The 57,671-nt window shown below is 68.9% G+C and carries 41 protein-coding genes and 1 pseudogene (2 of these 42 cut by a window edge); 23 read left to right on the forward strand and 19 right to left on the reverse strand.

Annotation, left to right across the window (positions count from 1 at the left end; genetic code table 11):
• Positions 1 to 318 carry the beginning of an NAD-dependent protein deacetylase gene (locus tag H7I87_RS10455; RefSeq protein WP_023861362.1) on the reverse strand. The gene continues 531 nt to the left of window position 1, outside the view, so the window shows 318 of its 849 coding nt (coding positions 1–318); the start codon lies at positions 316 to 318; its stop codon lies beyond the left edge, outside the window.
• Positions 319 to 335: 17 nt separating this feature from the next.
• Positions 336 to 878 carry a cysteine hydrolase family protein gene (locus H7I87_RS10460; protein ID WP_009975981.1) on the reverse strand — a complete coding sequence of 181 codons (543 nt, stop codon included), beginning with the start codon at positions 876 to 878 and terminating at the stop codon, positions 336 to 338.
• Between the two features lie 59 nt (positions 879 to 937).
• Here H7I87_RS10460 and H7I87_RS10465 point away from each other — a divergent pair, with 59 nt between their 5' ends.
• Positions 938 to 2,980: an NAD(+) synthase gene (locus H7I87_RS10465; protein ID WP_011724314.1), complete on the forward strand. Its 2,043-nt coding sequence runs from the start codon at positions 938 to 940 to the stop codon at positions 2,978 to 2,980.
• Between the two features lie 48 nt (positions 2,981 to 3,028).
• On the opposite strand, the gene H7I87_RS10470 is transcribed toward H7I87_RS10465, so the two are convergent.
• Complete coding sequence (locus H7I87_RS10470) at positions 3,029 to 3,436, reverse strand: hypothetical protein (RefSeq protein WP_019732659.1); 408 nt, start codon at positions 3,434 to 3,436, stop codon at positions 3,029 to 3,031.
• An 85-nt stretch (positions 3,437 to 3,521) separates the two neighbouring features.
• Between H7I87_RS10470 and H7I87_RS10475 the strand changes: the two are divergent.
• A pseudogene (locus tag H7I87_RS10475) lies at positions 3,522 to 3,737 on the forward strand (GntR family transcriptional regulator); the annotation flags it as partial.
• Here H7I87_RS10475 and H7I87_RS10480 read toward each other — a convergent pair.
• Positions 3,734 to 4,612 (reverse strand): ribokinase, encoded by an 879-nt coding sequence (locus H7I87_RS10480; protein WP_062888208.1) that lies wholly within the window; start codon positions 4,610 to 4,612, stop codon positions 3,734 to 3,736. The pseudogene H7I87_RS10475 and the gene H7I87_RS10480 sit on opposite strands and share 4 nt — an antisense overlap.
• 157 nt (positions 4,613 to 4,769) lie before the next feature.
• On the opposite strand from H7I87_RS10480, the gene H7I87_RS10485 reads away from it, so the two are divergent.
• The 10 genes from H7I87_RS10485 (at position 4,770) to H7I87_RS10530 (ending at position 15,554) form a co-directional block, all read left to right on the forward strand.
• A complete protein-coding gene (locus tag H7I87_RS10485; protein WP_033719578.1) occupies positions 4,770 to 6,965 on the forward strand; it encodes an adenylate/guanylate cyclase domain-containing protein in 2,196 nt (731 codons plus the stop codon).
• On the forward strand, positions 6,965 to 8,368 hold the full coding sequence (locus tag H7I87_RS10490) for a mechanosensitive ion channel domain-containing protein (protein ID WP_033719580.1): 1,404 nt from the start codon (positions 6,965 to 6,967) through the stop codon (positions 8,366 to 8,368). Before H7I87_RS10485 ends, H7I87_RS10490 begins: the two co-directional genes overlap by 1 nt.
• A gap of 64 nt (positions 8,369 to 8,432) precedes the next feature.
• Complete coding sequence (locus H7I87_RS10495; protein WP_167380277.1) at positions 8,433 to 9,740, forward strand: glutamate-5-semialdehyde dehydrogenase; 1,308 nt, start codon at positions 8,433 to 8,435, stop codon at positions 9,738 to 9,740.
• A gap of 33 nt (positions 9,741 to 9,773) precedes the next feature.
• Positions 9,774 to 10,649, forward strand: coding sequence for an AAA family ATPase (locus H7I87_RS10500; RefSeq protein WP_003875882.1), 876 nt, complete (start codon positions 9,774 to 9,776; stop codon positions 10,647 to 10,649).
• A 10-nt stretch (positions 10,650 to 10,659) separates the two neighbouring features.
• Positions 10,660 to 12,108, forward strand: coding sequence for a vWA domain-containing protein (locus H7I87_RS10505; protein ID WP_019732743.1), 1,449 nt, complete (start codon positions 10,660 to 10,662; stop codon positions 12,106 to 12,108).
• Between the two features lie 133 nt (positions 12,109 to 12,241).
• Complete coding sequence (gene nadD, locus H7I87_RS10510; RefSeq protein WP_023861364.1) at positions 12,242 to 12,910, forward strand: nicotinate-nucleotide adenylyltransferase; 669 nt, start codon at positions 12,242 to 12,244, stop codon at positions 12,908 to 12,910.
• A complete protein-coding gene (rsfS, locus tag H7I87_RS10515; protein WP_011724319.1) occupies positions 12,907 to 13,302 on the forward strand; it encodes a ribosome silencing factor in 396 nt (131 codons plus the stop codon). The genes nadD and rsfS overlap by 4 nt, the downstream gene beginning before the upstream one ends.
• Positions 13,299 to 13,973: a glucosyl-3-phosphoglycerate phosphatase gene (gpgP, locus tag H7I87_RS10520; protein ID WP_003875886.1), complete on the forward strand. Its 675-nt coding sequence runs from the start codon at positions 13,299 to 13,301 to the stop codon at positions 13,971 to 13,973. Before rsfS ends, gpgP begins: the two co-directional genes overlap by 4 nt.
• Positions 13,963 to 14,712: a diglucosylglycerate octanoyltransferase gene (gene octT / locus H7I87_RS10525; RefSeq protein ID WP_023861365.1), complete on the forward strand. Its 750-nt coding sequence runs from the start codon at positions 13,963 to 13,965 to the stop codon at positions 14,710 to 14,712. Before gpgP ends, octT begins: the two co-directional genes overlap by 11 nt.
• An 8-nt stretch (positions 14,713 to 14,720) precedes the next feature.
• Positions 14,721 to 15,554, forward strand: a complete 834-nt coding sequence (locus H7I87_RS10530; RefSeq protein ID WP_033711360.1) for a DegV family protein — start codon at positions 14,721 to 14,723, stop codon at positions 15,552 to 15,554.
• A 9-nt stretch (positions 15,555 to 15,563) separates the two neighbouring features.
• Here the strand turns inward: H7I87_RS10530 and H7I87_RS10535 are convergent, their stop codons facing one another.
• The 8 genes from H7I87_RS10535 to H7I87_RS10570 all read right to left on the reverse strand — a co-directional run bounded on the left by H7I87_RS10535 (position 15,564) and on the right by H7I87_RS10570 (position 28,392).
• Positions 15,564 to 18,470, reverse strand: a complete 2,907-nt coding sequence (locus tag H7I87_RS10535; RefSeq protein ID WP_003875889.1) for an MMPL/RND family transporter — start codon at positions 18,468 to 18,470, stop codon at positions 15,564 to 15,566.
• The gene (locus tag H7I87_RS10540; protein ID WP_003875890.1) at positions 18,467 to 18,934 is read right to left on the reverse strand and encodes an MmpS family transport accessory protein; all 468 of its coding nucleotides are present in this window, start codon (positions 18,932 to 18,934) and stop codon (positions 18,467 to 18,469) included. Before H7I87_RS10540 ends, H7I87_RS10535 begins: the two co-directional genes overlap by 4 nt.
• Positions 18,935 to 19,074: 140 nt before the next feature.
• Positions 19,075 to 20,130 (reverse strand): NAD(P)H-dependent amine dehydrogenase family protein, encoded by a 1,056-nt coding sequence (locus tag H7I87_RS10545; RefSeq protein ID WP_033711358.1) that lies wholly within the window; start codon positions 20,128 to 20,130, stop codon positions 19,075 to 19,077.
• Between the two features lie 66 nt (positions 20,131 to 20,196).
• Positions 20,197 to 20,847 carry a GAP family protein gene (locus H7I87_RS10550; RefSeq protein WP_003875893.1) on the reverse strand — a complete coding sequence of 217 codons (651 nt, stop codon included), beginning with the start codon at positions 20,845 to 20,847 and terminating at the stop codon, positions 20,197 to 20,199.
• Between the two features lie 40 nt (positions 20,848 to 20,887).
• Positions 20,888 to 22,624, reverse strand: coding sequence for an AMP-binding protein (locus H7I87_RS10555; protein WP_076220990.1), 1,737 nt, complete (start codon positions 22,622 to 22,624; stop codon positions 20,888 to 20,890).
• Positions 22,625 to 22,672: 48 nt separating this feature from the next.
• On the reverse strand, positions 22,673 to 23,803 hold the full coding sequence (pe, locus tag H7I87_RS10560) for an acyltransferase PE (RefSeq protein ID WP_019733233.1): 1,131 nt from the start codon (positions 23,801 to 23,803) through the stop codon (positions 22,673 to 22,675).
• A 40-nt stretch (positions 23,804 to 23,843) separates the two neighbouring features.
• Positions 23,844 to 26,852, reverse strand: a complete 3,009-nt coding sequence (locus H7I87_RS10565) for an MMPL/RND family transporter (RefSeq protein WP_080708756.1) — start codon at positions 26,850 to 26,852, stop codon at positions 23,844 to 23,846.
• A 118-nt stretch (positions 26,853 to 26,970) separates the two neighbouring features.
• Entirely contained in the window at positions 26,971 to 28,392 is a 1,422-nt protein-coding gene (locus H7I87_RS10570) for a condensation domain-containing protein (protein ID WP_023870968.1), read from the reverse strand.
• 905 nt (positions 28,393 to 29,297) lie between these two features.
• Here H7I87_RS10570 and H7I87_RS10575 point away from each other — a divergent pair.
• The gene (locus H7I87_RS10575; RefSeq protein WP_033726752.1) at positions 29,298 to 40,337 is read left to right on the forward strand and encodes a type I polyketide synthase; all 11,040 of its coding nucleotides are present in this window, start codon (positions 29,298 to 29,300) and stop codon (positions 40,335 to 40,337) included.
• A gap of 13 nt (positions 40,338 to 40,350) precedes the next feature.
• Here H7I87_RS10575 and H7I87_RS10580 read toward each other — a convergent pair whose 3' ends face one another.
• Genes H7I87_RS10580 through H7I87_RS10590 form a run of 3 tightly spaced genes read right to left on the reverse strand, consistent with a single transcriptional unit; the run spans position 40,351 to position 43,052 of the window.
• Complete coding sequence (locus H7I87_RS10580; RefSeq protein ID WP_003875899.1) at positions 40,351 to 40,773, reverse strand: PPOX class F420-dependent oxidoreductase; 423 nt, start codon at positions 40,771 to 40,773, stop codon at positions 40,351 to 40,353.
• Positions 40,774 to 40,777: 4 nt separating this feature from the next.
• Positions 40,778 to 41,884 (reverse strand): acyl-CoA dehydrogenase family protein, encoded by a 1,107-nt coding sequence (locus tag H7I87_RS10585; RefSeq protein ID WP_033711352.1) that lies wholly within the window; start codon positions 41,882 to 41,884, stop codon positions 40,778 to 40,780.
• 7 nt (positions 41,885 to 41,891) lie between these two features.
• A complete protein-coding gene (locus tag H7I87_RS10590) occupies positions 41,892 to 43,052 on the reverse strand; it encodes an acyl-CoA dehydrogenase family protein (protein WP_023863625.1) in 1,161 nt (386 codons plus the stop codon).
• Between the two features lie 179 nt (positions 43,053 to 43,231).
• Between H7I87_RS10590 and H7I87_RS10595 the strand changes: the two genes are divergently transcribed.
• The 3 genes from H7I87_RS10595 to holA are packed head-to-tail and all read left to right on the forward strand — an operon-like array spanning position 43,232 to position 46,676.
• Complete coding sequence (locus H7I87_RS10595) at positions 43,232 to 44,092, forward strand: ComEA family DNA-binding protein (RefSeq protein WP_033711351.1); 861 nt, start codon at positions 43,232 to 43,234, stop codon at positions 44,090 to 44,092.
• Positions 44,093 to 44,136: 44 nt separating this feature from the next.
• The gene (locus H7I87_RS10600; RefSeq protein WP_033711350.1) at positions 44,137 to 45,639 is read left to right on the forward strand and encodes a ComEC/Rec2 family competence protein; all 1,503 of its coding nucleotides are present in this window, start codon (positions 44,137 to 44,139) and stop codon (positions 45,637 to 45,639) included.
• A gap of 59 nt (positions 45,640 to 45,698) precedes the next feature.
• On the forward strand, positions 45,699 to 46,676 hold the full coding sequence (holA, locus tag H7I87_RS10605) for a DNA polymerase III subunit delta (RefSeq protein WP_019732324.1): 978 nt from the start codon (positions 45,699 to 45,701) through the stop codon (positions 46,674 to 46,676).
• A gap of 10 nt (positions 46,677 to 46,686) precedes the next feature.
• Here the strand turns inward: holA and rpsT are convergent, their stop codons facing one another.
• Complete coding sequence (gene rpsT, locus H7I87_RS10610; RefSeq protein ID WP_003875905.1) at positions 46,687 to 46,947, reverse strand: 30S ribosomal protein S20; 261 nt, start codon at positions 46,945 to 46,947, stop codon at positions 46,687 to 46,689.
• A gap of 144 nt (positions 46,948 to 47,091) precedes the next feature.
• On the opposite strand from rpsT, the gene H7I87_RS10615 reads away from it, so the two are divergent.
• The 4 genes from H7I87_RS10615 to H7I87_RS10630 all read left to right on the forward strand — a co-directional run bounded on the left by H7I87_RS10615 (position 47,092) and on the right by H7I87_RS10630 (position 51,315).
• Complete coding sequence (locus H7I87_RS10615; RefSeq protein WP_003878386.1) at positions 47,092 to 48,768, forward strand: circularly permuted type 2 ATP-grasp protein; 1,677 nt, start codon at positions 47,092 to 47,094, stop codon at positions 48,766 to 48,768.
• Positions 48,768 to 49,745 (forward strand): alpha-E domain-containing protein, encoded by a 978-nt coding sequence (locus H7I87_RS10620; RefSeq protein WP_003875907.1) that lies wholly within the window; start codon positions 48,768 to 48,770, stop codon positions 49,743 to 49,745. The genes H7I87_RS10615 and H7I87_RS10620 overlap by 1 nt, the downstream gene beginning before the upstream one ends.
• Positions 49,745 to 50,584 (forward strand): transglutaminase family protein, encoded by an 840-nt coding sequence (locus H7I87_RS10625; RefSeq protein WP_031345064.1) that lies wholly within the window; start codon positions 49,745 to 49,747, stop codon positions 50,582 to 50,584. Before H7I87_RS10620 ends, H7I87_RS10625 begins: the two co-directional genes overlap by 1 nt.
• Before the next feature lie 128 nt (positions 50,585 to 50,712).
• Positions 50,713 to 51,315, forward strand: a complete 603-nt coding sequence (locus H7I87_RS10630; RefSeq protein ID WP_019732323.1) for a hypothetical protein — start codon at positions 50,713 to 50,715, stop codon at positions 51,313 to 51,315.
• Here the strand turns inward: H7I87_RS10630 and H7I87_RS10635 are convergent.
• A complete protein-coding gene (locus H7I87_RS10635) occupies positions 51,294 to 52,136 on the reverse strand; it encodes a ribonuclease Z (protein ID WP_019732322.1) in 843 nt (280 codons plus the stop codon). The two genes, H7I87_RS10630 and H7I87_RS10635, sit on opposite strands and share 22 nt — an antisense overlap.
• A gap of 127 nt (positions 52,137 to 52,263) precedes the next feature.
• Here H7I87_RS10635 and H7I87_RS10640 point away from each other — a divergent pair, with 127 nt between their 5' ends.
• Complete coding sequence (locus tag H7I87_RS10640; RefSeq protein ID WP_003875911.1) at positions 52,264 to 52,692, forward strand: CBS domain-containing protein; 429 nt, start codon at positions 52,264 to 52,266, stop codon at positions 52,690 to 52,692.
• 28 nt (positions 52,693 to 52,720) lie between these two features.
• Here H7I87_RS10640 and H7I87_RS10645 read toward each other — a convergent pair whose 3' ends face one another.
• Entirely contained in the window at positions 52,721 to 53,323 is a 603-nt protein-coding gene (locus tag H7I87_RS10645) for a type II toxin-antitoxin system PemK/MazF family toxin (protein ID WP_009976045.1), read from the reverse strand.
• A 24-nt stretch (positions 53,324 to 53,347) separates the two neighbouring features.
• Here H7I87_RS10645 and lepA point away from each other — a divergent pair, with 24 nt between their 5' ends.
• Both lepA and H7I87_RS10655 read left to right on the forward strand, forming a co-directional pair.
• Positions 53,348 to 55,282 carry a translation elongation factor 4 gene (gene lepA / locus H7I87_RS10650; RefSeq protein ID WP_009976046.1) on the forward strand — a complete coding sequence of 645 codons (1,935 nt, stop codon included), beginning with the start codon at positions 53,348 to 53,350 and terminating at the stop codon, positions 55,280 to 55,282.
• Between the two features lie 14 nt (positions 55,283 to 55,296).
• Entirely contained in the window at positions 55,297 to 56,055 is a 759-nt protein-coding gene (locus tag H7I87_RS10655) for a sensor domain-containing protein (protein ID WP_063967021.1), read from the forward strand.
• Positions 56,056 to 56,067: 12 nt separating this feature from the next.
• Here H7I87_RS10655 and H7I87_RS10660 read toward each other — a convergent pair whose 3' ends face one another.
• A protein-coding gene (locus tag H7I87_RS10660) for a glycoside hydrolase family 15 protein (RefSeq protein WP_010949520.1) crosses the window boundary here: on the reverse strand, positions 56,068 to 57,671 show its 3' portion. 355 nt of this gene lie beyond the right edge of the window; only the last 1,604 of its 1,959 coding nucleotides appear in the window; the start codon falls outside the window, past its right edge — the gene reads right to left on this strand; the stop codon is at positions 56,068 to 56,070.

Consider the following 57,671-nt stretch of genomic DNA (forward strand, 5'->3'; position numbering starts at 1 on the left):
CAGCAGGTCGACGTTCTGGGTGATCACGCCGGTGACCACCGCTGCATCCTCGAGCGCGGCCAGCGCCCGGTGGCCGGCGTTGGGCAGCGTGTCGTCCATGTGCCGCCAGCCGACGTGGTTGCGCGCCCAGTACCGCTGCCGGAACGCCGGATCGCCGGTGAACTGGCGGATCGTCATCGGATTGCTGGGCGGCGACTCGGGCCCGCGGTAGTCCGGAATGCCCGAGTCGGTGGAGATGCCCGCACCGGTCAGCACCGCGATCCGCCGACCGGCCAGCACCGCCACCAGTTCCGGGGATTCCGCGCGGCCGACCGTCACGTTGTTCAGGGTACGAGTCAGCCGAGGCAGTCCGCCGCCGTCGTCAGCTCGGCGGACATGTTCTGCTCCATCATCTTGCAGGCCGCCGCGCCCAGCTCGGGGTCGATGTGTGCGACCGCGTCCGTCGGGATGACGACGGGGAAGTGCCGCACGTAGGCGTCCAGGGCCGTGTAGAGGATGCACTGCTCGGTGACCTGCCCGGTGATGATCAGCCGCTTGGTGCCCAACCGGCTCAGCAGGTAAGCCAGCGCGGTCGAATAGAACGCGCTGTGACGGACCTTGGTCAGGCTGGCGGCTTCGCCCGAGACCGGGGCGATCGGCTTCACCAGGTCCGGCCGGGCGCCGTCGAGCGCCGAGCGGACCAGATCGGAGAACTGGGCGGTGAAATCGCCGTAGTTGTCGTTGACGTACACCAGGTCGACGCCGGCGGATTCGCGGGCCCGGCGCACCAGACCGGTCAACGGCTCGATGATCTTCTCGACATTGGGTATTAGATTTTCAGCGTCGGGATGCTGATACGAATTCATCATGTCGACCACCAACACAGCAGTGTCGCTCATGCCGTCCGGGATACCCGGCGGCCAGCAGTTGACACGCAGGGGGCGACAATGGAAGGGCGATGGACTTTTACAACGCTTACAGCCAGGGCTTCGCCCGCGTCGCCGCGTGCACGCATCGCACCGTCATCGGTGACCCCGCCGCGAACGCCGAGTCGGTGCTGCGGCTGGCCCGCGCCTGCCACGACGACAGCGCGGCGCTGGCCGTCTTCCCGGAACTGACGCTGTCCGGGTATTCCATCGAAGACATCGTGCTGCAGGACCTGTTGCTCGACGACGTGGAGCAGGCCATCGCCGCGATCGTGGCGGCCTCGGCCGATCTGTTGCCGGTCTTGGTGGTCGGCGCCCCGGTGCGGCACCGGCACCGGATCTACAACGCCGCGCTGGTGATCCATCGCGGCGCGCTTCTCGGTGTGGTGCCGAAGTCCTACCTGCCCACCTATCGGGAGTTCTACGAGCGCCGTCAGATCGCGCCGGGCGACGACGAGCGCGGCACCGTCCGCGTCGCCGGCCTTGAGGCGCCGTTCGGCCCGGATCTGCTCTTCGCCGCCTCCGACCTGCCCGGTTTCGTGCTGCACGTGGAGATCTGCGAGGACATGTTCGTGCCGATTCCGCCCAGCGCGCAGGCCGCGCTGGCCGGCGCGACGGTGCTGGCCAACCTGTCCGGCAGCCCCATCACGATCGGACGCGCCGAGGACCGTTGCCTGCTGGCGCGTTCCGCGTCCTCGCGATGCTTGGCCGCCTACGTGTATTCCGCTGCCGGCGAAGGGGAATCCACCACCGATCTGGCCTGGGACGGCCAGACCATGGTGTGGGAAAACGGTGTGCTGCTGGCGATGTCGGAGCGGTTCCCGAAGGGGGAGCGGCGCAGCATCGCCGACATCGACACCGAATTGCTTCGCTCGGAACGACTTCGGATGGGCACCTTCGACGACAACCGGCGCCATCACCGGATCGCGTCGGAGTCGTTCCGGCGTATCGAGTTCCGGCTCGACCCGCCGGCCGGCGACATCGGCTTGCGGCGTGAGATCGAGCGCTTTCCCTTCGTGCCCGCGGATCGCGAACGGCTGCAACAGGATTGCTTCGAGGCCTACAACATTCAGGTCGCCGGGCTGGAACAGCGGCTGCGCGCCCTGGACTACCCCAAGCTCGTCATCGGGATTTCCGGCGGGCTGGACTCGACACACGCGTTGATCGTCGCCGCCCGGGCCATGGACCGCGAACAACGGCCGCGCAGCGACATTCTGGCGTTCACGTTGCCCGGCTTCGCCACTGGGGACCGCACCAAACGCAACGCGATCGAGCTGTGCCGCGCACTGGGGGTGACGTTCTCCGAGATCGACATCCGCGAGACCGCCCAGCTGATGCTCAAGGAGATGGACCATCCCTTCGCACGCGGCGAAAAGGTGTATGACGTCACCTTCGAAAACGTGCAGGCCGGCTTGCGCACCGATTATCTGTTCCGGCTGGCCAACCAGCGCGGCGGCATCGTGCTGGGCACCGGCGATCTCTCCGAACTGGGGCTGGGCTGGTCGACCTACGGTGTCGGCGACCAGATGTCGCACTACAACGTCAACGCCGGGGTGCCCAAGACGCTGATCCAACACCTGATCCGCTGGGTCATCTCGTCGGAGGAGTTCGCGCCGGAGGTCGGCGCGGTGCTGCAGTCGGTGCTCGACACCGAGATCACCCCGGAGCTGGTGCCCAGCGGTGAGGAGGAGGAACTGCAGAGCAGCGAGGCCAAGGTGGGTCCGTTTGCGCTGCAGGACTTTTCGCTGTTCCATGTGCTGCGCTACGGGTTCAGGCCGTCCAAGATCGCGTTCCTGGCCTGGCATGCGTGGAGCGATCCCGAGCAGGGCAACTGGCCGCCCGGCTTCCCCGAGGACAAGCGACCGTCCTACTCGCTCAAGGAAATCCGGCACTGGCTGCAGGTCTTCGTGCAGCGGTTCTATTCGTTCAGCCAGTTCAAGCGCTCGGCGCTGCCCAACGGCCCCAAGGTGTCGCACGGCGGTGCGCTCTCGCCGCGCGGCGACTGGCGCGCCCCGTCGGACATGTCGGCGCGCATCTGGCTCGACGAGATCGAACGCGAAGTCCCCGAGGACTAGCAGCGGCGGCGGTGGGCCCGCCCGGGTTCGCCGAGCGGGCCCCGAACCTCACGCCCTGGCGCGCCGCCAGCCCTGGTATTGCAGCTCGGCGAACACCAGCGTGTAGACGCCGGCCGCCAGGTTCAACACCACACCCGCCGACGTCAACGGGAACACGTTGGCGAGCACCAGCACCACGGCGGCCGCGGTGTAAAGCAGGTTGCCGATGATGACGGCCATGCCGGCGCGGCGCACCGAGGGCAGCGCGGCCAGCCCGAACACCAGCACGCCGTAACCGATCAAGAACGCGGACATGCCGTACTCGAAGGCCGTGGTGGTGCCGGACACCTCGGCGAGCCAGCCGACCAGCGGGATACCGGCCAGGCCGGCCAGCCCGCTGATGGCGGCGTCGGCGCGCATGGCCAGGCGGAGCAAACCGTCCCGGCCGGTGGTGCGGTCAATCGTGGTGGCGGACATGATTTTCCTTTCCGATGGCTGACAGGTCGCCACCGAGGCTGCTCGCCCACCACTGCCAGATCGACGCGTTACGCTGCCAAACACTGCCAACCGCAGGTCAGCGGGGTTGCTCGACGTGCCGATCGGTGCCGCCCTGCTGAGGGTCAACCGGCTCGTCTACGTCGGCGACCGTCCGCACCACCACGTCTCGGCGCTGTTGTCGCCGAGCCGAAGTCGGGTGCTGCTCAGCCAGTCCGCCGACGACATGGAGACCGGCGACGGCCTGCGGATCGCCCACGACGTCGGCGGCCCGCGCGGCTAAGACTTACCACGCAAGGCCCTTTCGATTTCCTCGGCCCGCGGCGCGCAATCCCCGGCCCCGGGCACCAGGGTGGCCAGCGCACCCGCGGCGCAGGCCCGTCGCAACGCCAGCCGCCGCTGATCCGGCGAACCGGGCTCGAGTGGCCAGTTCGCCGCCAGCACCCCGGCGAACACGTCGCCGGCCCCGGTGGTGTCCACCGCATCGACGTCGGGGGAGGGCACCGAGTACTCGCCGTCGGCGCCGACGTAGCGGGCACCGTGCGATCCCAGGGTGACCACCAAGTGCCTTGGCCGCCAAGGCCATTCGCTGGCCTCCTCCTCGTTGGTGATCACCACGTCGGCGGCGGCGGCCAGCTCGCTCAACGAGTCGGGGTCCCGGCCTGCCGGCGACGCGTTCACCACGACCACCGCTCCGCCGGACCGGGCGTGCCGCGCCGCCGCGACCGCGGTGGCGACCGGAATCTCGAGCTGGGTGAGCATCACGTCGCAGCCGGCGAGCACCGCGCGGGCACGCTCGTCGTTCAGCGTGAACCGCCCATTGGCGCCCGGGGCGACCACGATGGTGTTCTCGGCGTTGGCGTCGACGACCACGATCGCGGTGCCGCTGGGCCCGGGGATCTCGACGGCCCCGTCCAGCCCGACCCCGTTGGCCTGCAGGTGCGCCCGCAACTGCTCGGCGGCCGCGTCGTCGCCGACCGCGCCGACGAACTGCACCCGCGCGCCCGCGCGCGCCGCCGCCACCGCCTGGTTGCCCCCTTTGCCGCCGGGGGCCTGTCGCAACGACGACGCCAGCACCGTCTCGCCGGGCCGCGGCAGCGCGTCGACGGCCAGCGACAGATCGAGGTTCACACTGCCCACCACACAGACGTCTGTCATGGGCGCCGAGGTTAGTCGCCGCCCCGGCGGCCAAACCAGGCCAGGGGCGCGGGCCTTTTGCCGTGGATCCGCGTCACGGCAAACGGTCAATATCCGCGTGTCGGCACGCTAGTCTGCTGCGTTAGGCGCGCTTCTCCCGCGAGAAAAGGGCAGACGATTGACCACGAGCGAACTCACCGACGCCGAATCGGACATCGCGCCCGCCCCGGCGCCGCAACCCGCAAAGCGCACCCGGCGAACCCCGCTGCGTAGCCGGTTCCGGTTCGGCATCCAGTCCAAAATCCTGATCACCATGCTGCTGTCGAGCATCCTGGGGGTCGCGGTGATCGGCCTCATCGGCGCGGTGTCGGGGCGCAACGCGTTGCGGCAGGTCGAGTCCGAGCGGTTGATCGAGCTGCGCGAGGGGCAGAAGCGCGCGGTGCAGGCGCTGTTTCGGGAGGTGACGAACTCACTGATCGTCTGGAGCGGTGGTTTCACCATCAACGAGGCGACCGCGGCGCTCACCACCGGCTTCGCCCAACTGGCCAATGCGACCATCACGCCGGCCCAACAGCAGCAGCTGGTCAACTACTACGACAACCAGATGCTCAAACCGATCAAACACGCCACCGGCGACAGCATCGACATCAATGCGGTGCTGCCGAATTCCAATGCACAGAAATACATTCAGGCGTACTACACCGCCGCGCCCCGGCCCACCCCCGACTCGCTGCCGGTGCAGGACGCCGGGGACGGCAGCGCATGGTCGGCGGCCAACGCCCGCTTCGATTTCTACGTCCGAGACATCGCCACCCGCTTCGACTACCGCGACGCGCTGCTGCTCGACACGCAGGGCAACGTCGTCTACAGCGTCATGAAGGGCCCCGATCTCGGGACCAACATCCTCACCGGCCCGTACCGCGAATCGAAGCTGCGCGAGGCCTACCAGAAAGCCTTGGCCTCCAACGACGTCGACTTCGTGTGGATCACCGACTTCCAGCCCTACCAGCCGCAACTCGAGGCCCCGACCGCATGGGTGGTGTCCCCGGTCGGGATGAACGGGAGGATCGAGGGCGTGATGGCCCTGCCGGTGCCGGCCGCCAAGATCAACAAGATCATGACCGCCGGCGGTCACTGGGAAGCCGCCGGGATGGGCCCGGCCACCGAGACCTACCTGGCCGGCCCGGACGATCTGATGCGTTCCGACTCGCGGGTTTTCGTCGAGGATCCGCAACAATACCGGCGCGACGCCATCGACGCGGGCACCCCACCGGACGTCGTGGACCGCGCGATCCACCTGGGCGGCACCACGCTGGTGCAGCCCGTCGCGACCGCGGGCCTGCGCGCCGCCCAGCGCGGCGAGACAGGCGTGGTGACCGCCACCGACTACATGGGCAACCGGGAGTTGGAGGCCTACGCCCCGCTGAACATCCCCAACTCCGACCTGCACTGGTCGATCCTGGCCACGCGGGACAACTCCGACGCGTTCGCGCGGCTGGGCCGGTTCAGCAAGAACCTGGTGATCGCGGTCACCGCAATGATTTTCGTGATCTGCGTGGCGTCGATGTTCGTCGCCCAGGCGGCGGTGCGCCCGGTCCGGCGACTGGAGGAGGGCACCCGCAAGATCAGCTCCGGCGACTACGACATCAACATTCCCGTCCGGGCCCGCGACGAGATCGGTGATCTGACAGCGGCTTTCAACGAGATGAGCCGAAACCTCGCCATCAAGGAAGAGCTGCTCAACGAGCAGCGCCGGGAGAACGACCGCCTGCTGCTGGCGCTGATGCCCGAGTCGGTGCTGCAACGCTATCGGGAGGGCGAGGAGACCATCGCCCAGAAGCACCAGGACGTCGCCATCATCTACGCCGACATCGTGGGCCTGGACGAGCTGTTCACCGAGATGCCGGAGGCCCAGCTGGTCGGCACCGTCGACGAACTCTTCCGCCAGTTCGACTCGGCGGCGGAAACCCTTGGCGTGGAACGCATTCGCACCTTCCACAACGGCTATCTGGCCAGCTGCGGGGTGGTCACACCGCGACTGGACAGCATTCACCGCGCCGTCGACTTCGCGCTGGAGATTGGCCGCATCATCGACCGGTTCAACAGCCAGACCGGCCACCAGCTGGGCCTGCGGGTCGGCATCAACACCGGCAACGTCGTCAGCGGTCTGGTCGGCCGCTCCGGCCTGGTCTACGACATGTGGGGCGGTGCGGTCAGCCTGGCCTACCAAATGCACAGCGGCTCACCGCAACCCGGGATCTACGTCAGCTCGCAGGTGTACGAGGCGATGCGCGACGTTCGGCAGTTCGCCCCGACGGGCACCATCTCGGTCGGCGGGACCGACCAGGCCATCTACCGGTTGCTGGAGCGCTGATGAACGCCTTCGGCTCGTCGTGGTTCTACTGGGCGATCGGAATCGCGATCGGATTGCCGATCGGGATGATCGCGCTCACCGAGATCCACGACGCCCTGCTGCGCAGGCAAAGCCCGCTGGCCCGGCAGGTGGGCCTGCTGCGCAACTACCTGCTGCCGCTGGGCGCGCTGCTGCTGTTTTTGGTTCAGGCGTCCGGGATTCCGGCCGGCCACATCCCGGTGCGGATCCTCACCACGGCCTTCGGCCTGCTGGTGTTGGTGCTGCTGCTGTCCGGACTCAACGCGACCGTGTTCGAACGCGCACCCGAAAAGAGTTGGCGCAAAAGGCTTCCCACCATCTTCATCGACGTCGCACGGCTGGCCCTGATCTGCGTCGGGCTGGCGGTGATGTCGTCCTACATCTGGGGAGTGCGGATCGGCGGGCTGTTCACCGCGCTGGGCATCACCTCGGTCGTCATCGGCCTGATGCTGCAGAATTCCGTCGGGCAGATCGTCTCGGGCTTGTTCATGTTGTTCGAGCAGCCGTTCCGGATCGACGACTGGCTGGACACCGGGACCACCAGCGGGCGCGTCGTCGAGGTGAACTGGCGTTCGGTGCACATCGACACCGGCGCCGGGATCCGCATCATGCCGAACTCGATGCTGGCGACCACGTCGTTCATCAACCTCAGCCGGCCGCCCGGACCGCACAAGGTGGCGATCGACACCACGTTCTCCACCGCCGACGCGCCCGACCGGGTGTGCGCGACGCTGTCCCGGGTCGCCCGCGCGTTGCCGCAAGTCAAACCCGGCACCGTCGCCCGCACGGTGCCCGTCGGCGCCGCCGGGTACCGCACCGTCATCTGGCTGGACTCACCCGCCGACGCCGGCGCCGCGAAGGCCACCTTCCTGCGCTGGGCCTGGTACGCCGCCCGGCGCGAGGAGCTGCACCTCGACGGCGCCGACGACGATTTCTCCACGGTGCAACGCGTGGAGCACGCGTTGGACACGGTCGTCGCGGCGGCCTTGCGGCTCAGCACCGAGGAGCAGCGGTCGCTGCGGTCGGCGGCCAGGATCGTGCGGTACGGCGCCGACGAGATCGTGGAGGACGCCGGTCAGGTGCCGTCGGCGATGACGTTTCTGGTGTCGGGCCGGGTGCAGCTGACCGCGACGGCCGAGGACGGGACCGTCGTTCCGGTCAGCACCCTGGCCGAAGGCGAGTTCCTGGGGCTGACCGCGCTGACCCGGCAACCCAACCTGGCCAGCGCCTACGCGCTGGAGGAGGTCACCGCCCTGGAGATCGACCGGGAACACATCGAGCATCTGGTGACGCGGGCCCCGGCGCTGCTGCAGAACTTCGGCCGCATCCTCGAGGAGCGCCGCAGCAAGGTGCGCGGTGCCCGGCGCGGCGAGCGGGTCGGCTAGGGGCCGGCCGGGCCCGGCAGCGGGCCGCCTCACCCGGGCGTTTGCGGCCCGATACCCTGGTTCAATGGGTCTGCAAGCACCATTCCGCAGCGGTGGCGGCACCTCGCGCCCGCAGGGCCGGGCCGCACCCCGCGCGGTCGACCTGCGCCGGGAGGTGCACGACGCGGCGCGGCGCGCCCGGGTGGCTTCCCGGGTGCTGGCGCTGTTGCCCACCGTCGCCAAGGACCAGGCGCTGCGCTCGGCCGCGGACGCGATCGCCGGCCACGCCGAATTGATCCTGTCGGCCAACGCCGAGGACCTCGAGACGGCCCGGGCTGCCGGCACGCCCAGCGCCATGCTGGACCGATTGGCGTTGGACACCAAGCGGGTCGAGGGCATCGCCGCCGGGCTGCGCCAGGTGGCCGGGCTGCCCGACCCGGTCGGGGAGGTGCTGCGCGGCTACACGTTGCCGAACGGGCTGCAGCTGCGCCAGCAGCGGGTTCCGCTCGGCGTGGTCGGAATGATCTACGAGGGCCGGCCCAACGTCACCGTGGACGCGTTCGGTTTGGCGCTCAAGTCCGGCAACGCGGTGCTGTTGCGGGGTAGCTCCTCGGCGACGCGGTCCAACCAGGCGCTGGTCCAGGTGTTGCGGGCCTCGCTGGTCAGCGAGGACCTGCCCGCCGACGCGGTGCAGCTGCTGTCGGCCGACGACCGCGCCACGGTGACGCACCTGATCCAGGCCCGCGGCCTGGTGGACGTGGTGATTCCGCGCGGTGGGGCGAACCTGATCAACGCGGTGGTGCGCGACGCCCAGGTGCCCACCATCGAGACCGGGGTGGGCAACTGCCACGTGTACGTCCACGAAGGCGCCGACCTGGAGGTGGCGGAGCGCGTGCTGCTGAATTCCAAGACGCGCCGGCCCAGCGTCTGCAATGCGGCCGAGACGCTGCTGGTGGACGCCGCCATCGCCGAGGAGGCGTTGCCCCGGCTGGTGACCGCGCTGCAGGACGCCGGGGTGACCGTGCACGGCGGCTTCGCCCGCGACGCCACCGAGGACGACCTGCGGCGCGAGTACCTGTCGATGGACATCGCGGTGGCGGTGGTCGACGGCGTCGACGCCGCGATCGCCCACATCAACGAGTACGGCACCGGGCACACCGAGGCCATCGTCACGACGAATATGGCTGCGGCGCAACGGTTTACCGACGGTATCGATGCCGCCGCGGTGATGGTGAACGCGTCCACCGCGTTCACCGACGGCGAGCAGTTCGGGTTCGGCGCCGAGATCGGCATCTCCACCCAGAAATTGCACGCCCGCGGTCCCATGGGGCTGCCCGAATTGACGTCGACCAAATGGATTGCGTGGGGAGACGGACAGACCCGTCCGGCCTGATCCGCATCCGAAAGTGCTTGAGGAGAACCGATTGTGAGTGTGCCCGCCCGGCCCAGGCCGCTGTTCGCCGACATCGACGACGTCTCGCGGCGGTTGGCCGAGACCGGCTACCTGCCCGATACCGCCACCGCGACGGCGGTGTTCCTGGCCGACAGGCTCGGCAAGCCGCTGTTGGTCGAGGGCCCGGCCGGGGTGGGCAAGACCGAGTTGGCCCGCGCGGTGGCCCAGGCCACCGGCTCGGGTCTGGTGCGCCTGCAGTGCTACGAGGGCGTGGACGAGGCGCGTGCGCTCTACGAGTGGAACCACGCCAAGCAGATACTTCGTATTCAGGCCGGCTCCGGGGACTGGGACCAAACCAAGACCGACGTGTTCAGCGAGGAATTCCTGCTGCAGCGCCCGTTGCTGACCGCCATCCGCCGCACCGAGCCCACCGTGCTGCTCATCGACGAGACCGACAAGGCCGACATCGAGATCGAGGGCCTGCTGCTCGAGGTGCTCTCCGATTTCGCCGTCACCGTCCCGGAATTGGGCACGCTGACCGCGGAGCGGCCCCCGTTCGTGGTGCTGACCTCGAATGCCACCCGCGAACTCTCGGAGGCGCTCAAGCGGCGCTGCCTGTTCCTGCACATCGACTTTCCCAGTCCCGACCTGGAACGCCGCATCCTGCTGTCCCGGGTCCCCGAGCTGCCCGCGCATCTGGCCGACGAGCTCGTCCGGATCATCGGGGTGCTGCGCGGCATGCAGCTCAAGAAGGTGCCGTCCATCGCCGAGACCATCGACTGGGGACGCACGCTGCTGGCGCTGGGATTGGACACCATCGACGACGCCGTCGTCGCCGCCACGCTGGGCGTGGTCCTCAAGCATCAATCCGACCAGCAGCGCGCAACCGGCGAGCTGCGGCTGAATTAGGAACACCGCCATGGCCACCCGCCGCATCCGACCATCCCGGCCGCTCGCCCCGCACGGGCTGCCCGGCCACCTGGTCGGGTTCGTGGAAGCCCTTCGCGGAGCGGGGATTTCGGTCGGCCCGTCGGAGACGGTGGACGCCGGCCGGGTGATGGCCACGCTCGGCCTGGGCAACCGCGAGGTGCTGCGCGAGGGCCTGGCGTGCGCGGTGCTGCGCCGGCCGGATCACCGCGAAACCTATGACGCCATGTTCGACCTGTGGTTCCCGGCGGCGCTGGGCGCCCGCGCGGTGGTCACCGACGAGGACGCCGGGCCGGGCTCCGGCGAGGACGCGTTGCCGCCCGACGACGTCGAGGCGATGCGCCAGATGCTGCTCGACCTGCTGACCGAGAACCCGGATCTGGCCGACATGGACGAGCGCCTGGTCGCGATGATCGCCCGGATCGTGGAGGCCTACGGCAAATACAGCTCCAGCCGCGGCCCGTCGTTCTCGTCGTACCAGGCGCTCAAGGCGATGGCGCTGGACGAACTCGAGGGCAAGCTGTTGGCCGGGCTGCTCGCCCCGTACGGCGACGAACCCACCCCCACCCAGGAGGAGATCGCCAAAGCCCTTGCCGCGCAGCGGATCACCCAGCTGCGCAAGCTGGTCGACGCGGAAACCAAGCGGCGCACCGCCGAGCAGCTGGGCCGCGATCACGTCCAGATGTACGGCATCCCACAGCTTTCCGAGAACGTCGAGTTCCTGCGCGCCTCCGGTGAGCAGCTGCGCCAGATGCAACGGGTCGTCGCCCCGCTGGCCCGCACCCTGGCCACCCGGCTGGCGGCCCGCCGCCGGCGCAGCCGGGCCGGAACGATCGACCTGCGCAAGACGCTGCGCAAGTCGATGTCCACCGGCGGGGTGCCGATCGACGTGGTGCTGGCCAAGCCCCGCCCGGCCCGCCCGGAGCTGGTGGTGCTGTGCGATGTGTCCGGCTCGGTCGCCGGGTTCAGCCACTTCACCCTGCTGCTGGTGCACGCCCTGCGCCAACAGTTCTCCCGGGTGCGGGTGTTCGCGTTCATCGACACCACCGACGAGGTCACCCACATGTTCGGCCCGGAGGCCGACCTGGCCGTGGCCATCCAGCGCATCACCCGGGAGGCCGGCGTCTACAGCCGCGACGGCCATTCCGACTACGGCAACGCCTTCGCGTCGTTCGAGCAGAAGTTCCCCAACGTGCTATCCCCGCGCACCTCGCTGCTCGTACTCGGCGATGGCCGCACCAACTACCGCAACCCGGAGGTCGAGCTGCTGAGCCACATGGTGACCGCCAGCCGGCACGCGCACTGGCTCAATCCCGAGCCCAAGCATCTGTGGGGCAGCGGCGACTCGGCCGTGCCGCGCTACCAAGAGGTCATCCCGATGCACGAATGCCGGTCCGCCAAGCAGCTCGCCGCGGTGATCGACCAGCTGCTGCCGGTGTGAGGCGCCGTTCCCGCCCGGCGTCACGCTGGCGTGACGCTCGGCGGCGACGGTCACGCTGGCGTGACGCTCGGCAGCCCAGGGCGGCGGGCTGGAAAATCGGGCCAGGTCACCGGCTCAAGTAAGCTGGCACATCGTGCAAAAGCAGCTTCGCAGGTTGGGAGTGATGGGTGGGACGTTCGACCCCATCCATTACGGCCACCTGGTTGCCGCCAGCGAGGTCGCCGACCTGTTCGGCCTCGACCAAGTGGTGTTCGTGCCCAGCGGGCAGCCCTGGCAGAAGGATCGGCACGTCTCGGCGGCCGAGGACCGCTATCTGATGACGGTCATCGCGACCGCGTCCAATCCCCGGTTCTCGGTGAGCCGGGTCGACATCGACCGCGCCGGCCCCACCTACACCCGGGACACCCTGCGCGACCTGCACGCGCTCAACCCGGACTCCGAGCTGTTCTTCATCACCGGCGCCGACGCGCTGGCCTCGATCCTGTCCTGGCAGGGCTGGGAGACGCTGTTCGAGCTCGCCCACTTCGTCGGGGTCAGCCGCCCCGGCTACGAGCTGCGCCGCGAGCACATCACCGGTGTGCTGGGTGAGCTGCCCGACGACGCGCTGACCCTGGTCGAGATCCCCGCGCTGGCCATCTCGTCCACCGATTGCCGTCAGCGCGCCGCGCAGCGCCGCCCGCTGTGGTACCTGATGCCCGACGGCGTGGTGCAGTACGTGTCCAAGCGCCGGCTCTACCGCTCCGAGCCGGGGCCCGCGGTGGCCGTCGCCGAAACCAGGCTGAGCACAGGGGATCACCCATGAGCGCCACGCAGGAAGCCATCGACATGGCCACGGTGGCCGCCGGCGCCGCCGCCGCCAAGCTCGCCGACGACGTCGTCGTCATCGACGTCTCCGCCCAGCTGGCCATCACCGACTGCTTCGTGATCGCCTCGGCGTCCAACGAGCGACAGGTCAACGCGATCGTCGACGAGGTCGAGGAGAAGATGCGCAAGGCCGGCTACAAGCCCGCCCGCCGCGAGGGCGCTCGGGAGGGACGCTGGACGCTGCTGGACTATCGCGACATCGTCGTCCACATCCAGCACCAGGACGACCGCGACTTCTACGCCCTGGACCGGCTGTGGAGTGACTGTCCGGTGGTGCCGGTGAACCTGGACGAGGATCGACACGACCCCGGCGACGCGGGCACGCCATGAAGATTCGTCGGCTGATCATGTTGCGGCACGGGCAAACCGAGTTCAACGCCGGCAGCCGCATGCAGGGCCAATTGGATTCCGAGCTCAGTGAACTCGGGCGGGCGCAGGCGGTCGCGGCCGCCGAGGTGCTCGGCAAGGCGCAGCCCCTGCTGATCGTGTCGTCGGACCTGCACCGCGCCTACGACACGGCGGTCCGGCTGGGGGAGCGGACCGGCCTGCCCATCCGGGTGGATCGGCGGCTGCGGGAGACCCACCTCGGCGACTGGCAGGGCCTGACCCACACCCAGGTGGACACCCAAGCCCCCGGCGCCCGCCTGGCCTGGCGCGAAGACGCCACCTGGGCGCCGCACGGCGGGGAAAGCCGGGTCGACGTCGCGGCCCGCAGCGTGCCGGTGGTGGCCGAACTGGTGGCCGGCGAACCGGAATGGGGCGATCCCGACGGCCCGGATCGGCCGGTGGTGCTGGTGGCCCACGGCGGTCTGATCGCCGCCCTGTCGGCGGCGCTGCTGAAGCTTCCGGTGCCCAACTGGCCGATGCTGGGCGGCATGGGCAACGCCAGCTGGGTGCAGCTGTCCGGCCATTCCGACGATGCCGCCGACGAATTCGACGACATCCGTTGGCGTTTGGACGTGTGGAACGCCTCGGCGCAGGTTGCCAATGATGTCCTCTGAACAGCGGCCGCGGCCCACCCTGCTGATCTTCGCCGACTCGCTGGCCTACTACGGGCCCACCGGGGGGCTGCCCGCCGACGACCCCCGGATCTGGCCGAACATCGTTGCCGCCCAACTCGATTGGGATGTGGAACTGATCGGCCGCATCGGCTGGACGTGCCGCGACGTGTGGTGGGCGGCGACCCAGGACCCGCGGGCGTGGGCGGCGCTGCCCCGGGCGGGTGCGGTCATCTTCGCCACCGGCGGCATGGACTCGCTGCCGTCGGTGCTGCCCACCGCGCTGCGCGAGCTGATCCGCTACGTGCGTCCGCCGCGGCTGCGGCGCTGGGTCCGCGACGGCTACGGGTGGCTGCAGCCCAGGCTCTCCCCGGTGGCCCGCTCCGCCCTGCCCCCGCACCTGAGCGTCGACTACCTCGAACAGACCCGCGGCGCAATCGATTTTAACCGTCCCGGCATCCCGATCGTGGCGTCGCTGCCCTCGGTGCACGTCGCCGACACCTACGGCAGGGCCCACCACGGCCGCGCCGCCACCGCGGCGGCGATCACCGAATGGGCGCAAAGCCACGACATCCCGCTGGTGGATCTGAAAGCTGCTGTGGCAGAACACATCATGAGCGGGCGGGGAAACCCCGACGGCATTCACTGGAACTTCGAGGCCCACCAGGCGGTGGCGGAGTTGATGCTCAAGGCGCTGGCCGAGGCCCTGCCGAACACCGTGCCGCCCACCGAGAAACGGTAGCGGCGCTCGTGGCTGTCGTGGTGGTCACCGACTCGTCGGCGCGTCTGCCGGCCGACCTGCTCGGGCAGTGGGGGATACGCGTCGTCCCGCTGCACATCCTGCTCGACGGCACCGATCTGCGCGACGGTGTGGACGAGGTGCCCGCCGACATTCACCAGCGCGCGGCGACGACCGCGGCGGCCACCCCGGCCGAACTCGCCGACGCCTACCAGCAGGCGCTGGCCGACAGCGGCGGCGACGGCGTGGTGGCGGTGCACATCTCGTCGGCGCTGTCCGGGACCTGCCGGGCCGCCGAACGTACCGCGGCCGACCTGGACCCCAACCTGCGCGTCGTCGACTCCAAGTCGGCCGCGATGGGCACCGGCTTCGTCGCGTTGGCCGCCGCGCGGGCGGCGGCCGCCGGCGCGCAGCTGGACGCCGTCGCCGACGCCGCCCGCGCCGCCGTGTCCCGCGGGCACGGCTTCATCGTGGTGCACCGGCTGGACAACCTGCGCCGCAGCGGGCGCATCGGCGGCCCGGCGGCCTGGCTGGGCACCGCGCTGGCGCTCAAGCCGCTGCTGCGCATCGACGACGGGAAACTCGTTCTGGCCCAACGGGTCCGCACCGCCGGTCATGCGACCGAGGCGATGATCGATCGGGTCTGTCAGGTGGTCGGCGACGGCGCCGCCGCGCTGGCGGTGCACCACGTCGACAACCCGGGCGGTGCCGCCGAGGTGGCCGCCGCGCTGGGCGAGCGGTTGCCGGCGTGCGACCCGGCGATCATCACCGAGCTGGGCCCGGTGCTGGCGCTGCACGTCGGGGCGGGCGCCGTCGCGGTCGTCGTGCAGCAGCCGGGGTCCTAGGCCCGCGCGCTACGACGCCGCCGGCACCGGCCGCCGCGCGTTGTCACCCCGCGGGTGCACCACCATCGGCCACCAGAACCAGCGGCCCAACAGGGTGGCGATCGACGGCATCAACAGCGTGCGCACGATCAGCGTGTCCAGCAGCAGACCGATGCACACCGTGGACCCGAACTGGCCGAGCACCCGCAGCTCGCTGCCCAGCATGGCCGCCATGGTGAAGGCGAACACCAGGCCGGCGGCCGTCACCACCCCGCCGGTGCCGGCCATCGACCGGATGATGCCGGTCTTGAGCCCGCCGTGAATCTCCTCGCGGAACCGGGAGACCAGAAGCAAGTTGTAGTCCGATCCGACGGCCAGCAGGATGATCACCGACAGCGCCGCCACGATCCAGTGGATCCGGATGCCGAACAGGTCCTGCCAAATCAGCACGGACAGACCGAAAGACGCCGCGATCGAGCTGGCCGCGGTGCCGACGATCACCAGCGCGGCCACCACGCTTCGGGTCAGCAGCAGCATGATCATGAAGATCAGCGTCAGCGCCGACACCACGGCGATCATCAGGTCGTACTTCTCGCCGTCGGCCATGTCCTTGAACGTCGCGGCGGTACCGCCGAGATACACCCGGGCATCCGACAGCGAGGACTGTTTCAGCCCCTCCTGCGCGGCGGTGCGTTCGGCGTCGACCCGCTTGATCCCCTCCGGCGACATCGGATCGCCCTGATGGGTGATGAAGAACCGCGCCGACTTACCGTCCGGGGACAGGAACATCCGCAGACCCGTCTGGAAGTCGGGGTTGTCGAACGCCTCGGGCGGCAGGTAGAAGAAGTCGTCGTTCTTCGACGCGTCGAAGCTCTGACCCATCACGACGGCGGTGTTGCTCATCGCCTCCATCTGGTCGATCATCGCCTTGAACGTCTGATACAGCGTCAGGGTGATGCCGCGCGTCGTCTTCAGCGTGGTGATCAGGGTGGGGAACAGCGCGGTCAGGTCGCGCGAGGCCTTGGCCGTGTGCGCGATGTCGGTCGTCAAATAGTGGAACTGCTCGGCCAATTGGTCGAACCCGTCGAATGTGTCGAACAGCGACCGCAGCCCGATGCACACCGGAATGTCGTAGCAGTGCTTCTCCCAGTAGAAGTAGGTGCGGATCGGCCGGAAGGTGTCGTCGAAGTCCGCGATGTGGTCGCGCAGGCTGTCGGTGATCTGCGACGTCACCGCCGTGGTTTTCGCGCTGTCGTCGGCGGCGTTGGCCAAATCCATCGACACCTCGTATTGGCGTTGCGTGGTGTCGATCTGGGTCTGCAGGTCGTCGGCCATCTTGAGGATGTCGTTCATGCGCTCCTTGAGGAAGCCCATGTTCTGCATCGTCGTCTGGCTTTGCACGCTGTTCTGGAACGGAATCGAGCTGTGCTGGATCGGGATTCCCAGGGGGCGGGTGATGTCCTGCACCATGGCGATGCCCAGCGTGCGCATCTCGTTCTTGGCCACCCGGTCCAGCACCAGCATGTCGGCCGGGTTGCGCATGTCGTGGTCGGATTCGATCATCAACAGGTCCGGGTTCATCCGCGCCTCGGAGAAATGCCGATTCGCGGCCTCCTGTCCCTGATTGGACGGGGCCGACAGCGGCAGGTAGTGCCGGTCGTTGTAGCTGGTGTGAAAGCTCGGCAGGGCGATCATGCCGACCAGCACCACCGCGGCGCTGACCGCCAAAACCGGTGCCGGCCAACGCACTACGGCCGTGCCTACCCGGCGCCACAGCCGACCCCGCTTGGCCTGCCGTTCGAAGAAGTGGAACCGGCTGCCGACGAAGACCACCGCGGGGCCCAGCGTGACGCCGGCCAGCACCACCACCAGCATGCCGATCGCCACCGGCGCACCCATGGTGTTGAACCACGGCAGCCGCGAAAAACTCAGGCAGTAGGTGGCACCGGCGATCGTCAGGCCCGACCCCAACACGACCGGGGCGACGCCCTTGAAAGTGGTGTAGTACGCCGATTCCCGGTCCTCGCCGGCGGCCAGCGCCTCCTGATAGCGGCCGATCAGGAAGATGCCGTAGTCGGTTCCCGCGGCGATCGCCAGCATGGTGAGGATGTTGGCGGCGAAGGTGGTGAGCCCGAATGCGTTGTGATACGCCAGAACCGCGACCACACCCCGTGAACACGCCAACGCGACGAAGGTCATGAACAGCTGCACCAGCGTGGTCACGATGGACCGGTAGACCAGCAGCAGCATGATCGCGATGGCGCCCAGGGTGAACAGCGTGATCTTGGCCAGGCTGGCGTTACCGATGATGTGCATGTCGTCGGACAGCGCCGCCGGGCCGGTGACGTAGGCCTTGACGCCGGGCGGCGCCTTGTTCTCGTCGATGACCTTGCGGACGGCGTCGACGGATTCGTTGGCCAGCGTGGTGCCCTGGTTGCCGGCGAGGTTCACCTGCACATAGGCGCCCTTGGCGTCGGCGCTCTGCGCCCCCGCGGCCGTCAGCCGGTCGCCCCAGAAGTCCTGGATGTGCTGGATGTGCTTGGGGTCCTGGCGCAGCTGGCGAATGAGGTTGTCGTAGTACTTGTGGGCGTCGGGGCCCAGCGGCTGCTGACCCTCCAGCACGATCATCACGGTGCTGTTGGAGTCGAACTCGTGGAAGTTGTGGCCCAGCCGCATCATCGCCTTCATCGACGGCGCATCGAGCGGTGTCATCGGCGCCGAGTGCGCCTCGCCGACCTTTTCCAGCGTCGGCACGATGACGTTCACCAGCACCGTGACGAACAACCAGCCCAGGATGATGGGCACCGCGAAGATGCGGATCGCATGCGGAAGGTAGGGCCGGTGGCCCCGCTCGGCCTTGGACAGCCCCTTGACGTTGATCGGACCGGTGTCGGCCGCGCTCAGGTCGGGTTGGGTCTTGTTGCTCGCGTCGCTCATGCGGATTTCACCAGGCAGAAGGTTTGGGCGTTATGGCCGTCGGAGTTCTGGTTGTCGCGGACGACGCCGTCCACGGTGATCTTGCAGCTGATGGTGCTGCCGTCGCTTTGGGCCATGATGTTGGCGCTCACCGAGGGCAGCGTGGTCGAGATCGTGGTCGACCAGGGCAGCGGGGCGTTGTTGACCTGATGGGTGTTGGCGTTCTCGTCCCAGTAGTTGATGTTGGCCGTGCTGCCGGGCGCGCCGGAGATTTCGTAGACGACGACCTTCGGGTTGAACTGCACGATTTCGATCCCCTTGCCCGCGTTCGCGTTGAGATCCTCCGACCCGAAGATCTTGTGCAACCGCGACACGATCAGCGCCGAGACGGCCAGCACGACCACCAACACCAGCGGTATCCACGCTTGTTTGCGCGCGCGGCTCAGGACGCCTGGGCGGCTCTCTGAGTTTGGACCAGCCACCACCTGACCGCCTTCCGCAAAGCTCACCAACCGTCGCCGACGACACCGATGTCAACGGAACATTTGCTCAGCTAGGCATCCTAACCTTAGTGCACGCAAGCGTTCCTCCCGGGGGCCGTCCGGTGTGGCGAACGGCATAGGCATCAGCCCAGCCGGCCGGTGACCGGCGGTAGATCCGCCAGCGTCACGATCCCCGGTCTGGCCGCCACCACCGCCGGCACCGCGTTGGTGACCGGCATCGCGGTGTAGATCATGCCGAGCCCCATGAATCCGGGTTCGGTCCAGTCCTTGGGCGGCAGGCAGTGCAGCACGGTGCGCATGTTGGGCAGCCCGAACACCTGGATGACGTGGCCGTGCTCGAGCGGTTTGGGCGGCACCACGTGATCGCCCATGGTCCAGTTGAACCCGACGCTGACGACGTTGCGGTCGCCGACCCAGCCGCGGTGATAGCCGTAGACGCTGCCGACCGTGCCGGCCGGAATCTTCATGAAGCCCAGGTCGGAGTCGCCGGTGGCCGCGGTGAAGGTGACGTCGAAGGTCATCTTGTCCAGCTTCGCCCCGATCGCGTCGGCCATCATCGCCGCCGACTCGGCGAACACCTCGCTTTCCCGCCGCACGCTTTCCGCCAGGCCCGGGGTGTCCGGGTCTTGCGAAAACCCCATGGCCGTCTGGGTTTCCGCCGATTCGTAGGTGGAGCAGTCCACCGACTCGGTGATCCGGATCTCGTCGACCCGCTCGCAGGACGCGGACAGCACCATGCCGACCATGTTGGTCATGCCCGGATGTGCGCCGCTGCCGAAGATCGTCGAATTGCCCTTCCGGCAGGCCTCTTCGATGCGCCGACGGTCTTCGGGCGTCTGCTTGCCGCCGGTGATCCAGGCCGCGCTGGTGCACACGTTGACGCCCGACTCCAGCAGCCGCACCAGCTCATCGACGTTGGGCCACAACGGGTTATAGCAACACGCGTCGGCGCCCAGGGACAGCAGCGCGTCGATGTCGTTGGTGGCCGCCACCCCGGTCGGCTCCGGCCAGCCCGCCAGCTCGGCGGCGTCGACGCCGACCTTCTCGGCGCCGTGCGCATAGACCCCGACCAGTTCCATGTCGGGCCGGCCGATGATGGCATGCAGCGAACGCCGCCCGATGTTGCCGGTGGTCCACTGGATCACCCGCAGCGGACGGGTGGTGCTTGGCTTGCTCATCGGGGCTCCTTTGCCGTGCGATTGCCTCATTATGTTCATCCCGGCTCCGCGCCCGCGCGCCGGGCCTCAAAGTCCGGTCACGCCGACCGTGAGGAACACACAGCCGGCCGCGGCCAGCAGGACGGCGACCTGAGGTCTGCGGCGCGATCGAATCCAGTTGTGCAACGCCGTCATCGACGCGGCGGTTCTGGCGGGCGCCACCAGATAGGCCAGCAGCGGAATCTCGACGAGGGCGAAGGCCACGACGTTGAACAGCAGCAGCGCGCCGACCTGCGTCGCGGCCGCCGCGCCCGAGGCCACGATGACGGCGAGCGCGGCGAGATAGTCGACCGAGGGCAACGCGATGCCGAGGCCGGCGAGGCCCGCGACCGACAACGAGTCGCCGTTCAGCAACCGTTGGGCCGGCCGCGCCATCGCGGCGGGCCGCGAACCCAACCGGCGGGGGACGTCCACCGCCAGCGCCGCCGCGACCAGCAGCGCCAGCACACCGATCAGTAGCTGAACCTTCGGCACGGTGAAGTAGCTGGACCCCAGCAGCACCCGCCGCAGCAGGAACAGCACCACCAGGCCCACCGTCATGCCCATGGCGAAACCGCCGGCCAGGAACGCGAGCAACTGCAGCACCGGTCTGGGCCGCGTCATCATCAGCACGGCCATGCCGATGCGGAACGGTTCGACGCTGACGGCCGCGGCCATGACCAGCACGGTGATCAACATCGATATGCCTGTGAGGCGGCCCGATCGGCGAGCGCCTCCCTCAGCTGTCCAACCGGGTGAATTGCCGCTGACGGTACTGCTCGATACAGCCGGCGCGGCGGATCTTGCCGCTCGTCGTGGTGGGAATGGATCCGGGCGATACCAGCACGACGTCGTCGACGTTCAGGCCGTGCGCGTTGGATATCGCCGCCGTGACATCGCTTTTGACGCTCGCGATTCGGTGCGACGTGTCCGCCGAATCGCTGCGCTCTTTGAATTCGATTATGGTGACCAGCTTTTCGGTGCCGTTGGCCGGGACCGATATCGCCGCGACCCGGCCGCGGGTGATCTCGTGCACGGTCGCCTCGATGTCCTCGGGATAGTGATTGCGGCCGTTGATGATCAGCAGGTCCTTGATGCGGCCGACGATGAAAAGCGCGCCGTCGAAAAGGAAACCCTGATCGCCGGTTTTCAGCCAGGGCCCGCCGGGCGTGCCGGGCGAGGGATCCCGCAGCGTGGCGCCGAAGCAGGACTGTTCGTGCGGCAGCTTGCGCCAGTAGCCGTCGGCCACGTTTTCGCCATGCACCCAGATCTCGCCGACCACGCCGGGCGGGCACTCCCGCTGGGTGTCGCCGTCGACGATGCGCAGCGTCGGTGACTGCGGCACTTGGTATTTGACCAACGCGGTGCCGGACCCGGCCGGGCACCGCCGGGCGCGTCCGGCGGACAGTTCGTCGGTATCGAAGCGGACCGCTCCCGACGATTCATTCCAGGTGCCGGCCGCCGCGAAGACGGTCGCCTCCGCCAAGCCGTACGACGGACGCACCATCTCGTCGCGAAAATTGAAGTGCGCGAACCGATCAACGAAGCGTTGCAAGGTGGCCGGCTCCACCCGTTCGGCGCCGCTGATGATGCCCAGCACCCCACCCAGGTCCAGGCCGGCCAGGTCGCCGTCGGTTGTCTTGCGGGCCGCTAAGTCGAAGGCGAAGTTAGGTGCCGCCGACCACGCGTGCGGGCTGCTGGCCAGGGCCTGCACCCATCGGGCCGGCCGCTCCAAAAACGAAAGCGGACTGCTCAACTCGCCCCGGTAGCCACCCAGGACCGGGGCGCAGACCCCGAGCACCAAACCCATGTCGTGGTAGAAGGGCAGCCAGGACACGATGGTCAGATCCGAGGGGGCCTTGACGTGGGCGTCGGCGAAAAAGCCGCGCATCAGCTGTTCGAAATTCACCTTGAGGTTGCGGTGCGAGATCATCACCCCGGTGGGCTGCCGCGTCGAACCCGAGCTGTACTGCAGATAGGCGACGCTGGGCAGGTCGGCCGCCCGCACGTGTGGTCCGCCGTCGACGTCGAGGTTCAGCGAATCGATCTCGACGATCTTCGGAACTGCGTCCAGGCAGGCCTTGTCCACGTATTCGGTGATGTCTTCGGCGACCGCGGACGTCGTCAGGACGACGGACGGCGAGGTGTCGGCAAGCACCGCGCTGACCCGCTCATGACTCGAGCCGCGGTGCGGCAACGGGAGTGGAACCGCGACGAGCCCGGCCTGCATCGAGCCGAGGAACGCCGCGATGTAGTCGAGGCTTTGGGGCGCAAGGATTACCGCCCGGTCTCCCACCGAACCATGAAGGTGAAGCTCACGCGCCACGTTGATGGTTCTGCGCGACAGCTGAGACCAGGTGAGGCTCTCCCGAACACCCGCCCAGTCGCGCTCGTAATCGGTGAAGGTGAACGCGATGTCAGCGGGACGCAGGCTGGCCCGTGCGTGCAGCATCGACAGAATAGATGACTGGGACATAGGCATCACATCACGTCCGTACTGATAGTCGGTTTTTCGTGCTCGGAGTCAGTGGTCGGCTTCGCCCGCGCCGTGCGACAACACGGACATGGCCCCGGCCATGATCTGCGACAGCGGGTCGGCGCCGCCGCCGAACGTCGCCTGGTTGGCCGGCGCGGTGACCTCGGCCGGGTCGAAGCCGTGCACCGGGTCCACCTGCACCGGGGCGGTCGCCGGGTCGTCGTTGCGTGAATAGCCCGCGTTCACCCGGGGGGTCAGGATCGCATCGAGCTTGTTCAGCGTGTTTTCGTCGATCCCGATGTATTTCAGCGGCATCACCAGCGGAAGGTGCTTTTCCGGGATCATGATCGTGGTGTCTTTGGCGCCACGGGAGTTGATCGTGGTTCTGATGTTCTGCGGCGGCACCATGCTCGGATTGGTGAAGGCCACCGCGGTGTGACCCGTCGCCAGCCCCATCAGCGTGTTGGCGAGCGCGAACATGTTGTCCGGCCGATCGGGAAAGTCCGCGATCGAGTCGTATGCGGCGACGAACCTGTTGGTGTCGTACTGGCTCTCATACGGCGGCGGCATGGTGTAGTCCAGTGCGGGAACGACGCTGCCGACTCCGAACATGGCGGTCAGAAAGCTCTGACCGAAGGCGTGCCGCCCGATCGGGTCGCCGAACGTGGCGAAGTTCAGCGTGTTCGGCGGGGGAGCGGTGGGGTCGTTCGCCAATCGGGCCTGCTCGCCGTCGACCACGAACGCGCCCTCCGACAGGCCGATCGCGGTGCCGGGGCGCCCGGTGGTGCGAATCGCCGCATCGAGATTGTCGATCCCCTCGGCGACCGATTCGCCCACGCTCGGGCCGTTCATGCCCAGGCCGGGGAAGGATTCGTCGAGCTTGCCGATGCCCGGGAAGAGTCGCTCGAGCACGTGTCCCTGCACCTGCCCGGCCGGGTAGCGAACGATTTGGCGCTGCTGGCCGGGAAACCAGTCCGCGCCCTCCATACGGATGTATTGGTCGTAGGGGATGCCCAACACGTGCGCGCCGCCAAGAGCGTAGGCGGTCTGGTCGCCCGGCGCGCCCGGGGTGGGCGGTCCGCCGATGGGCCCGCCGTCGGCCGCTGCCGTACCGATGCCGAAATACCCTGCGGTACTGACACTTAACAGCGCCGTCACTCCTGCGAGTAGTTGCTTCATCCCTACTCCTGACCCGTCGGCTTCTCTAGTCTCACATACGTCATGGGTGCCCGCTAACTGGGTTCCGCCGGACGGCAATGCGTGACGGCCACCAGTTGGCCCGTCCGGCCAGCGCCGCGATGGCGGGAACGGTGACGGTGCGCACCAGGAAGGTGTCCAGCAGGATCCCCACCCCGATCACCACACCGCCCTGCACCACGGTGCCGATGCTGGAGAACAGCAGACCGGACATCGAGGCCGCGAAGATCAGACCCGCGGCGGTGATCACTCCACCCGTGGAACTCAGGGTGCGGATGATGCCGTAGCGCATGCTGTGCGGCGACTCGTCACGCATCCGGGAGACCAGCAGCATGTTGTAGTCGGCACCCACCGCGACCAGCACCACGAACGCCAGTGGCGGCACGCTCCAATGCAATTGCTGGCCGAGCAAAAATTGGAAGACCAACACGCCGACGCCCACCGCCGACAAATACGAAATGACCACGGTGGCAACCAGATACAGCGGCGCGACGATCGCGCGCAGCAGCGCCATCAACGTCAGGAGCACCACCAGCAGGGTGACCGCGATGATGAATTTGATGTCGTGCTGGTAGTAGTCCCGGGTGTCTTTGAGGCCGACGGTGTATCCGGCCATCGACACCTCGGCATCGGCCAAGGCGGTATTGGGCTGGGCGCCCCGGGCCGTGGCCGTGATCGCGTCGACCTGATCCATGGCTTGGGTGCTGAACGGGCTCAGTTTGCTTTGCACCAGGTACCGCACCGAGTGGCCGTCGGGTGAGATGAACACCTTGGCGGCCTCCTGGAACTGCGGCAGACGCAGCAGCTGCGCCGGGATGTTGAACCCGGCCATCGCCGGGTGGGCCGCGTCGTGCTTCAACGACAACAAAAACGCCGCCGACTCGCTGAGCCCCGCGCCCAGCTGCTTGACCTTGTCGACGAGTTGGGCCACCGCGTCGGCCACCTGCCGGCTGCCGCCGGCGAATTGGTCGGCGCCGTTTTGCAGGGTGGTCAGGTTGGACTGCAGGCCGCCGGGCCGATCCATTCCCATCGCCCGCAGCACGTCGTTGAGTTTGGCGAAGGCGTTGCGCAGCCGGTCGGTGGATGCTTTCAGGGCCCGTTTGTCGGGATAGGCCTGCAGTTGGTGAGACAGGTCATCGATCGCGTCGAGGTCGGCCTGACCGCGCGGACCCACCAATTGCTCGAACGTCGCGCGGGTGGCGCTGCACGACGAGTCGGCGTCGCAGACCGGGTTGCCCTGCAGCGCCGCCAGCACCGGGCCGATCCAGGCGAACATGTTCTTGGCGGCGGTGAAGTTCCACCCCATGGCGTTGCTGAGCGAGTTGACGTGGTCGACCAGCCGGGCCGCGATGTCGACCTGGTTGACCAGCGCGTCGCCGCTGTACTGGTTTTTCGTCGACGAGAACGCATTCTCCAGTTCGCGCACGCTGGCGGCGAGCTGGTTGACCTGGCCGCGGACGTCGCCGAGGTTGTCGGCCAGGGTGCCGGCCCCCCGGGCCAGGCGGTTGAGGTCGTCGGTTTGGTCGTTGATCATGGTGGACCCGCCGGCCAGCATGCTGCCGATCGCGCCGGCCTGATACGTGGCCCGGAATTGTTCCGGCACGTTCCCGGTGGGGCGGGTGATGCCGCTGACCACGCTGACGTTCGGCAGTTGGCTGACTCGATCGGCCAGCTGTTCCAGGTCGGCGAGGGCCTGCGGGGTGCGAAGGTCGTGCGGTGACCGGATGAGGATGTACTCCGGGATGGACTGATTCACCGGGAAGTGGCGCTCCAGCGCGGCGTAGCCGACCGAACTCGGGGCCGACGGCCGCAACGCCTTGCGATCGTCGTAGTTGTAGCGCACCAGGCCCGCGCAGCTGGCCAGGATGATCAGCACCAGCACGCTGGCCACCAGGTGGGTCCGCGGCCGGCGCACAATGCGGATGCCCGAACGCCGCCACAGCCCGGTGGTCAGTTCGCGCCGCGGCCTGATCCAACCCCGCGGCCCGGCGAGCACCATGATGGCCGGCAGCAACGTCACGGCGGCGAGAAAGGCCACGCCGATCCCGATCGCCGACGAGATCCCGACCGTCTTGAACACGCCCATCCGGGCGAAGCCGATCAGCAGAAACGTGATCCCGACCGTACTGGCCGACGCGGTGATCACCTTGCCGATCGAGATCAGGGCCTTCCTGACCGCCTGATCGAAATCGTCCCCCCGGCGCAGATAGTCGTGATAGCGGCTGATGAGAAAGACGGCGTAATCCGTCCCGGCGCCGGCCATGATCGCGCTCAGGAACACGATGGACTGGTTGGATACGCCCGAGCCCGTCAATTGCGAGTAGCCCGCCACGGCCGCCTGCGCGATCACCAGCGACAACAGGATCGTCACCAACGGCAGCAGCATCGTGACCGCACTGCGGTAAACCACCAGCAGGACGACGAGCACCAGAACGGCGATCGCCAGCTCGATCGGCAGTCGATCCCGCTCGCCCGCGACGGTGAGGTCGGCGACGGTCGCCGCGGGGCCGGTGAGGCTCACCGTCAAAGACGTTGCGGCCGGACCGTTTTCATGTTTTTCCAGGGTCTGTTTGACGATGCCGGCGATCCGGTTGAACGCCGCGTATGACTGCGGGGTGCCCAACTCGCCCGCGACGCCGACGGGCAGTACCCAGGCTTTGCGGTCCTTGCTGGTCACGGCCGAACGCAGCGGCGGCGCGCTGATGAAGTCCTGCACCATCACCACGTCGCGGGTGTCCCGGCGCAGCGCGTCCACCAGCCTGCGGTAGACGGCTTCGTCGGCGGGGCCCAGACCCTTCTCGTCGGTCAACGCCACCAACAGCAGGTCATCCGAGCCCGATTCGTGGAACGCCTCGGTCATCTGGCGGGCGGCGACATTGGACGGTGCGTTGCCGGGCAAGATCGCCAGCGGATGCTTCTGGGCCATCTCGGCCAGGGACGGGAAGGCCAGCGGCAGGGCGACCGCCAATGCCGCCCAGAACCCGATCACCAGCCAGGGCCAGCGCACCACGAAATCGGCTATCCGGCGCATCTCGACCTCATCCCCGGCCGGCGCGGTCGGGGACACCCGGCGGCGGCACCCGCCGACGCCGCAGCCGAGCCGCGCGATTCTCCACGCGATCTTTCAGGAGCCATCGAACTAACCCACGCTACGCAACGCGCCCCCAATGCCCGGTGTCGGCGACCCGCCCGCATACGGACCTCATCGTCTCCGTGTAGCGGGCAACCGACTTGTGAGCGACCGGATTGTCCGGGTACATCATGGCCATGGCCGTGCCCTCGCCGTACCGGAACACGTAAATGGTGAGCTGATAGGAATACCGGCCGTCGGAGTAGATCCCGATGTTGTTCGCATAGCCGAGGTCGGCCGCGGCGAGCACCGCATTGAGGGGAGCGGCGCCGGCGTGGAAGAAATTCGAGACCGGAAAGTTGGGTTGCGGCCACTTCAGCCAGGGCGCCAATTCCAATACCCGGTAATAGGGCACCTTCGCCAATTGCTGGCCCGAATCGAACGAGGTCTGTGCTGTCCACGCGGCATCGGCGAACGAGGCCGCCGCGATGGGCACGGTGATCGGGACCAGGCCGGTGAACCAGCCCTGCGTCATGAAATTGTCCGTGGTTCGGCGGGTGTCCCGGGGGGTGAGGCCGTAATACGTGAGGGCGCCGGTGAGCTCGTGCTCCACCAGGGCGATGCAGGCGAACAAGCCGCCGATGAACCGCACGCCGACGGCGGTGCAGGCCGATTCGAATCGCTCCGTCTGTTCGGCCTCCATCACCAGCTCGGAGACCATGGCGCTGGCGGTCGCCTCGGACGGGTTGCCCAGCGGCAGCGGAAATTCCGGAAAGCTGCCATTGTTGTTCTCCGCGAAGTCGATCCACGCGCGCACTTCGGGCGAATCCACGGTCAACGCCGACGTGTACTCCCGCTCGCGGGCGCAGAAGTCGTCGAAGCTGCCGGCATCGGGCAGCTCGAGGGGTTCGCCGCCCGCGCTCGCCGCCGCATACATGCCGTTGGCCTCGAGCATCGTCGTGCCGATCAGCGTCGCGTCCCCGTGCACGTGATCCATGGCGGCGAAGAAAGTGAAATATTCCTCGTTTTGCACGACCCCGAACGTGAAGCAGCCCCACTCCAGCGGATTTGGTATCGCCACGACATGAGCGCGTATTTCCTCCGCCGTCATTTCGCCGTGGTGGATCGGGGCGAATTCGATGTCAGCGGGGTTGCTGACGGTGTGCCTGACGAACTCCCCATCGCCGCTGTGGTGGAACCAGCTGCGGAATGTGTCATGGCGCCGCAAGTAGGCGTTGACGGCGTAATTCATCGCCGAGATATCGCAACGGCCCGGCACGTCACAGGTGGCGATGATTTGACGGGAAAAATCGAGCCCCGCGGCGGTCCGCTCGTGATAATTGCGCAAATGCTGGCCCTGCATGTAGCTGACCGGAACGGGACTGGCCGGCGCTTGGCGCACCTTCTCGGCCGCCGCGGCGGTCGGGTGCCAGGAGGTGACCGGTCCGGGGGTCGGTGTCCAATCACCGAGCGAGCCGATGGTGATTTTCCCGATGCGCAATCTGTTCTCCTCGGTCCGGACGGCCGCGGTTCGGCCCCGCTGGCGGCACCAACATAACCCCGGCGGCAATGGCCGTCGCCGCGAAGCGCGGATATGCGTGCAACGGCCGACCGGCACGGCGGTGTTGGCGGGACGGATCCGGCCCCGCGCCGGACACAGGCCGGCGCGGACACTTGACGATACCCGCGCGATTACCCGACGATACTGATGCAACGCTCCGCGGAGAAGACCCGTACTCGTTGACCTTGCAGATGCGCAACCGGAACGGCATGCGTACATTCGCTGTACGACTTGTTCGTTCGCTGCCACAGGTTTGCGTCGGTGATCCAGCAGCGGCTGGGCCGCGGTAAAGACCCTTGAGCTTGCTGGGAGTGTCGAGATGTCGGACGAACGCCGTGTGGGAGCGGGCTGATCATCGCACCTCTGAACGCGTCCGGGCGCATGCATTGCGTTGCGGGACAAGGCATTCCGCGTGACGGTCGAAATCGATCGGATCCGATGAGGCGACCCTGTGGTTGCCGAGCGGACGGGCGGGAGACCTCGCGCTCGGTTGGTTGTCTGCGGTGGGATGGACAAGGGCCCCTCGGGCAGGCGGATGTCAGCGGCCCGGCGGCGGCATCCGCCCGCCGGTCCGGTCCCGCGCTCGTGTTGTATCATCGCCGCCTATACCGAAAGCCTTCCTGCAGTCCATTCGATTGGCGGAAAGCGCGAATTTGGATGCGGTGCTTGAGGATATCGACGGCGTCTCGGGGTGTTGGCACTCCGAGCAGGGGCCGGTGAGTGTGCGGCCAGGAGCACGACGGTTGCCGGAGGCAGGACCTGGTACGGAACACCACGGCGGTGGTGCTGAAAGGCCGGCCCGCGACCATGGGTCCTTCGCTGGCTGAGGGAGAGAGGACAACCGCATGTCGACCGTCGAGGGTCTGAGGGACCCGGCGTCCAGTTTCGCGATCGTTGGCTATGCGGCGCGTTTTCCCGGCGCCGCGGACGCCGATGAATTCTGGCGGGTGCTGGCCGAAGGCCGGGACGCGGTATCGGAGGTGCCCAAGGACCGGTGGGACGCCGACGAGTTCTTCGACCCGGATCCCGACGCGCCCGGCAAAGTTGTCACCCGCCGGGCCGGTTTCGTCGACGACGTAACCGGGTTCGACGCGCCGTTTTTCGGCATGTCGGCGCGCGAGGCCAGGCTGCTGGATCCGCAGCATCGGCTGCTGCTCGAGACGGCGTGGCGGGCGGTGGAACATTCCGGCACCGCGCCAACGGATTTGGCGAACACCAACACCGGTGTGTTCATCGGAATATCCACCCACGACTACCTGGGGATGGCCTCCGACGAGCTGACCTACGACCAGATCGAGGCTTACACGGCGATCGGGACATCGTCTGCCGCCGCCGCGGGACGGATCAGCTATCGGTTGGGACTGCAGGGCCCGGCGGTCGCGGTGGACACCGCGTGCAGCTCGTCGTTGGTGGCGATCCATCAGGCGTGCCAAGCGCTGCGTCTGGGGGAGTGCGACCTCGCGCTGGCCGGCGGCGCGAACGTTCTGCTCACCCCGGCGACCATGATCACCTTTTCCCAGGCACACATGCTCGCGCCCGACGGGCGATGCAAGACCTTCGACGCGGCCGCCGACGGCTACGTCCGTGGTGAGGGATGTGGCGTCCTCGTTGTGAAGCGGCTCGAGGACGCGATCCGCGACGGCGACCGGATCCGGGCGGTGATCCGGGGCAGCGCCATCAACCAGGACGGCGCATCGGGCGGTTTGACCGTGCCGAACGGCGTTGCCCAGCAACGAGTTATCGCCGAGGCGCTGCAGCGCGCCGGCATCGCACCCGGCGACGTCGACTACCTGGAGGCGCACGGCACCGGCACCTCGCTGGGCGATCCGATCGAGGTCCAGGCCGCAGGTGCGGTGCTCGGCGTGGGGCGCGAGGCGAGCAGACCGCTGCTGATCGGCTCGGTCAAAACCAACATCGGGCACCTGGAAGCGGCCGCCGGCATCGCGGGCGTGATCAAGGTGATCCTGGCGCTCGAGCACGGGATGCTGCCGCAACATCTGCACTTTCGCGATCCGTCGCCGCACATTCCCTGGGATCGGCTTGCGGTGCAGGTCGTCAAGGAGGCGACCGCGTGGCAACGCAACGGCCGGCCCCGCGTGGCGGGCGTCAGCTCATTCGGGTTCGCCGGAACCAACGCGCACGTCATCCTCGAGGAAGCGCCCGACGGGACGGGTCGGGCCGCGGTACCACCGGCCGCCGTCCGGCCGCCCGGTCAGCGCCGGTTCCACGTACTTCCGCTGTCGGCGCGAACGCCCGCCGCGTTGGTGCAGATCGCCGGCGAGTACCGCGACTGGTTGAGCGCGCATCCCGACACCGCCCTGGCCGACCTGTGCTTGACCGCCGGGGCGGGCCGGGCACACTTCGAGCACCGGGCCGCGCTGGTGGTGGATTCGACGGGGTCCGCCGGTGAGTTGCTCGCGGCGCTGGCCGACGACCGGCCGGCCCCGGGACTGTTGCGCGGGGTTTGCGAGGACGCGCCGAAAACGGCGTGGCTGTTCACCGGTCAGGGCAGCCAGTACGCCGGCATGGCCAGGGAGTTGTTCGACACCGAGCCGGTGTTCGCCGAGACGCTGACCCGCTGCGCCACGGTGCTCGCCGATGTTCTCGAAAAGCCGTTGCTGGACGTAATTTTCGATACGGATGACCCGGCCAACGAAGCGACGTTGCGGCAGACCAGCTACGCCCAGCCCGCCTTGTTCGCCGTGGAGATGGGTCTGGCCCGGCTCTGGCAGTCCTGGGGCTTCGAACCCGACGTGGTGCTGGGCCACAGCGTCGGCCAGTATTCGGCGGCCTGCGTTGCCGGCGTGCTGCGCCTCGAGGATGGGGCGCGGCTGATCGCCGAGCGCGGCCGGCTGTTCGGCAGTTTGCCCGCGGGCGGTCGGATGGTGGCGGCGTTCGCCGCCGCGGCCCGCGTCGAGAGCCTCACCGACGAGTTCCCGAGCTTGTCGGTCGCCGCGTACAACGGTGCCAACACCGTGTTGTCGGGACCGGGGCAGGAGCTGGAGCAGGCGGTGGCCCGGTTGACCGCCGAGAAAGTCCGGTGCGACTGGCTCGACACCAGCCACGCGTTCCACTCGGCGCTGCTGGATCCGATTCTCGACGAGTTCGAGTCGTATGCGAACCAGTTCGATTTCGGTCCGCCCCAACGGATCTTGATCTGCAACCGAACCGGCTCCGCCCTGGGCAGGAGCGTGAAACTCGATGGGGCCTATTGGCGTCGCCATGCCCGCCAACCGGTCGAGTTCGCCAAGAGCGTTCACACCCTCGCCGACCTGGGCTGCAAGGTGTTGCTGGAGATCGGCCCCCAACCCGTGCTCACCGCCGCGGCCCTGCGGGCCTGGCCCGACCCGGCGACCGCGCCCCGGGCGATCGCATCATTGCGCCGCAACACCGCCGACCACCGCCAGATCACCGAAGCGCTTGCCGAGGCCTACATTGTCGGCCACCTCCCGGACTTCAGTGCCGCCGTCGGTCCGGCGCGAAAGCTTGACCTGCCCACCTATCCGTTCCAGCATCGCCAGTACTGGTTCAGCGAACAGCGGGTCCCGCCAGGCAGCCAACAAACCTCGACCCAGACCACGGCCGTCCGGCTTCTCGAGGACGGCCGGATCGCCGAACTCGCGAAGTTGCTCGACGGCGCGAGCGCCGATCAGCACACCCTCGATGTGCTGACGAAGCTTGCCGCACAACACAATCAACAGCGCAAGAGTCAGTCCATCGCCGAGGACCGCTACGAGATCCGCTGGGAGAAGTCCACGGTCCCTGGCCCCGAAGCCGAAGCCACCTGGCTCGTCGTCGGCGATGACGACGACGCCGTCGCGCCGCTGGTCGACGCGATCACCGCGCGCGGGCACCAGCACCGGATTCTCGTGTTGCCCGCCTCCGACGCGGACGAGGAACGACTCGAGATCGTATTGCGCGCCGCGGCGGCGGAGGAAGCGCCGCTACGCATCGCGCTGGTGGCGGCGCTGGATTCCGGCACCGCACCATCGATGCGGTCGCTGCTGCGGATGCAGCACCGGGTACTGGCCGGAACACGGCGGCTCTTCCGCGCCGCGGCCGCCGCGGAACTGCGCCAACCGATTTGGTTGGTCACCCGCGGCGCGCAACGAGTCACCGACGCCGACACCGTGTTCCCGGATCAAAGCTGCCTGTGGGGATTCGGCCGGGCGGCGTCCCTGGAATATCCGCAATTGTGGGGCGGGCTGGCCGACCTGGCGCAGGACAGCGCCGAGGAATGGTCCCGGTTGGTCAGGGTCGCGTCGGCACCGCGCGACCCGGCCGTCGGGGAGGACCAGATCGCGCTGCGCGGCTCGGACATCTACGTTCCCCGGCTGACGCGACGAAGCGGGCAGCCGGCCGCGGCTGCGCTGACATTGCGTGCCGACGCAACGTATCTGGTGACCGGCGGGCTGGGTTCGATCGGACTGGAGATCGCCGGCCACCTGGCTGCGCAGGGCGCCCGGCACCTGGTGCTGACCGGCCGCCGCGCGCCGGGCGAAGCCGCACAGCGGCGCATCGACGCCCTCAGCCAACAGCACGGATGCGAAGTCCGGGTGATCGCGGCCGATGTCGCCGACGCCCACCACGTTGCGCGGCTGCTCGGCGCCATGCGGGCCGAACTGCCGCCGGTGGCCGGCATAGTCCATGCCGCGGGCGAGATCGGCACCACCCCGCTGAGCGACCTCGAAGACGCCGAAATAGACCGGGTTTTCGCCGGGAAGGTCTGGGGCGCTTGGCATTTGAGCGAAGCCGCCGCCGACCTGCGGTTGGACTTCTTCATCAGCACGTCCTCGATCGCCTCGGTATGGGGTGGTCTGGGTCAGACGGCGTACGGCGCGGCCAACGCCTTCCTCGACGGGCTGGCGTGGCGGCTGCGTGAGCAGGGCGTCAACGGGATCAGCGTCAACTTCGGTCCCTGGGCGGCGGGCATGGCCGACGAGAACGCCCGGGCGCGACTGGCTCAGCGCGGCATCAAGACACTCTCACCCGCCGACGCGCTGGCGGGTCTGGCCGATGTCATGGCGACCGCCGCCGCGCAGGGGGTGGTGGCCCGGATCGACTGGACCCGCTTCCTGCCGCTCTACCAGCAAGCGGGGCAGCGGTCGTTGCTGGCGGAACTGGCCCGGGAGATACCCGATTTCGCCCCGGCACCAACGCCTTCCGGGAAGACGGGGCTGGTCGAGCGGCTCGCCGGCGCTCCGGTACAGCAGCGCAGGAAACTCATGACGGAGTTTCTGCGCAACGCTGTCGCCGAGGTGACGCGCGTCGATGCCGCGGAGATCCGCGAGGACGCGGGATTCTTCGACCTCGGCATGGATTCGCTGATGGCCATCGAACTGCGCCGCCACATCGAGCAAGGCGTGGGCAAGCAGATACCCGCAACCCTGGCGATGGATTACCCGCGGCTGTCCGATGTCGCCGAGTACCTGCTCGGCGACGTGCTCGACCTGCGCGGGCAGCCGGACGCCAAACCCGCACCGCCGGCGGGCACCCCGGCGCCGGCCGGCCGCACGGACGAGCCGATCGCGATCGTCGCGATGGCATGCCGTTTCCCCGGCGCCGCTGATCCGGAAGCCTTCTGGGAGTTGCTGTCCGGCGGTGTCGACGCCATCCGGGAAGTCCCGGAAGACCGATTCGACATCGACGAGTTCTACGACCCGGATCCGGAAACCCCCGGCAAGATGTACAGCCGATTCGGCGGATACCTGGACCAAATCGACGAATTCGATCCGGAGTTCTTCGGTATCTCGCCGCGCGAAGCGGTGTGGATCGACCCGCAGCAGCGGCTGGTGCTGGAAACCGTGTGGGAGGGCTTGGAGCGTGCCGGGTATTCCCCGGCCGCGCTGCGCGGCAGCCGAAGCGGCATCTTCGTGGGGGTCGGCGCCAACGAGTATTCGCATCTGCTGTCCGCCGAGTCGGTGGACAAGATCGAGCCGCACTTCATCACCGGCAACGCGCTCAACGCCATCTCCGGCCGGGTCGCCTTCGCGCTGGGTCTGGAAGGACCCGCGGTGGCCGTCGACACCGCATGCAGCTCGTCGCTGGTGGCCGTGCATCAGGCCTGCCAGGCATTGCATTCCGGTGACTGCGATTTGGCGTTGGCCGGCGGTGTCAACGTGCTGCTGAGTCCGGTGTCCAACATCGCCGCGTCGCGCGCCCGGATGCTTTCACCCGTCGGGCGATGCAAGACCTTCGATGCCACCGCCGACGGTTATGTGCGCAGCGAAGGCTGCGGGATCCTGGTGCTCAAGCGGATGAGCGACGCCGTGCGCGACGGAGACCGGGTGTGCGCGGTCATCCCGGCCAGCGCGGTCAACCAGGACGGCGCGTCCAGCGGTCTCACGGTGCCCAATGGTGGTGCACAGCAACGGCTTATCGCCACGGCGCTGAGCCGCGCCGGCCTCTCCGGCGATGACGTCGACTACCTCGAGGCGCACGGGACGGGCACCGCGCTGGGGGATCCGATCGAAGTGCAGGCGGCCGGGGCCGTCTACGGCGCCACCCGGGACACCGACCGGCCGCTGCTGATCGGATCGGTGAAGACCAACATCGGCCACCTCGAGGCGGCCTCCGGGGTCGCCGGCCTGATCAAGGTCGTGTTGTCGCTGCAGCACGAAATGCTCCCGCAGAGCCTGCATTTCGAGACCCCGTCGCCGCATATCCCGTGGGACTCGCTGCCACTGCGGGTGGTGGACAAGGCGGTTCCCTGGCAGACCAACGGCCGGCCGCGGCGAGCCGGGGTGAGCTCGTTCGGGTTCACCGGCACCAACGCACACGTGTTGATCGAGGAGGCGCCGCAACCGGTAACGACGCAAGACGCCACCCCGGCAGCCGAATCCGACGCACGCCCGGTCGACGTGCTGCCGCTGTCCGCGCGGTCACCGGAGGCGCTGCTGGCGCTGGCGCAGCGGTACGGGGAATGGTTGCACGCTCATCCCGACGCGGACATCGGCGATCTGTGCTTCACCGTCGGGGCCGGGCGTGCGCATTTCGAGCACCGGGCCGCGCTGGTGGTGGATTCGGTGCGCAGCGCACGCGAGGCGCTGGCCGACCTCGCCGACAACCGAACCCGGCCGGGAGTTGCGCGCGGCGAGTGCACCGACCCGCCGACGACGGCGTGGTTGTTCACCGGACAGGGCAGCCAATACCCGGGGATGGCGCGCGAGTTGTTCGACGCCGAGCCGGTTTTCGCCGAGACGGTGACGCGCTGCGCGGACGCCGTCGACGGGCTGCTGCCGCGTCCGTTGACCGAGGTGATCTTCGCGACCGACAAGGACACCGGTGGTGAGGCCGGAAAAACCCTGCGGAATACCGCTTTTGCGCAGCCCGCGTTGTTCGCCGTCGAGATGGGCCTGGCCAGGCTGTGGCAATCCTGGGGTGTCGAGCCCGACGTGGTGCTGGGGCACAGCGTGGGCCAATACGCGGCGGCTTGTGTCGCAGGCGTTTTCAGCCTCGAGGACGGGGCGCGGCTGATGGCCGAGCGCGGCCGGCTGTTCGGCGGCCTGCCCGACGGCGGCCGGATGGTGGCGGTGTTCGCCGACGCCCAATACGTCGAGGAGCTCGCCAACGACTGCCCCCGGGTGTCGGTGGCCGCCTACAACGGTCCCAACACGGTGCTCTCGGGTCCCGGCGCGGATCTGGAACAGATCGTGGCCCGCGGTGCCAGTGACGGGATCCGGTGCAGCTGGCTGGAAACCAGCCACGCCTTCCACTCGGAGCTGCTGGACCCGGTGCTCGATGAATTCGAGTCGTATGCGGCGCATCTGGACTTCGCCGTACCCACGCTGCCGCTGGTCTGCAACCGCACCGGTACGGTGCTCACCACCGAAACCCCGCTCGACGCCCGCTATTGGCGGCGGCATTCCCGCCAGCCGGTGCAGTTCGCCGAAAGCGTGCGTACCGTCGCGGCGCTGGGCTGCACGGTGTTGATGGAGATCGGTCCGCAACCGGTGCTGACGGGGGCCGCGGTGCAGGTCTGGCCGGAACACCTGGCCGCGCCACGCGCGATCGTTTCCCTGCGCAAGGGCGTCGGCGATCGGCGACAGATCGCCGAAGGGCTGGCCGCGGCATACGTCAGCGGTCATCGTCCCGAGTTCGCCGCGCTGCATCGTCGACCGCGCCGCAAACTCGAACTGCCCACCTACCCGTTCCAGCGGCGGCGCTTCTGGCCCAAGGCTTCCGGCATCGCCGGCATCGATGGACAGGGCGCCGCGGCATCCGGGCTGCTGGGCAGCGCGAAGGAGCTCGCCTCCGGCGACTCCGTCTACACCAGTAGGTTGTCGGTGAAGTCGCAGCCCTGGCTTGCCGATCACGTGATCTACGGCACCGTCGTCGTCCCGGGCGCGACATATGCGGCGATGGCCCTGGCCGCCGTCGGGCCACCGGCACGCGTGCAAAACGTCTACTTCTATGAGCCGATCATCTTGCCCGACAAGGCTTCTCGTGAAGTGCAGCTGAGTCTGCATCCGCTGCAGGAGGGCGGCTGGAGCTTCCGGGTGGACAGCCGCCCGTACGGCGTCCCCGATGCCGAATGGTCGTTGAACGCCGATGGCACCGTCGTCGCCGGCATCGAGGACGAGCCGGCGGCCGACCCGGCGGACCACATCGACGCCGTGATCGAGAGGTTGGACCGCAATCGCCCGCAACTGCTGTTCGACAGCTTCGCCGAAAGCGAACTGGAGTGGGGGACCACGTGGTCCACCTCGCTGAAGTCGCTGTGGATGGGCGACGGTGAGGCGGTTGGCGACGTCACCGTGGGTGACGAACTCGCCGAGCACCTCGGGACGGAGCCCATGCATCCGGTGCTGCTCGACCTGTGCACCGGAGTCGTCTTCCCGGCGTTTCCCGCCCTTCTCGCCGCCGAACAGGGCTTCAATGATCTGTTGCTGCCGTTGCGGTACGGGCAGGTGTCCCTGCGGGAGAAGATGCCGCGGCGGTTCTATTGCCGCGGGAAATGGCGGCCCAGCGCGCTGGACAGCGAAACCCAAGTCTTCGACATCGATTTCATCGATCGGGACGGTCGCCACCTGGGTGGGATACGCGAGTTCACGGTCAAGCGCGCGCCCCGCGAGGCGTTGTTGCGGGGACTGGGCGGCGATGCCACCCGGCTGCTGTACACCCTTGGCTGGCATGAGGTTCCACCCCAGCCGTCGAACGATGGTGTCGCAAATCCAAGCGGGACATGGCTGATCGCCGGCTTCGACGAACTGGGGGCTCAACTGCCGGGCTGCATCCCATTCGACCGCAACACCGATCCGGAGTCCTTCGGGCAGCTGTTGGCGCGCGCCGAGGACCGCGGCGGCCCGGTCACCGGCATCGTCTGGCGCGCAACGCAATCCGGTGGACGGGAGTCGAGCGCCGAATCCGTGGCGCGGCTGGAAACCGAGATCGCCGGGCTTCTCACCGCCGTGCACGCCTTGCAGAACGCGGATGGCTCGGCGGTCAAGCTTCCCGGTGGCCTGTGGATCGTCACCGAACGGGGCGTGGCGACCGAGTCCGGCGAGCCGGTCGACCCGGTGCAGGCGGCGCTGTGGGGACTTGGGCGCACCATCGTCAACGAGGAACCGGCGCTGCGGTGCAGGCTGGTCGATTCCGACGGGTCGGAGCAGGCCGTGCGGTCGCTGGCCGGTCTGCTCGGCGCACCCCTGGACGAACCGGAGCTGGCGGTGCGGCAGGGGAAACTCCTGGCATCCCGGTTACTGCCGTGGGCGCGCAGCGGTCATCTCGCGGTACCTCGCGGCACCGACTACGTCCTTGCCCCCACCGAACGCGGCGCGATCGACAACCTGCGGCTGATCGAGCAGGAGGCGCCGCCCCCGGCCGAGGGCTGTGTGCAGGTGCGTGTCGAGGCCGGCGGTTTGAACTTCCGGGAGGTGCTCAACGTGCTGGGCCTCTACCCGGGCGACCCGGGGCCGCTCGGCGGCGACTTCGCCGGCACCGTCACCCAATTGGGCAGCGGCGTTACCGGACTCGAGGTCGGCACGCGCGTCTACGGTTTCATGCAGGGCGCGTTCGCCAGCCGGTTCAATGTGCCGGTCCAGTTGCTGGCGCCGATTCCCGACGGCGTGAGCGCGGTGGATGCCGCGACCATTCCCGCCGCGGCGCTCACCGCCCGGCTCGCGTTCGACTGGGCCCAGCTGAAACCCGGTGACCGCGTGCTCATTCATGCGGCAAGCGGTGGCGTCGGATTGGCCGCCATCCAGCTGGCGCAGCGACACGGTGCGACCGTGTTCGCCACCGCGAGCACCTACAAACGCGCGACGCTGCGCAAGCTGGGTGTGGAATACGTCTACGATTCGCGCAGCACCGATTTCGCCGACCAGATTCTCGTCGACACCGACGGCGCCGGCGTCGACGTGGTGCTCAACAGCCTGACCAATGAGGGATTCATCGAGGCGACCGTGCGGGCCACCGCCCAACACGGCCGTTTCGTCGAGATCGCCAAGCGAGACATCTGGACCCGCGAGCAGATGGCGGCGGCCCGCCCCGATATCGCCTACGAGATCGTCGCGTTGGACTGGGCCTGCGTGGAACAGCCGGAGCACATTCATGCCCTGCTGACCGAGGTGTCTGACGGGCTGGCCAGCGGCGAGTGGAGGCCGTTGCCCGCCGAGATCTATCCGCTGGCCGAGGCGAGGACGGCGTTTCGCCGCATGCAGCAAGCGAGGCACATCGGCAAGATCGTGCTGCAGATGCCGAAACCGCTGCAACCGCGCGGTGATCGCAGCTATCTGATCACCGGTGGGCTCGGCGCGATCGGCCTGCACCTGGCGGCCTATCTGGCCCAGCTCGGCGCCGGCGAGATCGTGCTGACCAGCCGGCGTGCACCCGACGCCGCGGCGCGGCGGGCCATCGACGACATCACCGAGCGCTACCGGTGCCGCGTCCACACCTTCGCCGCCGACGTCGGTGACGCCGCGCAGGTCGAGCAGCTGCTGGCCCGGATCCGCGCCGAACTGCCCCCGCTGGCGGGAGTGGCGCATCTGGCGGGCGTGCTCGACGACGCGCTGCTGTCCCAGCAGAGCCCGGAGCGTTTCCGGGTGGCGTTGGCGCCCAAGGCATTCGGAGCCAGCTACCTGGACCATGCGACGAAGACCGACGATCTCGACTTCTTCATCGTGTCGTCCTCGGTGTCCAGCCTGCTCGGTTCACCCGGCCAGGCCAACTATTCGACCGCCAACGCGTGGCTCGACGGGCTGGTCGCAGCGCGACAGGCGCGCGGCTTGCCGGCGACCGGGGTCAACCTCGGGCCCTGGGCCCAAGGGGGGATGGCGTCGTCGGAGGCCGCGCGCGCCAACATCGGTGCGCAGGGACTCATTCCGCTGGAACCGACGGCCGCGCTGGCCGCGCTCGCCGAGGTCGTCGCCAACGGAACCGGGCAGGCGACCGTCATCAAGGCCAACTGGCAGCGGGCGGCGAAGCTGCTGGGCGGTGCTCGCCCACCGATTCTCGATCTCGTGCTGCCGAGCGCCGTCGGGGAGGCGAGTGGGGACAGCGAATTACTCAAGCAGTTGCAGGAGATCCCGGTGGCGCAGCGCGCCGCCTTCATCACCGAATTCCTGCAGCGCGAGGTGCAGGGTTTCCTGCGGCTCGCGCAGCCACCCGCCGCGACGAGCCGATTCCTGGACCTGGGCACGGATTCCCTGATGGCGGTCGAACTCCGCAACCGGTTGCACAGCCAATTCGGTGGCGCGTTCACGATCAACGCGACCGCGGTCTTCGACTATCCGACGATCGGTGGGCTGGCCGAGTATCTGGCAGGCCAACTGCCCGACGCGGAATCGGAGCCCGGTGCGGCGGTGGCCGCCAACCCGAATCCGGGCTCGGAAACCGGCACCGGTGAGGCCGAACCGGAACGTGAGGCGGCGCCCGAGCCGAGCTGATCCGGGCCGGGGTTCAGTCGGCGACGTCGAAGGCGGAGTTCACCTTCGTCGGCCGAATCCGCACCACCAACTCGCCGGGGACGGCGTTACGCCGGCCGAACTCGTCGGCCCGGTCGGCGCCCATGTACCGCGCGCCGGTCCGGGTGGCGATGTCCAACACCTCGGCGGGGTCCTCGCTCACCGCGGCCACGCCCTGCACCTGGACGAACGAATAGGGCGGATGCGGATCGTCGACGCAGATGACCACCCGCGAATCACGCGCTATCGCACGGGCTTTCGCTGTGCCACGGCCGGTGTTGAAGGCCAGCTCGCCGTCGTCGACCACGAACCAGATCGGCGCGACCAGCGGCCGGCCGTCGGCGGCGACATAGCCGAGCATCCCGGTGCGGGTGCCGGCGGACAGGAACTCGACGACCTCGGCGGACAGCGCGGCCATGGGGTTAGAGGCGGACCAGGTCGTAGTCGCCGAGGTGGTCGATCAGGTTGTGCAGATGCTCACCCGAGGTGCCCAGGGTGTGCTCGATCGCGGTGAGCCGGGCGGCGTAGTGGCTGATCGGGTACTCCGCGGTCACCCCGATCCCGCCGTGCATCTGGATGGACTCCTGCGCGATGTGCCGGCCGGAGCGGCCGATCTGCAGCTTGGCCCGCGAGGCGATGACCGGGTCGATGTTGCCGTCGGCGATCGACATCGCCGCATACAGGCTCATGCTGCGGGCCAATTCCAGCGAGACGTACATGTCGGCGGCGCGCTGGGTGAGCGCCTGGAATTTGTTCAGGGTGACCCCGAACTGCTTGCGGGTCTTGAGGTAGTCGGTGGTCAGGCGCAGCGATTCCTCCATCGCCCCAAGCGCTTCGGAGCACAACGCGGACTGGATGCGGATGATGGCCGCCTCGATGCCGCCCGATGCGTCGGTCGCCTCGCCCAGCGGTTCGGCCGGGGTGGCGTCCAGATCGATTTGGGCGCCCCGCTGCCCGTCGAAGGTGCGGTACGGGTGCCGGGTGACGGCGCCCGCGTCGACCAGGAACAGCCCGGTGCCGCCGTCCGGCAACGCGGCGCTGACCACCAGGGTGTCGGCGCAGTCGCCGGCCAGCACCGGGTTCTTCTGACCGCTCAGCGTCCACGAATCACCTTGCCGCGCAGCCTTGGTGCCCACCTCGGCGGTCGGTTTGCGCTGCCCCGGCTCCAGGTGGGCGAACGCCAGCAGCCGCTGGCCGGCCGCGACCTCGTCCAGCAGTTCCTTCTGGGCCGCGCTGCCCAGCGCGGCGATCAGCGCGCCGGGTCCCAGCGCGGCGTGCAGCACCGGCTCGGGGGCCAGCCGGCGCCCGATCTCGGTGAGCACCACCATGATCTCGATCTGGCCCGACTCGTCGGGATCGGAGCCCAGGCCCAGGATCCCGGTGTCGGCGAGCTGGCTCCACACCTCGCGGCTCCAGCCCAGCTCGGAACCGATGACCTTGTTGCGGCTCTCCGGGTCGTAACTGCGCGACAGCAGATCGCGGGTGGTGTCGCGCAGCAGGGCCTGCTCGTCGCTCAACTGAAAGTCCATGGCTGCCTCACAATCCCAGAATGGTGGACGCGATGATGTTGCGCTGTACTTCGCTGCTGCCGCCGTAGATCGACGTCTTGCGATAGTTCAGGTAGTGCGGCGCGCTGGATTGCGCCCAGGACGGGGAGGCGATGTCATCGGCCTTGGCCGGCAACGCATCCGGGCCGGCCACCTCGACGAGCAGTTCGGTGGCCACCTGCTGCAGTTGGCTGCCTCGCAGCTTGAGCACCGACGACGCCGGGTTGGGCTGCCCGTTTGCCGAGTCGGTGGTCACCCGCGACTGCGTGAGTTCCAGTGCCAGCAGCTCGTTTTCGGCCTCGGCGAGCCGGGCGGCGAACAGCGGATCGTCGAGCACCCCGGTGGCCGCGGCGTGCTTCTTCACCTCGGCCAGGCGCACCTTGGTGCGGCCCACTCCGGCGATGCCGGTGCGTTCGTTGCCCAGCAGGAACTTCGCGTATGTCCAGCCCTGATTCTCTTCTCCGACAAGCTGATCGGCGGGCACCCGGACGTCCTCGAAGAAGACCTCGTTGATCTCGTGGCCGCCGTCGATCGTCTTGATGGGCCGCAGCGTGATGCCCGGGCTTCTCATGTCGAAGAGCAGGAACGAGATGCCGGCCTGGCGCTTGGGCGCCTGCGGGTCGGTGCGCACCAGGCAGAATATCCAGTCGGCGTACTGGCCCAGCGTGGTCCAGGTCTTCTGGCCGTTGACGATGTAGTGGTCGCCGTCGCGCACCGCGGTGGTGCGCAGCGACGCCAGGTCCGAACCGGCGTCCGGCTCGGAGAATCCCTGGCACCACCAGATGTCGAGGCTGGCGGTCGGGGGCAGGAAGCGTTGTTTGACCTCCTCCGAACCGAATTCGGCGATCACCGGGCCCACCATCTTGGTGTTGAAGTTCAACGGCTCCGGGACGCAGGCCAGCTGCATCTCGTCGGCCCAGATCTGGTGCTGGGTGGGCGTCCAGTCCTTGCCGCCCCACTCCACCGGCCAGTTCGGTACCGCAAGGCCGTGCTCGTGCAGGATCTTGTGGCTGGTGACGATGTCGTCCCGGTTCACTTCCGCCGATCCCCGGCGCACCCGCTCGCGCAGCTCCTCGGGAATCTTGGTCGTGTAGATGGTGCGAAGCTCGTCGCGGAACGCGGCTTCCTCCGGTGTGAGCGCCAGTTGCATGGCAGCCTCCTGTCGATTCGGGGTGAACGTGGCGACCCATCGCCCTGGTCGTTCGCTCGGCTTCCATCTTGACCCATCGGGTGCGGGCCCTGTGCACAGCCTCGGGTTAGTCCACAGTTCGGCCCGGCGGCGCCGCGGAGCGGGGCGGTCGCGCCGGTGGGCGGACCTACGGTCGGGCCATGCGAACAGAACTTCCGGCCGAGCGCCTGCAACGGCGGCTGCGCGCCGAACCGGATGCCGATGCCGCGGTGCAGCCCGAGGAGCCCGGGCCAATCGCGGGCGAGGACTTTCCGGATGACGATCAGAATTCGCTGCTGCCGCGGTGGCTTCCCGGCGCGCCGGAGCACCGGGGTTGGGTGGCCCGGATTCGTGCCGACCCGGGACGTGCCGGCGCCATCGGGTTGGCCATCGTGGCGGCGCTGGCCGTGCTGGTCACGGTTTTCACGCTGATCCGCGACCGGCCGGCGCCGGTGATGTCGGCCAAGCTGCCGCCGGTGGAGAAGGTGTCGACCGCGAGCCCACGCTCGTCGGCAAGCCCGAGCGGCGGCCCGGACCGCCCTGTGGTGGTCAGCGTGGTCGGCCTGGTGCACACGCCCGGCCTGGTCACGCTGGCGCCGGGGGCGCGGATCGCCGATGCGGTGCAGGCGGCCGGCGGCGCGGTGAACGGCGCCGACACCGCCGGGTTGAACATGGCCCGGCCGCTGGACGACGGCGAGCAGATCGTGGTGGGCTTGGCCCCGGTGCCGGGACAGCCGCCGGTGCTGGGCAGTTCGGTGGCCGCGGGGTCGACACCGGCCCCGAAACCGCCGCCGGGTCCCGGGGCGGCCAAGGCCAAGCCGAAGACCGGCGACGCGGTCGACCTGAACACCGCGACGGTGCAGGAGCTCGACGCCCTGCCCGGCGTCGGGCCGGTCACCGCCGCCGCGATCGTGGCGTGGCGGCAGACCAACGGCAGGTTCACCAGCGTCGAGCAGCTCGCCGACGTGGAGGGCATCGGCCCCGCGCGGCTGGAGAAGCTGCGCGCTCTGGTCCGTGTCTGAGCGCTGTGCATCCCGGCGGGCCGTCGCCCGAGGGCCGCGTCGATGTGCGGCTGGTGCCGTCCGCGCTGACCTGCTGGGCGGTGACGGCCGGCGGAATCTGGTGGCCGATCGGCCGGGAGCTCGCCTGGTGCTGCGTCGGGTTGCTCGCGATCGCCGGCGCCCTGCGGTGGCGTGCGGCGCGCCGGCACGGCCGGCCGCGGCTGTCGTCGGTCAGCGCCGGGCTGGCGGCGATCGGTGTGGTGGGGGCGGGGTTCGGGTTCGCCGTGGCGCTGCGCGCCGACGCGGTCGATCACCACCCGATCGCCGCGGACTTCGGCGCCAGCGCCCCGGTCACCGTCACCCCCTCCGAGAGCCCGGTGTCGTTGGGCTCCGGGACCCAGGGCCGGCTGATGTTTCGGGCCACCCTGCAACAGCTGCGTTCCGACCAAATGTCCGGGCGGGTCGTTGTTTTCGCGCGCGGCCCGGATTTCGGCGGGCTGATGGTGGGCCAGCCGGTGCGGTTCACCGCCCGGATCGGCCGGCCCACCCGGCGCGACCTGACGGTCGCGGTGCTCACCGCGTCGGGCCGGCCAACCCTGGGCAGCGCGAGTGCCGTGCAGCGGGCCGCGCACGAGGTGCGCCGCCGCTTCGCCGCCGCGGTGCGTGACACGCTGCCCGCCGACCAGGCCGCGCTGCTGCCCGCGCTGGTGCTCGGGGACACCTCGGCGGTGCCCACCCCAACTGGCCGGGACTTCCGGGCGGCCGGCATGACGCACCTGATGGCCGTGTCGGGCGCCAACGTGACGATCGTGTGTGCGGCCGTGCTGTTTTCGGCACGGCTGATCGGCCCGCGGGCGGCGGTCCTGCTGGCGGCGCTGGCGCTGGTGGCTTTCGTCGTCGTGGTGCAGCCGACGGCAAGCGTGTTGCGGGCGGCCGTGATGGGCGCCATCGCGTTGGCGGGCATGCTGACTTCGCGTCGGCGGCAAGCGATTCCGGCCCTGGCCGCCACGGTGCTGGTGTTGTTGGCCGTCGCGCCGCAGCTGTCGGTGGACGTCGGGTTCGCGCTGTCGGTGCTCGCCACGGCCGCGCTGGTCGTTCTCGCGCCGGCCTGGTCGCGGCGGTTGGCGGACCGGGGCTGGCCCAAGCCGTTGGCCGATGCGGTCGCCGTCGCCTGGGCCGCGCAGCTGGTGACCGCGCCTTTGGTCGCGGCCATCTCCGGCCGGTTCAGCGTGGTCGCCGCCGCCGCAAATCTGCTGGTGGCGGCCGTGATCGCACCGATCACGGTGCTGGGCACCGCGGCGGCGGCGCTGTGCCCGATCTGGCCGGCCGGCGCGCGGCTGCTGATCCGTTTCACCGGCCCCGAGTTGTGGTGGGTGGGCGGGGTGGCCCACCGGGCCGCGGGCCTGCCCGGCGCCACCGTGCCCGTCCCGGACGGGACGGCGGGCACGCTGATCGTCGGCGGCGTAACGCTGCTGGCGGTGGTGGCGTGGCGGTGGCGCCGGTTCCGCGCCGCGGCCGCCGCGGCGCTGCTGATCGGCCTGGCCTGGGTGCTGTCCGGGCTGGCGTAGTACCCGGCGAGCGCCGATCCCCGCGCGAGGTCGTCGGTCGGTCGTGACACCATCGTGGAGTGAGCGAGGTTTCGCCGTTACACCTGGTCCTCGGGGACGAGGAACTGCTGGTCGAGCGGGCGGTGGCCGAGGTGCTGGCCGAGGCACGCAAACGCGCCGGCGCCTCCGGTGACGCCGACGTTCCGGTCAACCGGATGCGGGCCGGCGACGTGAGCACCTACGAACTCGCCGAGCTGCTCAGCCCGTCGCTGTTCGCCGACGAGCGCATCGTCGTGCTGGAGGCCGCCGGCGAAGCCGGGAAAGACGCTGCGGCCGTGATCCTTTCGGCGGCCGCCGAGATGCCGGCCGGGGTGGTGTTGGTGGTGGTGCACTCCGGCGGTGGCCGGGCCAAGGCGCTGGCCACCGAGCTGCAGGCCCTGGGCGCCGTGGTGCACCCGTGCGCGCGGATCACCAAACTGAGCGAACGCATCGATTTCGTCCGCAAGGAGTTCCGGCGGCTGCGGGTCAAGGCCGACGAAGAGACCGTGACCGCGATGCTGGACGCGGTCGGCTCCGATCTGCGGGAGTTGGCCTCGGCCTGCTCGCAATTGGTCGCCGACACCGGCGGGGCGGTCGACGCCGCCGCGGTACGCCGCTATCACAGCGGCAAGGCCGAGGTGAAGGGCTTCGACATCGCCGACAAGGCCGTCGCCGGCGACATCGAAGGGGCCGCCGAGGCGCTGCGCTGGGCGATGATGCGCGGCGAGCCGTTGGTGGTGCTGGCCGACGCGCTGGCCGAAGCGATCCACACCATCGGCCGGGTCGGCCCGCTGTCCGGCGATCCGTACCGGCTGGCGGCCCAGCTGGGGATGCCGCCGTGGCGGGTGCAGAAGGCGCAGAAGCAGGCCCGGTACTGGTCGCGCGACTCGGTGGCGGCGGCGATGAAGGTGGTGGCGACGCTCAACGCGAACGTCAAAGGCGCGGTGGCCGACGCCGACTACGCGCTGGAATCCGCGGTGCGCAGGGTGGCGGAGCTGGCCGGCGGCCGCAATCGCTGAGCGGCGGTCCTCAGAGCTTGTTGAGCGCCTGGGCCAGCGCCGACTTCTTGTTGGCGGCCTGGTTCTTGTGGATCACGCCCTTGCTGGCCGCCTTGTCCAGCTTGCGGTTGGTCGACACCAGCAACTCGGCGGCCTTTTCCTTGTCGCCGGCGTGGGCGGCCTCGCGGAACGCGCGGACGGCGGTGCGCAGCGAGGACTTCACCGACTTGTTGCGCAGCCGGGCGCGCTCGTTGGTCTTGTTGCGCTTCTGCTGCGACTTGATGTTGGCCACGCTCGAGTTCCCTTTTCGATCAGACGTTTGCTTGGGCGCCGGATATCTCCACAGCGACTGCCCAGGTTATCAGTGAGTTACGTTTTCTCCCAAAACGGGAAGACGTGGGCTGCCGGGACGTCGATTTGAGGCAGCATCTAAACAGTGAGTCTTTCGAACCAGCTTGAGGACACCGGGCGGGGTTTTCGCGCTGCGCGTTCGGAGCGCATATTCGGCGGCTACAACGTGGCGTCGGACGCCTACGACATGGCCTTCGACGAAATGTTCGACGCCGCGGGCGCCGTGCGCGGCCCCTACAAGGGCATTTACGCCGAGCTGGCGCCGTCGGACGCCTCGGAGCTGAAGGCTCGCGCCGAAGCGCTGTCCCGCGCCTTCCTGGATCAAGGCATCACCTTCTCGCTGTCCGGGCAGGAGCGGCCCTTCCCGCTGGACCTGGTGCCGCGGGTCATCTCGGCCGCCGAGTGGGCCCGGCTGGAACGCGGGATCACCCAGCGGGTCAAGGCCCTTGAGATGTACCTCGACGACATCTACGGCGACCAGGAAATCCTCAACGACGGGGTGATCCCGCGCCGGTTGGTCACCTCCTGCGAGCACTTCCACCGCCAGGCGGTGGGCATCGTCCCGCCCAACGGGGTGCGGATCCACGTCGCCGGCATCGATTTGATCCGCGACGAGAAGGGCAATTTCCGGGTCCTCGAGGACAACCTGCGTTCGCCGTCGGGCGTGTCCTACGTGATGGAGAACCGCCGCACCATGGCGCGGGTGTTCCCGAACCTGTTCGCCACCCACCGGGTGCGGGCGGTCGACGACTACGCCGCGCATCTGCTGCGGGCGCTGCGCAACTCGGCGGCCACCAACGAGGCCGACCCCACCGTGGTGGTGCTCACCCCGGGCGTCTACAACTCGGCGTACTTCGAGCATTCGCTGCTGGCCCGCCAGATGGGCGTCGAGCTGGTCGAGGGCCGCGACCTGTTCTGCCGCGACAACCAGGTGTACATGCGCACCACCGAGGGTGAGCGCCAGGTCGACGTCATCTACCGGCGCATCGACGACGCGTTCCTGGATCCGCTGCAGTTCCGCGCCGACTCGGTGCTCGGGGTGGCCGGCCTGGTCAACGCCGCCCGCGCCGGCAACGTCGTCATCTCCAGCGCGATCGGCAACGGGGTGGGCGACGACAAACTCGTCTACACCTACGTGCCCACCATGATCGAGTACTACCTGGGCGAGAAGCCGCTGCTGGCCAACGTGGAGACGCTGCGGTGCTGGCTCGACGACGAGCGCGAGGAGGTGCTCGACCGCATCGACGAGCTGGTGCTCAAGCCGGTCGAGGGGTCGGGCGGCTACGGCATCGTGTTCGGCCCGGAAGCCTCCGACAAGGAGCTGGCCGCCGTCGCCAAGAAGATCCGCGACGACCCGCGCAGCTGGATCGCGCAGCCGATGATGGAGCTCTCCACGGTGCCGACGCAGGTCGGCAGCTCGCTGGCGCCCCGCTACGTCGACCTGCGGCCGTTCGCGGTCAACGACGGCGAGGACGTGTGGGTGTTGCCGGGCGGGCTGACCCGGGTGGCCCTGGTCGAGGGTTCGCGGGTGGTCAACTCCAGCCAGGGCGGCGGCTCCAAGGACACCTGGGTGCTGGCCTCGCGCGCGTCGTCCGGCGACCATGAACTCGGTGCCGCCGAGGTGGTGCGCTCGTTGCCGACGGCGATGCCCGACCCGCTGGTGGACGATGCGCCGCGGTCGATGGCCCAGCAGCCGCAACCCACCGGGCCGCCCCAGCGCGAGCAGCTCGAGCAACAGCAGCAGCAACGGGCGGGGCGCTGATGCTGGCACGCAACGCCGAGGCGCTCTACTGGATCGGCCGCTACGTCGAGCGCGCCGACGACACCGCGCGGATCCTGGACGTCGCCCTGCACCAACTGCTGGAAGACTCCAGCGTCGACCCGGACCAGGCGTCCCGGGTGCTGCTGCGGGTGCTCGGCATCGACCCGCCGGACCACGACCTGGACGTGTGGTCGCTGACCGACCTGGTGGCCTACAGCACCGGCGCCCAGGGCGGCTGCTCGATCGTGGACGCCGTCACCGCCGCGCGGGAGAACGCCAAATCGGCGCGGGAGGTGACGTCCAGCGAGATCTGGGAGTGCCTCAACACCACCTACCACGCCCTGCCGGAACGGGAACGAGCCGCCAAACGCCTTGGGCCGCATGATTTTCTGTCGTTCATCGAACGACGGGCGGCGATGTTCGCCGGGTTGGCCGACTCGACGTTGTCCCGCGACGACGGGTACCGGTTCATGGTGCTGGGCCGGGCGATCGAGCGGGTCGATATGACGGTGCGGCTGCTGCTGTCCCGGGTCGGCGACAGCGCCTCGTCGCCGGCGTGGGTGACGCTGCTGCGCTCGGCCGGCGCGCACGACACCTACCTGCGCACCTACCGCGGCGTGCTCGACGCCGGCCGGGTGGTCGAATTCATGTTGCTGGACAGGCTGTTTCCCCGCTCGGTGTTCTACTCGCTGCGGCTGGCCGAACACAACCTCGACGAACTGATGCACAACCGGCAGAGCCGGGTCGGGGCCACCGCCGAGGCGCAACGGTTGCTCGGGCAGGCCCGCAGCGAACTGGAGTTCGTCCAGCCCGGTGTGCTGCTGGAGTCGCTGGAGTCCCGGTTGGCGGGACTGCAGCGAACCTGCCGCGACGTTTCAGACGCGTTGGCGCTGCAGTACTTTCACGTCACCCCGTGGGTGGCCTGGTCGGACGCCAGCCAGCGCGCCCGGCTGGTCAGCCGCAAAGGGGACGGCTGATGTGGCGGCTGCGGGTGGTGCACACCACGGGGTACGCCTACCAGTCGCCGGTGACGGCGTCTTACAACGAAGCCCGGCTGACCCCGCGGTCGAACAATCGGCAGAACGTCATCCTCAACCGCGTCGAGACCATCCCGGCGACCCGGTCCTACCGCTACATCGACTACTGGGGGACCGCGGTCACCGCGTTCGACCTGCACGCGCCGCACACCGACCTCACGGTGATGTCCTCGTCGGTCGTCGAGACCGAGCGGGCCGAACGGCCGGCGACCGAGCTGGGCTGGGGTGATCTGCACTCGGAGGCGGTGATCGACCGCTTTGACGAGCTGCTGCGCCCCACCGGGCACGTCCCCGCCAGCAAGCGGGTAGCGTCGGTCGCCAAGAAGATCGCCAAAGCGCATGACCCGGCCGAAGCCGTTGTCGCCGTGGGTAATTGGGTGCGCGGCGAGCTCGAATACCTGCCCGGCACCACCAGCGTGCACTCGTCCGGGCTGGACGCGCTGAAGGAGGGCAGGGGAGTCTGCCAGGACTTCGTGCACCTGTCGTTGATGTTGTTGCGCAGCATGGGAATTCCGTCGCACTACGTGTCGGGTTACTTGCATCCCAAACGCGACGCCGTGGTCGGCGACACCGTGGACGGGCGCAGTCACGCCTGGATCGAGGCGTGGACGGGGGCGTGGTGGAGCTACGACCCCACCAACGACGCCGAGATCACCGAGCAGTACGTCGGGGTGGGCGCGGGCCGCGACTACGCCGATGTCTCCCCGCTCAAGGGCATCTATTCGGGGGAGGGCGCCACCGACCTCGACGTGATCGTCGAGGTGACCCGGCTCGCCTGACCAACGGAGGAGCCGGCGGCCAGCAGGAGAAACGCATGGACGACACCGCGCGCCGCGCCTCCGGGTTGCCGCTGCTGTCCCTGCTCTGCGTCGGCCTGCTGGCCGGCGGGCTCGCCCTCGGGGTCGGGATGGGCGGCGTCATGCCGCTGCCGTACGGCCCGGTGGCCGCGGTGGCGGCCTATGTTCGCGCCCAGCCGGATGCCGTGCGGGTGATCGCCGTCGCGACGTTCGCGTCGTCGGTCCCACTGGCGCTCTACGCGGCGACGGCCGCCGCCCGGTTGCGCCGCCTCGGGGCCGGCCCGACGACCGCCGCGATCACGCTCACCGGCGGAACCCTGGCGGCCGGATTGCTCGCCCTGGCCGGATTGCTCGGCTGGACGCTGTCCCGGCCGGCGGTCACCGCGGACACGGCGGTGGTGGCGGCGCTGTACCTGCTGGTGTTTCTCACCGGCGGGCCGGGGCACATCGTGGCGCTGGGCGTGTTGGTCGCCGCGATGGCGGTGCCCGGCCTGACCCGGGGGGTGCTGCCCCGGCCCGTCGCGCGGGCCGGTCTGGCCACGGCCGCACTCGCCGGGTCGGCGACCGCGGTGCTGATCTGGCCCGCGCTGGGCGTGATCTTGCCGGTCGCGCGGGTGGCGGCGCTGACCTGGCTGCTGGTCGCGGGAATTACTTTGCAGGACAAGGGTTATGGTGACCGGGGCGGTCGAGCTCAGGAGGGCGCGTCGACCTGAACCCGGTGCAGGTCGTCCCCGAGTTCGACGCGTCCGGCGAACTCGCGGGCCGCCAGCGCCCGCCACTGTTCTTCCTGGCCCGCCACCAGCGCGGGCACGTAGTGCGTCATGACGAGGGTGCCCACCCCGGCGCGGGCCGCGGTCGCCGCGGCCTCCTCGACCGAGGAGTGGTAGTCGCAGATGTCCTGCAGCCGCTGCTGCGGGATGGTGGCCACGATGTCCTTGCGGATCACGGTGTGCACCAGCGCGCCGGCGCCGGCCGCCAGCTCGTCGAGTCCGGCGCACGGCACGGTGTCGCCGGCCAGCACCACCGACGCGCCCTGGTATTCGACGCGGAACCCGATGGTCGGGGCCACCGGCCGGTGGTCGGTGGGGGCCACCCGGATCGACACGCCGTCGCGGTCCCACACCGGGCCGTCGGTGTGCTCGCGCACGTCCACCGCCGGGGGCGCGTTGAGATCAGCGTGATGGGCGATCCGGTAACCGATGTCGTGCCGCAGCGCGTTCAGCGTGGCCGCCACCAGCTCGGCCGTGCCGGGCGGCCCGATGATGGGCAGCGGCACCGGGTCGGGGGTGAAGGTGCTGATCCACCGCGTGATCAGGACGTCGCCCAGGTCGCCGACGTGGTCGCTGTGCAGGTGGGTGAGCAGCAGCGCCGACAATCCGGCCGCGCCCACTCCCACCGCCGCGGCGCGCTGCAGCACCCCGCGTCCGCAGTCGACCAGGAACACCTGCCCGCCGGCGCGCACCAGGGTCGACGGCCCGGCGCGGTTGGGGTCGGGGATCGGGCTTCCGGTGCCCAGCAGGGTGACCTCGATCATGGGGCCTATCTTGCAGGGCCTGGAGCTTGGACACGATCTGTTTGCAGGTTCTCCTGGTGGCTTTTGCGCCGCGCGAGTTCGCCGTAGCCTGGTGTGAAGCGGCTCACAAACCCGGCTGGAGGCCTCGATGCGGATTGCGGACGTGTTGCGGAACAAGGGCGCGGCGGTGGTCACCATCAATCCCGACGCCACGGTTCGTGAGCTGATCGCCGGCCTGACCGAACAGAACATCGGCGCCATGGTGGTGGTCGGCGCCGAGGGTGTGCTGGGCATTGTGTCGGAGCGCGACGTCGTGCGCCAGTTACACGTTCACGGCGCCAGCGTGCTGTCCCGCCCGGTGTCCAAGATCATGACCACCACGCTGGCCACCTGCACCAAGACCGACACCGTCGACGAGATCAGCGTGCTGATGACGCGCAACCGGGTGCGGCACGTGCCGGTGCTGGACGGCAAGAAGCTGATCGGCATCGTCAGCATCGGCGACGTTGTCAAGACCCGGATGGAAGAACTCGAGGCCGAACAGCAGCAGCTGCAGTCCTACATCACGCAGGGCTGATCGCCCCCGGTTCGCCGAGCGTGCAGACCTAGCTCCAGGCGTACTGCGCGCGCAGCCGCGCGGCCACCACGTCGAAGACCTCCCGATCCAGGATGGCCCCCTCGCGGCGGATGCCCTCTTCGGGCACCACCAGCACCCGGTCCAGCCGGACCCAGCTCGGCCTGCCCTCGTAATCCCAACTGCCGGAACCGATTCCGACCCATTCCGGATCGGCGGCATGACGCTCCTGGCTGGACACCATCAACCCCAGCAGGGTGCTGCGGTCGCGTCCCACCACCAGGACGGGCCGGTCCTTGCCGCGGCTGGGATCGTCCTCGTAAACCACCCAGGTCCACACGATCTCGCCGGGATCGGCCCGGCCGTCCAGTTTGGGCGCGTACACCAGCTTGCGGGCCCGCTGCGCGGTGGGCAGGCTGCTGCGGGTCACCGGCCGGCCCAACACGGCGGTGTCCGGCGGCGGGGGTGCGGCGGCGGCGATGACGTTCGCGGTGATCTTCACGGCCTGCTGCAGCTCGCGCAGAACGGTCTGCGAGTTCTGCACATGCCGCACCAGCCGCGGCGCGCGATCGAAAACCAGGTTCTCCGCGAACCGCTGAAACGCCTTCCACTGCGACTTCCGGGCGGACGCCATATTCGCAGCATAGACGCGCCGATTGTGCCGCAGTCCGGCCGCGCCGATACGCTGGACACACTTGCGAACCGCCGTCTAGCAGGCCCGGACCAGGAGATACCCATCAGCAGTTTCGCCGACAAGACCTTCACCGCGCCGGCGCAGATTCGCAACTTCTGCATCATCGCCCACATCGATCACGGCAAGTCGACGCTGGCCGACCGGATGCTGCAGCTCACCGGTGTCGTCGACGAGCGGTCGATGCGCGCCCAGTACCTGGACCGGATGGACATCGAGCGGGAGCGCGGCATCACCATCAAGGCGCAGAACGTGCGGCTGCCCTGGCAGGTCTCCGGCGGCGAGGATGCCGGCAAAGAATTTGTCCTGCACCTGATCGACACCCCGGGCCACGTCGACTTCACCTACGAGGTGTCGCGCGCACTGGAGGCCTGCGAAGGTGCCGTGCTCCTGGTCGACGCCGCGCAGGGCATCGAAGCCCAGACGCTGGCCAACCTCTACCTGGCGCTGGACCGCGATCTGACCATCATCCCGGTCCTCAACAAGATCGACCTGCCGGCCGCCGACCCGGACCGCTACGCCGGCGAGCTCGCCCACATCATCGGGTGCGAACCCGACGACGTGCTGCGGGTGTCCGGCAAAACCGGGGAGGGCGTGGCGCGGCTGCTCGACGAGGTGGTGCGCCAGGTGCCGCCGCCGCAGGGGCAGGCCGATGCGCCGCTGCGCGCGATGATCTTCGACTCGGTCTACGACATCTACCGCGGCGTGGTGACCTACGTGCGGGTGGTCGACGGCAAGATCACCCCGCGCGAACGCATTGCGATGATGTCCACCGGCGCCACCCACGAACTGCTCGAAGTCGGCATCGTCTCACCCGAGCCGAAGGCCAGCGACGGCCTGGGCGTCGGCGAGGTGGGCTACCTGATCACCGGGGTGAAGGACGTCCGCCAGTCCAAAGTGGGCGACACCGTCACCAGCGCGCGCCACGGCGCGCAAGAGGCGCTGACCGGATACCGCGAACCCAAGCCGATGGTCTATTCGGGTCTGTATCCGGTGGACGGCTCGGACTATCCGGATCTGCGCGACGCGCTGGACCGGCTGCGGCTCAACGACGCCGCGCTCACCTACGAACCGGAGACGTCGGTGGCGCTGGGCTTCGGATTCCGCTGCGGCTTTTTGGGTTTGCTGCACATGGAGATCACCCGCGAGCGCCTGGAGCGCGAGTTCGACCTCGACCTGATCTCGACGTCGCCCAACGTGGTGTACCGGGTGATCAAAGAGGACGGCACCGAGATCGTGGTGACCAACCCGTCGGACTGGCCCGAGGGCAAGGTGCGCACGGTGTACGAGCCGGTGGTCAAGACCACCATCATCGCGCCTAGCGAATTCATCGGCACCATCATGGAGCTGTGCCAGTCCCGCCGCGGCGAGCTGGGCGGCATGGATTACCTGTCGCCGGAACGGGTCGAGCTGCGCTACACCATGCCGTTGGGCGAGATCATCTTCGACTTCTTCGACTCGCTGAAGTCGCGGACCCGCGGCTACGCCAGCCTGGACTACGAGGAGGCCGGCGAGCAGGAGGCCCAGCTGGTCAAGGTGGACATCCTGTTGCAGGGGGAGGCCGTCGACGCGTTCAGCGCGATCGTGCACAAGGATGCGGCGTTCGCGTACGGCAACAAGATGACCACCAAGCTCAAGGAGCTGATCCCGCGCCAGCAGTTCGAGGTGCCCGTCCAGGCCGCGATCGGCTCGAAAATCATTGCCCGCGAGAACATTCGGGCCATCCGCAAGGACGTGCTGTCCAAGTGTTACGGCGGTGACATCACCCGTAAGCGCAAACTTCTGGAAAAGCAGAAGGAGGGCAAGAAGCGGATGAAGACCATCGGCCGGGTCGACGTGCCGCAGGAGGCGTTCGTCGCGGCGCTGTCCGCCGACGCCGCGGGCGACAAATCCAAGAAGTAAGGCAACGAATAGCGATGCGGATTTTCACGGCGGCGACGCTGCTCACGGCGGTCGCCGCGCTGGCGGCGGGCTGCGGCGGGGTGGTGTCGGGCACGGCCAAACCCGCGCCCAACCTCAAACCGCGACCGCTCAGCGGCGCCACCGTCCAGCAGGTGCTGCTCGACGGCCCGACCCTGTCGCGAATGCTCAACCAGCCCTTCGTCGCCCGGGATCCGGCCCAGGTCGGCGGCCCGGAAAAGCTCTACCGGGGCAGCCGGTCGGCGTCGCAGACCGGCTGCCTGGGCGTGACGGCGATGCTGCAGAAGAGCGTCTACCCCGCCGCCGACGTCCGCGACGTCGCGGCCGAATCCTGGTGGAACAACGGCGAACCCGCGCAGGTGATCACCGTGATGGAGGGCGTGGTGACGTTGCCGTCGGCCGCGCAGGCCCAGGCGCTGTTCGCGCAGTTCTCCCGGCAATGGCAGCAGTGCAACGGCATGACGACCTCCGAACAGAGCGGCCCGATCAGCACCACCAACGTCATCAGCGACGTGCGGGCCACCGACACCGCCGTCGCGGCGACCAAGACCGCCACCGCGGTGCTGCCCAACATGCCGGCCCTGCGGCCCACCCCTCAGGGGCGTGCCCTCGGTGTCCGGTCGAACTGCCTGGTCGAGGTCGAGGTGGTGTTCTTCGGCGGGCGACGGTCCTCCGACCCCGGCTCGGCCGACCTCAACACCAGCGCGCTCGACATCGCGCACGCGATGATGGATCGGGTCAGCGCGCTGGGCTGACCCCGGTGCGGCTCACATGGGCGCGTTGGCCGGCTGGAACATCCCGGAGCCGTCGGCTTCCTCCTCGGCGCGGATGACGTGCACCACCGCGTTGATCAGCGCCAGGTGGGTGAATGCCTGCGGGAAGTTGCCCAACTGGCGACCGGTCCGCGGTTCGATCTCCTCGGCGTAGAGGTGCAGCGGGCTGGCGTAGGACAGCAGCCGCTCACACAGCCGCTTGGCGCGCCGCACCTCACCGATCTCGACCAGCGCCGAGACCAGCCAGAACGAACAGATGGTGAAGGTGCCCTCCTCGCCGGAGAGCCCGTCGTCGGTCTCCTCGACCCGGTAGCGCAGCACCAGGCCCTCCTGGGTGAGTTCGTCGGCGATCGCCAGCACGGTGTTGCGCACCCGCGGGTCGTCGGGCGGCAGGAACCGGGTCAGCACCACCAACAGCAGCGAGGCGTCCAGCGCGTCGCTGCCGTAGCGCTGGGTGAACACCCCGCGGGAGTCCACGCCGTGCGCCAAAATGTCGGCCTTGATCTCCTCGGCGATGTTGCGCCACTGCTGGGCGTAGCTCTTCTCGCCCTGCCGCTCGGCCAGCTTGGCGCCGCGGTCCAGCGCCACCCAGCACATCACCTTCGACGAGGTGAAGTGCTGCGGTTCCCCGCGCACCTCCCAGATGCCGCGGTCCGGCTCCCGCCAGTGCTTGATCGCCTCTTCCACCTGCTTCTTCAGCACCGGCCACAACGTCTCGGGAACCTGTTCGCGCGACTTGGCGTGCAGGTAGAACGAGTCCAGGATGGAGCCCCAGATGTCGTGCTGGACCTGGTCGTAGGCGCCGTTGCCGATGCGCACCGGCCGGGCGTGGTCGTAGCCGGACAGGTGGTGCAGCTCCTCTTCGACCAGGCTGCGCTCGCCGCCCACCCCGTACATGACCTGCAGCGGATGCCGCTCGTTGTTGTTGGCGCCGGAGACGTCGGCGATGAAGGCGAAGAAGTCGTCGGCCTCCCGGTCCAGCCCCAGCGTGTACAGGCCCCACAACGCGAACGTCGAGTCGCGCACCCAGGCGTAGCGGTAGTCCCAATTGCGTTCGCCCTGAGGGGTTTCCGGCAGCGAGGTGGTGCTGGCGGCCAGCAGCGCCCCGGTGGGGGAGTAGGTCAACCCCTTCAGGGTGAGCGCGCTGCGCTGCAGGTATGCCCGCCACGGGTGGTCGGGGAAGTTGCCGATGTTGATCCACTGCCGCCAGCACTCGGTGGTCTGCCACATCTTGTCGGCGGCTTCCTGGTAGGTCTGCGGCGGCGGATGCTTGGTCCAGCTCAGCGCGACGAACACGTCGTCGCCCTCTTTCATCCGGGTGCGGGCCCGGGCTTCCCGGCCTTCCAGCCCGATGCGCAGGTTGGTGGTGAGCCGCAGCGTCGGGTGGGCGTCGGGCTGCTTGGTGGCGCGGGCGATGGCCTCGCCGTAGGCGTTGGCGGAGTACTCCCAGGTGGCGCCGACGCGGTGGTAGTCGAACGCCGGCTCGCAGCTCATCATCAGCTCGACGGTGCCGCTGACGCAGCGCACCGTGCGCAGCAGGATGTGCTCGGCGTCCCAGTCCATCGGGGTGCGGCGGTGGGTGCGCGAGCGTCGCTCCA

Source organism: Mycobacterium timonense, assembly GCF_025821985.1.
In the GTDB taxonomy this organism is placed as follows: Bacteria; Actinomycetota; Actinomycetes; order Mycobacteriales; family Mycobacteriaceae; genus Mycobacterium; species Mycobacterium avium.

Coding starts and splice junctions, on each gene's coding strand:
- H7I87_RS10460 (WP_009975981.1), bottom strand. CDS start 878: ATGAGCGACACTGCTGTGTTGGTGGTCGACATGATGAATTCGTATCAG.
- H7I87_RS10465 (WP_011724314.1), top strand. CDS start 938: ATGGACTTTTACAACGCTTACAGCCAGGGCTTCGCCCGCGTCGCCGCG.
- H7I87_RS10470 (WP_019732659.1), bottom strand. CDS start 3,436: ATGTCCGCCACCACGATTGACCGCACCACCGGCCGGGACGGTTTGCTC.
- H7I87_RS10480 (WP_062888208.1), bottom strand. CDS start 4,612: ATGACAGACGTCTGTGTGGTGGGCAGTGTGAACCTCGATCTGTCGCTG.
- H7I87_RS10490 (WP_033719580.1), top strand. CDS start 6,965: ATGAACGCCTTCGGCTCGTCGTGGTTCTACTGGGCGATCGGAATCGCG.
- H7I87_RS10495 (WP_167380277.1), top strand. CDS start 8,433: ATGGGTCTGCAAGCACCATTCCGCAGCGGTGGCGGCACCTCGCGCCCG.
- H7I87_RS10505 (WP_019732743.1), top strand. CDS start 10,660: ATGGCCACCCGCCGCATCCGACCATCCCGGCCGCTCGCCCCGCACGGG.
- rsfS (WP_011724319.1), top strand. CDS start 12,907: ATGAGCGCCACGCAGGAAGCCATCGACATGGCCACGGTGGCCGCCGGC.
- gpgP (WP_003875886.1), top strand. CDS start 13,299: ATGAAGATTCGTCGGCTGATCATGTTGCGGCACGGGCAAACCGAGTTC.
- octT (WP_023861365.1), top strand. CDS start 13,963: ATGTCCTCTGAACAGCGGCCGCGGCCCACCCTGCTGATCTTCGCCGAC.
- H7I87_RS10535 (WP_003875889.1), bottom strand. CDS start 18,470: ATGAGCGACGCGAGCAACAAGACCCAACCCGACCTGAGCGCGGCCGAC.
- H7I87_RS10545 (WP_033711358.1), bottom strand. CDS start 20,130: ATGAGCAAGCCAAGCACCACCCGTCCGCTGCGGGTGATCCAGTGGACC.
- H7I87_RS10550 (WP_003875893.1), bottom strand. CDS start 20,847: ATGTTGATCACCGTGCTGGTCATGGCCGCGGCCGTCAGCGTCGAACCG.
- H7I87_RS10555 (WP_076220990.1), bottom strand. CDS start 22,624: ATGTCCCAGTCATCTATTCTGTCGATGCTGCACGCACGGGCCAGCCTG.
- pe (WP_019733233.1), bottom strand. CDS start 23,803: ATGAAGCAACTACTCGCAGGAGTGACGGCGCTGTTAAGTGTCAGTACC.
- H7I87_RS10565 (WP_080708756.1), bottom strand. CDS start 26,852: ATGCGCCGGATAGCCGATTTCGTGGTGCGCTGGCCCTGGCTGGTGATC.
- H7I87_RS10575 (WP_033726752.1), top strand. CDS start 29,298: ATGTCGACCGTCGAGGGTCTGAGGGACCCGGCGTCCAGTTTCGCGATC.
- H7I87_RS10580 (WP_003875899.1), bottom strand. CDS start 40,773: ATGGCCGCGCTGTCCGCCGAGGTCGTCGAGTTCCTGTCCGCCGGCACC.
- H7I87_RS10585 (WP_033711352.1), bottom strand. CDS start 41,884: ATGGACTTTCAGTTGAGCGACGAGCAGGCCCTGCTGCGCGACACCACC.
- H7I87_RS10590 (WP_023863625.1), bottom strand. CDS start 43,052: ATGCAACTGGCGCTCACACCGGAGGAAGCCGCGTTCCGCGACGAGCTT.
- H7I87_RS10595 (WP_033711351.1), top strand. CDS start 43,232: ATGCGAACAGAACTTCCGGCCGAGCGCCTGCAACGGCGGCTGCGCGCC.
- H7I87_RS10620 (WP_003875907.1), top strand. CDS start 48,768: ATGCTGGCACGCAACGCCGAGGCGCTCTACTGGATCGGCCGCTACGTC.
- H7I87_RS10625 (WP_031345064.1), top strand. CDS start 49,745: ATGTGGCGGCTGCGGGTGGTGCACACCACGGGGTACGCCTACCAGTCG.
- H7I87_RS10630 (WP_019732323.1), top strand. CDS start 50,713: ATGGGCGGCGTCATGCCGCTGCCGTACGGCCCGGTGGCCGCGGTGGCG.
- H7I87_RS10635 (WP_019732322.1), bottom strand. CDS start 52,136: ATGATCGAGGTCACCCTGCTGGGCACCGGAAGCCCGATCCCCGACCCC.
- H7I87_RS10640 (WP_003875911.1), top strand. CDS start 52,264: ATGCGGATTGCGGACGTGTTGCGGAACAAGGGCGCGGCGGTGGTCACC.
- H7I87_RS10645 (WP_009976045.1), bottom strand. CDS start 53,323: ATGGCGTCCGCCCGGAAGTCGCAGTGGAAGGCGTTTCAGCGGTTCGCG.
- H7I87_RS10655 (WP_063967021.1), top strand. CDS start 55,297: ATGCGGATTTTCACGGCGGCGACGCTGCTCACGGCGGTCGCCGCGCTG.